This window comes from Fibrobacter sp. UWR2 (assembly GCF_002210285.1).
GTDB lineage: Bacteria > Fibrobacterota > Fibrobacteria > Fibrobacterales > Fibrobacteraceae > Fibrobacter.
Genome location: NZ_MWQE01000007.1, coordinates 57,672 through 115,342, shown reverse-complemented (window position 1 = coordinate 115,342; position 57,671 = coordinate 57,672). Strand labels below are relative to the sequence as shown.

General features: G+C 54.4%; 52 protein-coding genes and 1 tRNA gene (2 of these 53 cut by a window edge). 41 read left to right on the top strand and 12 right to left on the bottom strand.

Going from position 1 to position 57,671, the window contains the following annotated elements; genetic code table 11:
* Positions 1-589, bottom strand: partial view of a T9SS type A sorting domain-containing protein gene (locus B7994_RS10340; RefSeq protein ID WP_088638389.1) — the 5' portion only. It extends 380 nt beyond the left edge of the window; the window shows 589 of its 969 coding nt (coding positions 1-589); its start codon is at positions 587-589; its stop codon lies off the left edge, out of view.
* Positions 590-845: 256 nt separating this feature from the next.
* On the opposite strand from B7994_RS10340, the gene B7994_RS10335 reads away from it, so the two are divergent.
* From B7994_RS10335 to B7994_RS10255, 17 genes are all read left to right on the top strand, one after another.
* Positions 846-1,322 carry a division/cell wall cluster transcriptional repressor MraZ gene (locus tag B7994_RS10335; RefSeq protein ID WP_088638388.1) on the top strand — a complete coding sequence of 159 codons (477 nt, stop codon included), beginning with the start codon at positions 846-848 and terminating at the stop codon, positions 1,320-1,322.
* Positions 1,309-2,265 carry a 16S rRNA (cytosine(1402)-N(4))-methyltransferase RsmH gene (gene rsmH, locus B7994_RS10330; RefSeq protein ID WP_088638387.1) on the top strand — a complete coding sequence of 319 codons (957 nt, stop codon included), beginning with the start codon at positions 1,309-1,311 and terminating at the stop codon, positions 2,263-2,265. Before B7994_RS10335 ends, rsmH begins: the two co-directional genes overlap by 14 nt.
* The gene (locus B7994_RS10325) at positions 2,262-2,579 is read left to right on the top strand and encodes a hypothetical protein (protein WP_088638386.1); all 318 of its coding nucleotides are present in this window, start codon (positions 2,262-2,264) and stop codon (positions 2,577-2,579) included. Before rsmH ends, B7994_RS10325 begins: the two co-directional genes overlap by 4 nt.
* On the top strand, positions 2,569-4,518 hold the full coding sequence (locus B7994_RS10320; RefSeq protein WP_088638385.1) for a penicillin-binding protein: 1,950 nt from the start codon (positions 2,569-2,571) through the stop codon (positions 4,516-4,518). The genes B7994_RS10325 and B7994_RS10320 overlap by 11 nt, the downstream gene beginning before the upstream one ends.
* Positions 4,518-5,942, top strand: a complete 1,425-nt coding sequence (locus B7994_RS10315) for a UDP-N-acetylmuramoyl-L-alanyl-D-glutamate--2,6-diaminopimelate ligase (RefSeq protein WP_088638384.1) — start codon at positions 4,518-4,520, stop codon at positions 5,940-5,942. Before B7994_RS10320 ends, B7994_RS10315 begins: the two co-directional genes overlap by 1 nt.
* Entirely contained in the window at positions 5,936-7,327 is a 1,392-nt protein-coding gene (gene murF, locus B7994_RS10310) for a UDP-N-acetylmuramoyl-tripeptide--D-alanyl-D-alanine ligase (RefSeq protein WP_088638383.1), read from the top strand. The genes B7994_RS10315 and murF overlap by 7 nt, the downstream gene beginning before the upstream one ends.
* 16 nt (positions 7,328-7,343) lie before the next feature.
* On the top strand, positions 7,344-8,567 hold the full coding sequence (locus B7994_RS10305; protein WP_088638382.1) for a putative peptidoglycan glycosyltransferase FtsW: 1,224 nt from the start codon (positions 7,344-7,346) through the stop codon (positions 8,565-8,567).
* Entirely contained in the window at positions 8,564-9,643 is a 1,080-nt protein-coding gene (gene murG, locus B7994_RS10300) for an undecaprenyldiphospho-muramoylpentapeptide beta-N-acetylglucosaminyltransferase (RefSeq protein ID WP_088638381.1), read from the top strand. Before B7994_RS10305 ends, murG begins: the two co-directional genes overlap by 4 nt.
* Complete coding sequence (gene murC / locus B7994_RS10295; RefSeq protein WP_088638380.1) at positions 9,633-11,015, top strand: UDP-N-acetylmuramate--L-alanine ligase; 1,383 nt, start codon at positions 9,633-9,635, stop codon at positions 11,013-11,015. The genes murG and murC overlap by 11 nt, the downstream gene beginning before the upstream one ends.
* A complete protein-coding gene (locus B7994_RS10290) occupies positions 11,012-11,854 on the top strand; it encodes a cell division protein FtsQ/DivIB (RefSeq protein WP_233143167.1) in 843 nt (280 codons plus the stop codon). The genes murC and B7994_RS10290 overlap by 4 nt, the downstream gene beginning before the upstream one ends.
* The gene (ftsA, locus tag B7994_RS10285; RefSeq protein WP_088638378.1) at positions 11,847-13,088 is read left to right on the top strand and encodes a cell division protein FtsA; all 1,242 of its coding nucleotides are present in this window, start codon (positions 11,847-11,849) and stop codon (positions 13,086-13,088) included. Before B7994_RS10290 ends, ftsA begins: the two co-directional genes overlap by 8 nt.
* 39 nt (positions 13,089-13,127) lie before the next feature.
* Positions 13,128-14,732 carry a cell division protein FtsZ gene (ftsZ, locus tag B7994_RS10280; RefSeq protein WP_088638377.1) on the top strand — a complete coding sequence of 535 codons (1,605 nt, stop codon included), beginning with the start codon at positions 13,128-13,130 and terminating at the stop codon, positions 14,730-14,732.
* Positions 14,733-14,914: 182 nt separating this feature from the next.
* Entirely contained in the window at positions 14,915-16,471 is a 1,557-nt protein-coding gene (locus tag B7994_RS10275; RefSeq protein ID WP_233143166.1) for a hypothetical protein, read from the top strand.
* A gap of 36 nt (positions 16,472-16,507) precedes the next feature.
* The gene (gene purT / locus B7994_RS10270) at positions 16,508-17,692 is read left to right on the top strand and encodes a formate-dependent phosphoribosylglycinamide formyltransferase (RefSeq protein WP_088638376.1); all 1,185 of its coding nucleotides are present in this window, start codon (positions 16,508-16,510) and stop codon (positions 17,690-17,692) included.
* A gap of 57 nt (positions 17,693-17,749) precedes the next feature.
* Positions 17,750-18,925: a hypothetical protein gene (locus B7994_RS10265; RefSeq protein ID WP_088638375.1), complete on the top strand. Its 1,176-nt coding sequence runs from the start codon at positions 17,750-17,752 to the stop codon at positions 18,923-18,925.
* Positions 18,926-18,933: 8 nt separating this feature from the next.
* Entirely contained in the window at positions 18,934-20,073 is a 1,140-nt protein-coding gene (locus B7994_RS10260; RefSeq protein ID WP_144063850.1) for a hypothetical protein, read from the top strand.
* A gap of 51 nt (positions 20,074-20,124) precedes the next feature.
* Positions 20,125-21,753, top strand: coding sequence for an FISUMP domain-containing protein (locus B7994_RS10255; protein ID WP_088638373.1), 1,629 nt, complete (start codon positions 20,125-20,127; stop codon positions 21,751-21,753).
* Here the strand turns inward: B7994_RS10255 and B7994_RS10250 are convergent.
* Positions 21,750-22,646, bottom strand: coding sequence for a tyrosine-type recombinase/integrase (locus B7994_RS10250; RefSeq protein WP_088638372.1), 897 nt, complete (start codon positions 22,644-22,646; stop codon positions 21,750-21,752). The two genes, B7994_RS10255 and B7994_RS10250, sit on opposite strands and share 4 nt — an antisense overlap.
* Positions 22,647-22,683: 37 nt before the next feature.
* Here B7994_RS10250 and B7994_RS10245 point away from each other — a divergent pair, with 37 nt between their 5' ends.
* The 5 genes from B7994_RS10245 to B7994_RS10225 all read left to right on the top strand — a co-directional run bounded on the left by B7994_RS10245 (position 22,684) and on the right by B7994_RS10225 (position 27,405).
* The gene (locus B7994_RS10245; protein ID WP_144063849.1) at positions 22,684-23,898 is read left to right on the top strand and encodes a hypothetical protein; all 1,215 of its coding nucleotides are present in this window, start codon (positions 22,684-22,686) and stop codon (positions 23,896-23,898) included.
* Between the two features lie 75 nt (positions 23,899-23,973).
* Complete coding sequence (locus tag B7994_RS10240) at positions 23,974-24,636, top strand: STAS domain-containing protein (RefSeq protein ID WP_144063848.1); 663 nt, start codon at positions 23,974-23,976, stop codon at positions 24,634-24,636.
* Positions 24,637-24,721: 85 nt separating this feature from the next.
* On the top strand, positions 24,722-25,567 hold the full coding sequence (locus B7994_RS10235) for a peptidase M23 (RefSeq protein WP_088638369.1): 846 nt from the start codon (positions 24,722-24,724) through the stop codon (positions 25,565-25,567).
* Positions 25,568-25,588: 21 nt separating this feature from the next.
* Positions 25,589-26,659 carry a hypothetical protein gene (locus B7994_RS10230; RefSeq protein ID WP_088638368.1) on the top strand — a complete coding sequence of 357 codons (1,071 nt, stop codon included), beginning with the start codon at positions 25,589-25,591 and terminating at the stop codon, positions 26,657-26,659.
* Between the two features lie 17 nt (positions 26,660-26,676).
* The gene (locus B7994_RS10225) at positions 26,677-27,405 is read left to right on the top strand and encodes an NUDIX domain-containing protein (protein ID WP_088638367.1); all 729 of its coding nucleotides are present in this window, start codon (positions 26,677-26,679) and stop codon (positions 27,403-27,405) included.
* A 2-nt stretch (positions 27,406-27,407) separates the two neighbouring features.
* On the opposite strand, the gene B7994_RS10220 is transcribed toward B7994_RS10225, so the two are convergent.
* Positions 27,408-27,620 carry a hypothetical protein gene (locus B7994_RS10220; protein ID WP_088638366.1) on the bottom strand — a complete coding sequence of 71 codons (213 nt, stop codon included), beginning with the start codon at positions 27,618-27,620 and terminating at the stop codon, positions 27,408-27,410.
* A gap of 192 nt (positions 27,621-27,812) precedes the next feature.
* Between B7994_RS10220 and rimP the strand changes: the two genes are divergently transcribed.
* The 8 genes from rimP to B7994_RS10185 all read left to right on the top strand — a co-directional run bounded on the left by rimP (position 27,813) and on the right by B7994_RS10185 (position 35,734).
* The gene (gene rimP, locus B7994_RS10215) at positions 27,813-28,259 is read left to right on the top strand and encodes a ribosome maturation factor RimP (RefSeq protein ID WP_088638365.1); all 447 of its coding nucleotides are present in this window, start codon (positions 27,813-27,815) and stop codon (positions 28,257-28,259) included.
* Between the two features lie 14 nt (positions 28,260-28,273).
* Entirely contained in the window at positions 28,274-29,491 is a 1,218-nt protein-coding gene (gene nusA / locus B7994_RS10210) for a transcription termination factor NusA (protein WP_088638364.1), read from the top strand.
* 109 nt (positions 29,492-29,600) lie between these two features.
* On the top strand, positions 29,601-32,561 hold the full coding sequence (gene infB / locus B7994_RS10205; protein ID WP_233143165.1) for a translation initiation factor IF-2: 2,961 nt from the start codon (positions 29,601-29,603) through the stop codon (positions 32,559-32,561).
* Positions 32,551-32,904 carry a 30S ribosome-binding factor RbfA gene (gene rbfA, locus B7994_RS10200; protein WP_088638362.1) on the top strand — a complete coding sequence of 118 codons (354 nt, stop codon included), beginning with the start codon at positions 32,551-32,553 and terminating at the stop codon, positions 32,902-32,904. Before infB ends, rbfA begins: the two co-directional genes overlap by 11 nt.
* Complete coding sequence (gene truB, locus B7994_RS10195; protein ID WP_088638361.1) at positions 32,905-33,831, top strand: tRNA pseudouridine(55) synthase TruB; 927 nt, start codon at positions 32,905-32,907, stop codon at positions 33,829-33,831.
* A 42-nt stretch (positions 33,832-33,873) separates the two neighbouring features.
* Complete coding sequence (ribF, locus tag B7994_RS10190; protein ID WP_088638360.1) at positions 33,874-34,785, top strand: riboflavin biosynthesis protein RibF; 912 nt, start codon at positions 33,874-33,876, stop codon at positions 34,783-34,785.
* Between the two features lie 17 nt (positions 34,786-34,802).
* Positions 34,803-35,267 carry a hypothetical protein gene (locus B7994_RS13950; protein WP_158213135.1) on the top strand — a complete coding sequence of 155 codons (465 nt, stop codon included), beginning with the start codon at positions 34,803-34,805 and terminating at the stop codon, positions 35,265-35,267.
* Entirely contained in the window at positions 35,267-35,734 is a 468-nt protein-coding gene (locus tag B7994_RS10185) for a hypothetical protein (RefSeq protein WP_088638359.1), read from the top strand. Before B7994_RS13950 ends, B7994_RS10185 begins: the two co-directional genes overlap by 1 nt.
* 66 nt (positions 35,735-35,800) lie before the next feature.
* On the opposite strand, the gene B7994_RS10180 is transcribed toward B7994_RS10185, so the two are convergent.
* Genes B7994_RS10180 through B7994_RS10165 form a run of 4 tightly spaced genes read right to left on the bottom strand, consistent with a single transcriptional unit; the run spans position 35,801 to position 42,786 of the window.
* Positions 35,801-39,592, bottom strand: coding sequence for an SNF2-related protein (locus B7994_RS10180; RefSeq protein ID WP_088638358.1), 3,792 nt, complete (start codon positions 39,590-39,592; stop codon positions 35,801-35,803).
* A gap of 25 nt (positions 39,593-39,617) precedes the next feature.
* A complete protein-coding gene (gene lnt, locus B7994_RS10175; RefSeq protein WP_233143163.1) occupies positions 39,618-41,600 on the bottom strand; it encodes an apolipoprotein N-acyltransferase in 1,983 nt (660 codons plus the stop codon).
* Between the two features lie 6 nt (positions 41,601-41,606).
* On the bottom strand, positions 41,607-42,290 hold the full coding sequence (gene rsmI, locus B7994_RS10170; RefSeq protein ID WP_088638357.1) for a 16S rRNA (cytidine(1402)-2'-O)-methyltransferase: 684 nt from the start codon (positions 42,288-42,290) through the stop codon (positions 41,607-41,609).
* 1 nt (position 42,291) lies between these two features.
* A complete protein-coding gene (locus B7994_RS10165) occupies positions 42,292-42,786 on the bottom strand; it encodes a hypothetical protein (RefSeq protein WP_233143162.1) in 495 nt (164 codons plus the stop codon).
* A gap of 105 nt (positions 42,787-42,891) precedes the next feature.
* Between B7994_RS10165 and B7994_RS10160 the strand changes: the two genes are divergently transcribed.
* Positions 42,892-43,611, top strand: coding sequence for a UDP-2,3-diacylglucosamine diphosphatase (locus B7994_RS10160; RefSeq protein WP_088638434.1), 720 nt, complete (start codon positions 42,892-42,894; stop codon positions 43,609-43,611).
* A gap of 7 nt (positions 43,612-43,618) precedes the next feature.
* Here the strand turns inward: B7994_RS10160 and B7994_RS10155 are convergent, their stop codons facing one another.
* The 3 genes from B7994_RS10155 to B7994_RS10145 all read right to left on the bottom strand — a co-directional run bounded on the left by B7994_RS10155 (position 43,619) and on the right by B7994_RS10145 (position 45,763).
* Positions 43,619-44,062 carry a hypothetical protein gene (locus B7994_RS10155; protein WP_088638355.1) on the bottom strand — a complete coding sequence of 148 codons (444 nt, stop codon included), beginning with the start codon at positions 44,060-44,062 and terminating at the stop codon, positions 43,619-43,621.
* 15 nt (positions 44,063-44,077) lie between these two features.
* Complete coding sequence (locus tag B7994_RS10150; RefSeq protein ID WP_088638354.1) at positions 44,078-44,773, bottom strand: hypothetical protein; 696 nt, start codon at positions 44,771-44,773, stop codon at positions 44,078-44,080.
* A 210-nt stretch (positions 44,774-44,983) separates the two neighbouring features.
* A complete protein-coding gene (locus B7994_RS10145) occupies positions 44,984-45,763 on the bottom strand; it encodes an alpha/beta hydrolase (protein ID WP_088638353.1) in 780 nt (259 codons plus the stop codon).
* A gap of 311 nt (positions 45,764-46,074) precedes the next feature.
* On the opposite strand from B7994_RS10145, the gene B7994_RS10140 reads away from it, so the two are divergent.
* The 6 genes from B7994_RS10140 to B7994_RS10115 all read left to right on the top strand — a co-directional run bounded on the left by B7994_RS10140 (position 46,075) and on the right by B7994_RS10115 (position 51,372).
* Entirely contained in the window at positions 46,075-46,929 is an 855-nt protein-coding gene (locus tag B7994_RS10140; RefSeq protein ID WP_088638352.1) for a TIGR02147 family protein, read from the top strand.
* Positions 46,926-48,311, top strand: a complete 1,386-nt coding sequence (locus B7994_RS10135; RefSeq protein WP_088638351.1) for a hypothetical protein — start codon at positions 46,926-46,928, stop codon at positions 48,309-48,311. Before B7994_RS10140 ends, B7994_RS10135 begins: the two co-directional genes overlap by 4 nt.
* A 53-nt stretch (positions 48,312-48,364) precedes the next feature.
* Positions 48,365-48,435 (top strand) — tRNA-Gln (locus B7994_RS10130).
* Positions 48,436-48,478: 43 nt separating this feature from the next.
* Positions 48,479-49,237, top strand: a complete 759-nt coding sequence (locus tag B7994_RS10125; RefSeq protein ID WP_088638350.1) for an RNA methyltransferase — start codon at positions 48,479-48,481, stop codon at positions 49,235-49,237.
* Positions 49,238-49,271: 34 nt separating this feature from the next.
* A complete protein-coding gene (locus B7994_RS10120) occupies positions 49,272-50,771 on the top strand; it encodes a hypothetical protein (RefSeq protein WP_144063846.1) in 1,500 nt (499 codons plus the stop codon).
* Complete coding sequence (locus B7994_RS10115) at positions 50,731-51,372, top strand: DUF1007 family protein (RefSeq protein ID WP_088638348.1); 642 nt, start codon at positions 50,731-50,733, stop codon at positions 51,370-51,372. Before B7994_RS10120 ends, B7994_RS10115 begins: the two co-directional genes overlap by 41 nt.
* Positions 51,373-51,374: 2 nt before the next feature.
* On the opposite strand, the gene B7994_RS10110 is transcribed toward B7994_RS10115, so the two are convergent.
* Positions 51,375-52,076 (bottom strand): hypothetical protein, encoded by a 702-nt coding sequence (locus tag B7994_RS10110; RefSeq protein ID WP_088638347.1) that lies wholly within the window; start codon positions 52,074-52,076, stop codon positions 51,375-51,377.
* Positions 52,069-52,899 (bottom strand): TIGR02147 family protein, encoded by an 831-nt coding sequence (locus B7994_RS10105; RefSeq protein ID WP_088638346.1) that lies wholly within the window; start codon positions 52,897-52,899, stop codon positions 52,069-52,071. Before B7994_RS10105 ends, B7994_RS10110 begins: the two co-directional genes overlap by 8 nt.
* Positions 52,900-53,207: 308 nt before the next feature.
* On the opposite strand from B7994_RS10105, the gene B7994_RS10095 reads away from it, so the two are divergent.
* The 4 genes in view from B7994_RS10095 to trxA are tightly spaced (at most 44 nt apart) and all read left to right on the top strand, a layout consistent with a single transcriptional unit that may run on beyond the window.
* Positions 53,208-54,113, top strand: a complete 906-nt coding sequence (locus B7994_RS10095; RefSeq protein WP_088638344.1) for a hypothetical protein — start codon at positions 53,208-53,210, stop codon at positions 54,111-54,113.
* A gap of 10 nt (positions 54,114-54,123) precedes the next feature.
* Positions 54,124-55,794, top strand: coding sequence for a PCMD domain-containing protein (locus B7994_RS10090; protein ID WP_144063845.1), 1,671 nt, complete (start codon positions 54,124-54,126; stop codon positions 55,792-55,794).
* Positions 55,795-57,618 carry a PCMD domain-containing protein gene (locus B7994_RS10085; protein WP_088638342.1) on the top strand — a complete coding sequence of 608 codons (1,824 nt, stop codon included), beginning with the start codon at positions 55,795-55,797 and terminating at the stop codon, positions 57,616-57,618.
* A 44-nt stretch (positions 57,619-57,662) separates the two neighbouring features.
* Positions 57,663-57,671 carry the beginning of a thioredoxin gene (gene trxA, locus B7994_RS10080; RefSeq protein WP_088638341.1) on the top strand. 315 nt of this gene lie beyond the right edge of the window, so 9 of the gene's 324 nt are visible here — the first part of the coding sequence; the start codon lies at positions 57,663-57,665; the stop codon falls past the right edge of the window.

The window sequence follows — 57,671 nt, the reverse complement described above, 5'->3', positions numbered from 1 at the left end:
CGAAATCGCATTCCTTGCAGATGCCCATGGTTATCGGGCTAATCGCGATAAGGGTTAATGCAACTTCGGTGTTTGTCTGCTGAAAGTAGGGTGATCCATCTTCGTGGGTGTCGGGATCATGGTTGACGGGCTCCCAGGTGAGCGGGATTCCGTCTTTGTCTGTAGTTGTTGCTTTGGCGAATGTGATTAGGGGCTGGAATACTGTAAGAAAGTGATTTGTTAAGCCGACGCCGATTTGGAAGTGGTCCGTAAGCGTTTGTATATATTCTAGCGGGTATTCGAGCCATAGCGTATCTACACCGGAAGGGCCGATTTTCCCAAGATAGTTCTTCAGGGTCGGCTGGTTCGAATCCTTCGACTGGTATATGGCAACATTATTGGTGGCAAAGAGGTTGTACGATTGGCCGGCGGCTCCTTCTAGGTCAAACGAATCTCCTTCGCCTCTGGCAGAAACGTAAACAGGGAAACGGGTTCCGGCGACGATTGAGTCTGCATCAGTGAACGCTTCGAGGACGTTGGCCATGGCGCTTTGGGCCGATAAGAGGACTGCCGCGAGGGCGAACGTTGTTTTTCTGAAAAGGGTTCCCATTTTACACTCCTTCATAATTTGTTTGCAAATATAAAAATGCGGTTTGGGCAGTGGGCCTGAGTTGGCGGCTGTAATCTGGGTTGCGTCATTTTTTTTTGTTGTTGCTGCACTAATGTGTAGTAATGTGAAGCCGGACCTCGTCCCGAAGTATGCTTTTTGTATGCTTTGGGTGTCAAAAAACGTAACATGTCTTGCCAAAGTGGTTGAAAGTGGGTAGATTTTACACTGTTGTGGTAAAATGTGTCAAAAAACTAGTATGAACTTTACGTCTTTCATAGGTCAGGCCCAAACGGCTATCGATGGAAAGGGAAGGACTTCCTTCCCTAGGGAATTCCGTCGTCAGCTCGTTGGAGCCGATGGGAATGAGTTCGTGGTCACGCGTGGCCCGAATCAGACCCTGAGGTTCTTTACTGTACCTGAATACGAAAAGTTCATGGCGGACCTGGACTGCCGGTCCGACCGCCGTCAAGCTGACCTAGTTCGGAGAAACCTCTGGCCCACCGTGGTGGAGCTCGATGGTCAAAACCGCATTTTACTTCCTAAGATCTTGTTGGAGTATGCTGGTCTAAAGGGCGAAGTCCTTTACGTGCCGGCACGCGGTAAAACTCTCGAACTGTGGAATCCTGAACGCTTCAATGCCAAGTATGGTTTGCAGACAAGTGAAGATATTGCTGCATTCGATGCCGCGTTCTATGGAGAGAGCTTGACGGAGGGTGGCGATGTCAATCGTTGATGAACGTGCCTTCTACCATGCTCCCGTAATGCTCCAGGAATGCCTGGATGCTTTGAACATCAAGGCTGACGGCACCTATTCGGATTGCACTCTCGGTGGTGGCGGACATTCCTACGCAATTGCAAACAAACTAAATTCCTCGGGGACGCTCCATGCCTTCGACCGTGACGAAGAGGCCGTGGCTTATGCGACAAAGCGCCTTGCAGGAGTAGCCCCGAAGTTCATTGTGCATCCGGTGCGCTTTGGCGAACTGAAAAACGAAATCCCCGCTAATACGCTGGATGGTATTCTGTATGATCTTGGAATCAGCAGCCACCAGGTTGATGATTCTGAACGCGGGTTTACCTTCGTTGGCAATAACCCGCTCGACCTGCGCATGGATCGCCGGGAAGGGGTCTCTGCGCAGGATTGGCTTTGCAATGTCGATGCGGATACGCTTGCTGCGGCTCTCCGCAAGAATGCCGATATGGATAGGGCATTCAAACTGGCAACTCGTCTAGTCGAGATGGCTTCGGAAATCAAGAGGGAAAATCGCGAAATCCTCCCGTCGGACATGAAGTCTGCCGTGGAATCCGTGTTCCCGGACAAGCGTCGTGAAGTGAATGGCCTGCTGGCTCGCGTGTTCCAGGCGATTCGCATGGAAGTGAACGGCGAACTCAAGGAAATCGAAGATAGTCTCCGTGCGGCTGTGGACTGCCTCAAGGTGGGCGGCCGCCTGGTGGTGATGAGCTACCATTCCGTGGAAGACCGTTGCGTCAAGGAGACTGCGGCTGAATTCGAACGCGCTTGCATCTGTCCGGAAAATTTGCCGGTATGCATGTGCGGTGGGAATCATCAGCGCCTAAGGAAGGTGAATCGCAAGCCGATTCTACCGACAAACGAAGAAATTGCGAACAACAGCAGGGCTCGCTCTGCAAAGTTAAGGGTTTACGAACGGGTATGAGCGCAACCGAGAAAATACCTCTGCCGAAGACAAACAAGTCAATCGTCGTGATTGTCTCGCTTGCCGTTGTCGCGGTTGTTTCCGGGCTCATGACGCCGCTGTACCTGCAGAACCGCATCAACACTCTTTACGACAAGTATCACAAGCTAACAGAAGAAGTGGTGTTCCTGGAAGGAGATGTGCTCCGCATGGAACTGAAGATAAACCAGCTCTCGACTCTGGAAAGTTTGCGTGGCTATGCCGAACAGACGGGCCTTGGCTTGAATGCTGTTCCTGTAAAGATTATGGGCGAGGGAGGGACCTATGAACGGTAAGATCCGTCTTGAACCACTCGCCTTCCTCAAGTGGCTCGTAATGAGCCTTGTTGGCGTGCTCTTGTGGCAGACCTTTAGCATTCAGGTGGTGAACCGCAAGGTGTACCAGACCAAGGCGAAGAACATGGTGACGAGCACGAGAAACGTCTATGCCGACCGTGGTCGCATTCTGGATAGGAATGGCGTGGTCCTTGCGGATAACTGCCGCGATACGACCAACAAGATGCTCGACTACACCCGCATATTCCTTCATGGGCAGTTGGCGAGCCAGGTGGTGGGCAAGCTCGACTTTAACGGACACGGAAACATGGGCCTCGAGAGGACTTTCGATACGAAGTTGAGCGGAGTCAGTGGCATTCGTGTGGGCGTTGACGGCCAGACTGTCGAGAAGTTCAGCGAAATGGATGGTGATTCCGTAAAGACGGTCAAGAAGGTCGTGAAGCGTGAAATCTATTCGCGTTCTCGCGAAGTGGCCAAGGCGGAACCGGGCTTGAACATGGTCTTGACGATTGACGGAAATATGCAGGAAATCGTCGAGAAGGCCTTGAAGGATGGCGTGAACGAGTTCGAGGCGAAGAGTGCGAGTGCTGTGATTGTGGAACCCTACACGGGCGAAATCCTTGCCATGGCGAGCTACCCGACTTTTGACCCGAACTCCAAGACCCAGGGTGTGGGCCGCATGGCGAATAACGAGATTGTTACACTTTCCTATGAACCGGGTTCTACCTTCAAGGTGATTACCGCGGCGGCTGCTCTCGAGAACAAGATTGTGCCGCCTACGCGCGTTTTCGAGAACGAAGGCCGCTGCTGGAGCTGGAACCCGAAATCCGAGAAGATATGCGATACGCACGTCTATGGTGACATGGATATGTCCGAGGCGATGGTGCAGTCCTCGAATATAGTGTTTGCAAAGATTGCGGCAGAAGTCGGTGCCGAAAAACTCTACAACATGGCGCGCGGCTTTGGATTCGGCATGCCTACGTCGGACTACTTCCCCGGCGAGGAGAGAGGCCGCCTGCTTATGCCTTACGAGCTTACGCGCGATGACCGTACGCTCAAGACGATGGGCTTTGGCCATGCTATTTCTGTGACGCCTATCCAGATGGCAATGGCGTATGCTGCAGTCGCGAACGGTGGCGTGCTGATGGAACCGATGCTTGTGCGTGAATGGCGCGATTCAAGGGACAGCGTCGTCGAGAAGATTGAACCCAAGGAAGTGCGCCGCGTAATTTCGGCAAGCACGGCTGCGACAATCCGTTCGATGCTCTACCGTGTGGTGAATAGCGGTACGGCAAAGAAGGTTGTCTCGAAGAAGATTCCCGATGTGTATTTTGGTGGCAAGACCGGTACCGCAGAAAAGTTCAACCAGGAAACGCAGAAGTACGATCGCGACCATCAGGTGGCTTCGTTTATCGGGCTTGCGCCTGTCGAGGATACGCGCTATGTGTGCCTCGTGTTGGTGGATGACCCGCAGGGCAAGCATGTGGGCGGTCTTACCGCGGGTCCGATTTTCCGCCGCATAATGGAAGGTATTTACTACCATCCGGAAGCGTCTCCGGTTTCATACAACCTGGCGCAGGTAAAGAAGAACAATCCCTGCGATATGGACTTTATGGGCATGACCGCCGATGCAGCAAAGAAACTTGCCTCGGATAAGGGGTGCAAGGTTGCGTTTGCTGGCGAGGGCGTCCGCGTGATTTCGCAGAATATAGACTATACGGGCGATGCGGGTGTCGTACTTTCGCTGGGCGAGATGCTTGCATCCAAGATGCCCGACTTGAAAGGACTTTCCTTGCGCGATGCGATGGAAATTATGGGCAATATCCGCGTGAATGTGGAATATGAGGGTAAGGGACGCGTTGTGGCGCAGTCGCCCAAGCCCGAAGAATTGCTCCAGAAGGGAACGACGTGCAAGCTTACGCTTAAGGAGAGAGGCTAATGATATCCGAAGGTTTGATGCGTAACTTGGATGTGAAGGGTCTTTGCGATGACTCCCGCCGAGTGAAGGCGCAGGATCTGTTCTTCTCGATGCCCGCGGAAGGCTACGAGGAGTTTGCCCGCAATGCGGTTGCCTCGGGCGCCGTTGCGGTCGTGAGCGAGCAGGTTGCTCCCGAAGGGCTCGCCTCCAAGTGGATTCAGGTGGCCGATGTGAAGGCGGCCCGCCTTGAAGCGGCAAGGATTTTCTACAAGGATCCGTTCGCGAAACTCAAGTGCCATGCGGTTACCGGGACCAACGGGAAGACGACTAGCGCCTTCCTCATGAATGCGATGCTTGAATCCGCCGGCAGAAAGACGGCCCTCCTCGGGACCATCAAGAACAAGATTGGTGATACGTCGGTTCCGGCGACGCTCACGACTCCCGGCCTTCTGGACCTGTTCGCCTTTGCCGCAAAGGCCGTCGCGGCAGGATGCACTGACCTCGTGATGGAAGCATCGAGCCATTCCCTGCATCAGGGCCGTGTTGCCGGAATCCGCTTCAAGAGCGGCCTCTTCAGCAACCTCACGCAGGACCATCTCGATTATCACAAGACGATGGAAGCCTATTTCGAAGCGAAGAAGCTCCTGTTCACGAAGTACCTCGCCGATGACGGTGTGGCAGTGGTGAACATCGACGATGCGCATGGTGAAAAGATTTTTGACGAACTGAAGGCTGCTGGCCGCAATGTGGTTTCCGTGTCGAGACTCGGTAAGGAAAAGGCCGGTGTGAAGCCCGCGGGCGAGGTGTCCAACACTGAAAATGGCCTCGTGTTTACGCTCCCGATGGTGGCGGCTGAACCGTTCGAGACGCCCATGTGCGGCGATTTCAATGTGGATAACGTGCTGCTCGTGCTCGCTTGGGCGAACGCCCTCCAGATTCCGGAACTTTCGATGCGTGCTGCCCTCGCTAGCGTGCGCGTGCCTGGCCGTTTCGAGAAGGTCTGGAACAAGGGCGGCAAACACGTGATTGTCGATTACGCACATACGCCCGATGCGCTGGAACGCGTGCTTGCGACTGCCCGCAAGCTCTGCCGCGGCAAGCTTTCTACGGTGTTCGGCTGCGGTGGCGACCGCGACCGTACCAAGCGCCCGATTATGGGGCATATCGCCGAGACGATTGCCGATACGGCATGGCTCACCTCCGATAACCCGCGCACGGAAGACCCGATTGCCATTATCGAAGACGTGCGTGCGGGCATGAGTACGGACAAGTTTATTGTGGTCGCTGACCGTGCAGAGGCTATCAAGCGCGCCTGTACCGCCCTGAATGACGGCGACTGGCTCGTGATTGCGGGCAAGGGTCACGAAGACTACCAGATAGTCGGAAAGACCAAGCATCATTTTGACGACCGCGAAGAGGCGGTGAAGGCAATGGAAGAATGCTAAAACTTGATTTGACAGTTAAGGAAATGCTGGATATCCTGGAGACGGCCCCGGTGGGCGTCCCGGCCCGCATTCTCAAACGCAAGGTGAATCTGTGCTTGGATTCACGTGAAAAGGCCAAGGGCGTGGTGTTCTGGCCTATAAAGGGCGCACGTTTTGATGCCCACAAGTTTGTTCCCCAAATGGAAAAGGAAGGTGCACTGATGAGCGTAGTGAACCAGGAATCTGTTGACCAGAATACCTTCAAGATGTATGCCCCGGTGGACGATACCACCAAGGCACTCCTGAAGCTTGCCAAGGGCTACCAGCGCCTCTTTAAGGTGAAGAAAGTCGCTATCACCGGCAGTAACGGCAAGACGACCACGAAGGAGATGACGAAGGCTATCCTTTCGATGAAGTTCAATACGCACGCTACGCAGGGAAATTTCAACAACCACATCGGTGTCCCGATGACGCTTTTCCAGCTGAAGCACAGTCACGAAGCCGCCGTCGTGGAGATGGGTACGAGTGGACCGGACGAAATCCGCCCGCTGTCGCTTGCAACTGAACCCGATGTTGCCGTGATTACCAACATTGGCGCAAGCCACCTGGAACGCCTCAAGGATCTGGACGGCGTGTTTAACGAGAAAATTACCATTAAGGACGGTCTCAAGGCCGGCGGAACGCTTATCGTGAATGCAGATGATGCTCACCTCTGCAAGGTCCGTTCGACAAAGAACATGAAGGTGGTGACTTTCGGTGTGCGTCGCGGAATCGTGAAGCCCGAAAAACTTTCCTGGAATGCGAATGCCTGCGCCGACTTCTACATTGGCCGTACGCATTTTGAACTGGGTGTTCCTGGAATCCACAACCTGTACAATGCGCTTGCGGCAATTGCCGTGGGTACGGCGTTCCGTGTCCCGAAGGCCGATATCGCGAAGGCCCTCAAGAACTTCCGTGCAACCAACATGCGCATGGAAATTCGCAAGGGTAACGGCTTCAAGATTGTTTCGGACTGCTACAATGCGAACCCGTCTTCTACCCGCATGGCTCTCCAGACCATCGGGAACATGAACGTGCAGGGCTGCCGCATCGCCGTCTTGGGCGATATGCTCGAACTGGGCAAGGCAAGCAAGGACTTGCACAGGGAAATAGGTAGGCTCGTTCCGGAAATGAATTTTGACCTCTTGCTCGCTGTTGGCGAAGAGGCTAAGGAATTTATCAAGGGTGCGAAGGAACGCGGCATGGCGCATGCCTTCCATTTCGATACCGTTCAGGATGCAATCGAGTTCCTGGGCGATGTCGTTTCTGAAGGCGACGTGCTCCTGGTGAAGGGCAGCCGCGGAATGCACATGGAGCAGGTGGTGGACGCCCTCGCGAACCTCACTCCCGCATCGAAGGTGAGATAGTACTGGTAAGGAACTTATGAGCAATACACAGACGACAGGCGTGAACAAGTTGCTGTTGCTATCAACAATGCTGTTGATAGTGTTCGGCATTGTCGTCGTGTACACCGCGACGACCCCGCAGGCCTTCAAGATGGGGCTTCCTTCGGAATATTACCTGAAGAAGCACTGCCTGAAGGTTGTCGCTTGCCTTGCCGCCATGTTCTTTGGTGCCCGTGTGGATTATTCCATCTGGAAAAAAGCCTCTCGTTTGATCTTTATTGTGGGTTGTGCCCTTACGTTCGCCGCCATTGTCAAGGGCTGGGTGACAGCAGGTACGGCGGCGCAAGCGGCAGTAAAGGGGGCTAACCGCTGGATATTCGGCATTCAGCCTTCTGAAATCATGAAGCTCGGCTTTATCCTGATGATTGCGACAAAGCTTTCCGATGCGGGTGCGGAAATCAAGTCCATTACCTGCAGCTTGAAACAGCCCGCTGTGCCTCTGCTTATTGTGACCGTTTTGCTGGTGCTTCAGCCGAACTATTCCATGCTGGTGATGTTCTGCGGGATTATGCTTGCGATGCTTTTTGTTGCCGGCGCCAGGCTGAAGTATGTGGCGGAAGGTTTTGGCGTGTATGGTGGTATTGGTGCCATAGGCGTTCTTATAAAGTCCTTGAAGGCGATGTTTAGCGAAAGCCATTTCCATGTGGCCGATCGTATCGGTGCGTTCTTTAACCCGGCGGAACACCAGAACGGCGTCGAGCAGGGAGAACGTTCCCTCGAGGCTCTTGGAAACGGCGGTATTTTCGGTGCCGGTATTGGTAATGGCTCGGTGAAGTTCGGTTACTTGCCCGAGGCGCACAAGGATGTGGTCTACAGTGTTATTGGCGAAGAATTTGGCTTTGTCGGGACGGCTGCGGTATTGGGCGTGTTTGCGATTATTTTCTATCAGGGTTTCGAGATTGCGAAGAATAGCCAGACGCGTTTTGGCAAGTGCCTGGCTGTCGCCCTGACCATTTCGCTGTTCTTGAACTTTATTGTTCACGTCTGCGTGAGTACGGGCCTTATCCCGACTACGGGGCAACCGCTTCCGTTCTTGAGCTTCGGCGGTACGAACTTGATTATTTCTGGGCTGTTTATCGGCATATTGCTGAACATCTCGAAGACCGGTACCGGCAAGAAGATTGACGAGGCTTATGCGGGTGACGAGCGCATGAACGTCTATACATTCGGTGGTTTTGACATAGCGAGGACTGAAACATGAAAAAGTTCCTGTTTGTATGCGGTGGCACTGGCGGCCACATCTTCCCGGCAGTGGCGATTGCCGAGAGCCTAAAGAAGAAGGGCTATACCGAAATTACTTTCGTGGGTCGCAAGAACTCCATGGAAGAACGCCTTGTGGCGGCCAACTGGCCCTACGAATACATTACGGCGGAGCCGCTGCATCGCGGACCGTTCCTCAAGAATCTTGCCCTGCCGTTTAAACTCTCGAAGTCGCTGGTACGAGCAAAGAGTGTTGTGAAACAGGTAAACCCCGATGTGGTTGTCGCTACCGGCGGCTATGTGTCGCTGCCTATCGTAATTGCGGCAGGTCGCCTTGGAATCCCTGTTTACTTGCAAGAACAGAACGCCGTTGCCGGTGTCGCAAACAAGGTGGGTTCCCGCTATGCAAAGACCATCTTTGTAACTTCCGAGGCTGCGGCAAAATTCTTCCCTGCCGGGAAGTGCATGGTGTTTGGCAACCCGGTGCGCAAGTTGCCCGATGGCAATTCGCTTGCCCGTCCGTCCGAATTTCCAGAGGGCAAGAAGGCCGTGTTTATTGTGGGTGGCTCGCAGGGTGCCGTGGGTATCAACAATAAGATTGAAGAGAGCATCAAGCAGATTGCCGCTCGCACCGATGTGAATGTCGTGTGGCAGGTGGGTGTGAAGAATGTCGATGCAATCCGTGAACGTGTGGGGAATATTCCGAATGTCACCATCTGCGGGTTCCTTGACGGTATTTACGCCTATATGAATTATGCTGACCTGATTATCAGCCGCGCAGGTGCATCGGCTCTTGCCGAAATTCTCGCTTTCGGGAAACCGTCCATCTTGCTCCCGTTCCCGCATGCTACCGCGAACCACCAGGAACACAATGCCCGTGTGGTCGAGAAGGCTGGTGCGGCCCTGGTTGAACTGGATAGCGATCCGAACGATTTGTGGAACAAGGTGGAACAGCTTTTGGCTGATGAATCCCGCCTGAGTGCGATGGCTTCTGCCGCGAAGGGGCTTGGTATGCCCGATGCCGCAGACCAGATTGCGCAGGCTATTTTGGAAAAGGAAATGCCTAATGCAGATTAATGATTGTAAACGCGTACGTCGCTTGCACTTTGTCGGAATCGGTGGTGCCGGAATGTCGGGCATCGCAGAGGTCCTGCATGCAAATGGATTCGTGGTGAGCGGTTCCGATACGGGAGAGAGCCCAGTTATCGAGTACCTTAAGGGCCTTGGCATAAAGGTGGCTCCGAAGCACGAGGCGAAGAATGTGGAAGACGCCGATCTGGTTGTCTATTCTTCCGCAGTGCCGCACGATAACCCTGAACTGGTCGAAGCGCGCAACCGCCGCATTCCGGTAATCCGCCGCGCCGAGATGCTCGGTGAACTTATGCGCATGAAGTACACGCTTTCGATTTGCGGTACGCATGGTAAGACTACGACAACCTCCATCGTTGGCGAAATCTGGGAAGAGGCTGGCCTTGACCCGACTATTATCGTGGGCGGTGTGGTGAAGGGCAAGGGCTCTGGCGCCAAGGTGGGTAAGGGTGATTACCTGATTGCCGAAAGCGATGAGTTTGACCGCAGTTTCCTTTCGATGATGCCGTCTTCTGCTATCGTCACCAACATCGATGCGGACCATCTGGATACCTATGAAAACATCGAGGATATCAAGGATGCCTTCGTTCAGTTCGTGAATAAGATTCCGTTCTATGGACAGGTAATCCTCTGCCTGGATGACCCGAATGTGCAGGCAATCCTTTCGCGTGTGCGCAAGCCCGTGATTACCTATGGTTTCAGCCGTCAGGCCAAATACCGCGTAGACAACCTGCGCTTTGAAAAGGGTTACCCTGTATTTGAAATTTTGAACGATGGCGAAAGCCTTGGGGAATTCCGCCTCCAGATTCCGGGCCGCCATAATGTCCTGAACGCGACTGCCGCTGTGGCGCTTGCCGTCGAAGAAGGCATTTCGGCCGATATCGCCCGCAAGGCCTGCGCAGCCTTCCAGGGTGTTACCCGCCGTTTCGAATTTATGGGCGAGAAGAACGGTGTGATGGTATTCAACGACTATGCACATCACCCGACGGAATCGACCGCAACCCTTCTTGGGTTCCGCGAAGCCTTCCCGGACAAGCGTATCATTGTCGCCTTCCAGCCGCACCTTTATTCCCGCACGCGAGACCAGCACGAAGCCTTCGGTATGGCTTTTGCGAACTGCGACGTGCTTTTGGTAACGGATATCTATGCGGCGCGCGAACGCCCGATTGAAGGCGTGACTGGTGCTCTTGTGGCGAACAGTGCTACCGACCGCGGTCACAGAAACGCGCGTTTTGTGGGCGACCAGATGAACCTGCTCCCGATTTTCAAGGAAGAACTCCGCGAAAACGACGTGGTGGTCCTGATGGGCGCCGGAAACATCTACAAGCTTGGAACCAAGATTCTGGAGGAATGCATTTGACCGAATCCAGGACGACATTCTGGGGTCGCCGTATCGGCTACAACGAAGGCAAGCGGAAGCAGGCCCGTGCGCAGAAGATGAAGCGCGGTGTCAAGAGCGTTCTCCGCTGGTTTAAGCGTCGTGGCTGGATCCTGAGCGTCCTTCTGATTGCCGCCGGGGTCGCCCTCTGGACGAACCGTTTCTACGTGCAGCGTTTCAACCCGATGGACCTGCGTCACCTCCGCTACATTGATATCGAAGGGAACCGCATGCTTTCTTGGGAAGATATCATCCAGAACGCGCAGGTGGAACCGGGCATGCTTATGTCCGAGGTCTATCCGGATTCTATCGAGAAAATGCTGATACAGGTTCCTCTGATCCGTTCGGTTCATGTCAAAAAGCATTTCCCGTCTTCTATGTCGATTACTCTCGAGGAATCGAAGGCCATTGCATCGTTCTTCGATGGCGGCAAGGCGACCGTGTATTCCGAAAGGGGAATCCCGCTCCCGCTTTCCAAGTCGACGGCGCTTCGCCTGCCTATTGTGGAAGCGGAATCGGTGAACGAAATCAAGCCCATTTGCAAGTTCCTTGCCGAGATGCAGAAGGTGGACCCGAGTCAGTATGCGCTTGTTTCCCAGGTGGGTTGGTCCGAAAAAGACAGGGCTTTCGAAGTGTTTTTCAGGGACGTGGAATTCCATGTGCTCTACCCGTCGGCGGGGTGGGACGCCGAATTGTTCTCCATGTACGATATGGTTAAGGCGGGTTTCCCGCAGGATTTGCGTTGTGCCGGTGAAGTTGACCTACGTTACGCCGGTTTTGCCTATGTAAGGAATTTCGATAAGAGGTGCGCCAATGGATGAATCGAAAAATGAGATAAGGAAAGAAGACCTGATATTCGGTCTGGATATCGGTGCCTCGAAAATAAACCTGTTCGTCGGCGTTGCGAACGAAGCTAACGTGCGCGTGCTGGAGTGCGGGGATTTTGCGCTGACCAATGCAGATGAGTTCGACCATGTGGTCGAAACGCTCAAGCGTGCAGCGCAGAGCCTTGAAACGACGACAGGTGTCGATGTTCACGATGTGTATGTGGGCATTGCGGGCATGCATGTTTCATCGGTCAATTACAAGGGCCTGATTACGCTCCCGACGGGTGAAGTTCGCAGCCAGGATATCGAGACTGTCAAGGATCAGGCAAGCACCATTCCGGAATCCGCTGGGCAGATTATTCACGTGTTCCCGGGCGAATACACGCTTGACGACCAGGCGGGTATTAGGAACCCGAAGGGCCTCAATGGTCGCCGCCTTGGCGTTGAAGTCCAGGTAGTCACCTCGCGCCCGAGCGCTATACAGAACTTGGACAAGTGCGTTCGTAGCGCCGGCCTCCATACCGTAGAATTTGTCTGGGAACCGTTTGCTGCAGCACATGCCGTGCTCACTCCGGACGAGAAGGAACTGGGCGTGGCTCTGGTTGATATTGGCGCGGGTACTGCCGATGTGGCTGTTTTCGTGGGCGAATCGCTTCGCTACACCGCTTCGCTCGATATCGCGGGCAATAGCATCACTAGCGATATCAGCAAGTGCCTCAAGGTTCCTATCTCGCTCTCGAAGGCAGAAGAGATCAAGAAGAAGTATGGCACCTGCAAGATTAGCAACCTTATCGAAGACGAAACCTTCCCGGTGCCCGGTGTCGGTGACCGCGGCGATGTGCTCTGCTCGCGTAAACTGCTGGCTCGCGTGATTACGGCCCGCGTCGAAGAAATATTCAAACTTTTGAAAAAAGACATGGACAAGCACGGTATTACGAACGTCATCAATGGCGGTATCGTCATTACCGGCGGCTGCTGCGCTCTTGACGGTATCGACGAAATCGCCGAGAATGTGTTCGAGAAGCCGGTGCGCATTGGTTACCCGAAGGGAACGACCGGTATCCAGGAGGCCTTCCGCAAGCCGTCGTATGCAACAGGTATCGGCCTTCTGCACTATGCCGCTCGCCAGCGCATGGAAAACAGGAAGCATGAGACAGGAGCTCAGATTACGGTTTCTGTCAAGAAGGGCATCCAATGGTTCAAGGACCTTGTCCGCACGTATTTTTAACTAAAAAACAAACACTCAAATCACAGGGAGATACAAACCATGAGTGAATTCATAAACGGGGCGACCCATATCGAAATGGACGAATCCACCCTCAACAACGCCAAGGTGAAGGTGTTCGGCGTCGGCGGTGCCGGCGGCAACACTGTGAACCGTATGGTCGGTATGAACATCGAAGGTGTAGAATACTACGCCGTGAATACCGATGCGAAGGCGCTTGAGCTGAGCCTTGCCGATCACAAGATCGCCATTGGCATGAAGACGACCAAGACGCTCGGTGCGGGTGCAAAACCCGACGTGGGCAAGAAGGCCGCCGAAGAAAACATCGAAGAGCTTAAGGAATCCATGAAGGGTGCCGATATGATCTTCATTACTGCCGGCATGGGTGGCGGAACCGGTACTGGTGCCGCTCCGGTTGTTGGTGCGATTGCCCGCGAAATGGGAATCCTCACCGTGGCCGTGGTGACCAAGCCGTTCAAGTACGAAGGTCCTGTGCGTTCCAGGAATGCCGGAAAGGGCATCAAGGAACTGCGCGATAACGTTGACACCATGATTGTGGTGGATAACGAAAAGCTCCTGAACGTGGTTCAGTCTACCGACAAGACCCTTACCCTTGACGGTGCTTTCAGACTGACTGACGAAATCCTCGGCAATGCCGTGCGCAGCATCTGCGACATCATGTTCCGTCATGGTCTCATCCACGTTGACTTCGCCGATATCCGTACGGTCATGTCGAATGGCGGCTCCGCTCTCATGGGTACGGGCATTGCGGAAGGTGACAACCGCGGCATCAGGGCCGTTGACCTGGCTCTTTCTTCGCCGCTCCTGGAAGACGTGAACGTGGAAGGCGCTACCGGCGTGCTAGTGAACGTTTCTCATGGTGAAAACTTCTCCATGATTGAATACAGCGAAGCCATGGACCACATCTACGAAGCCGTGGGTGACATGGGTGACCCGAACATCATCATCGGTGACATCCTCCTTCCGGAACTTGGTGACAAGGTCTGCATCACCGTCATTGCGACGGGTTGCGGCAATACTGGTGCCCAGCAGGCTGCTTCTGTTCAGGTTGCTCCGGCACAGCCCTATGTCGCTCCGACATCCACTCCGCGTGCAAGTGACCTGGTGAACACCATCGGTGGCCCCACTGCTGGTTACCAGCAGCCGGCTCCGCAGGCCGCTCCGGCAGCCCCGCAGCCTGTTGCAGCGACTCCGCGCCCGACCGCGCTCAACTTTGTCGCTCTCGCACAGACTGTTCCCATGCCGACCGTGAGCGCCGAAGCTCCTGCCGCACAGCAGTCCGTGTTCACGCAGCATGGCGCAGCTCCTGCTAGCTTTGCAGCACCCAGTTTCTCTGCGACCGCTCCGGCCGAAGAGACCATCCTCGGAACTCCCAACGCCTCGCTCCCCGAGACGCAGGAATTCTCCGCTGCAGCTGATGTGGATATCATGAACACTGTTTCTGAAAAGAATGGTCTTGGAATGCGTGAGGAACCGTCGCTTGAAACTCCGACGTTCATTCGTAACACCATGGCCGAAAAGAGCGTCCCTGCCTCGGTTGGTGTCACCAGGGAAGCTTGCGCTCTCAGGAGCAGCGGCGTTGACTACGACGTGCCGGCTTTCCTTCGTGGAAGCGACGTCTTTTAGTAGACATCGCATTGCAGTGAAAAAATAAACACACACACAGGGTGCGCCTCTCTAGCGCACTCACCACAACACAAGGGAGTCGCCCGGGTCTCCCTGCTCGGGCGACTCTTCTTTGATTTTTGGCGCGCCTGGCTTAATGCCAGGCGTTCGCTTTTTGTGGGATTTTATTAAATTACTTGGAGATGAAGTTGTTTCGCTGTGTAATACCGGTTTTCTGCCTTGCCTGCGCCTTTGAGGCCCTGGCTGCTCCGTCGCACCCGGAGTCGGGAGAGCATGGGTATTTCCAGATGGGTACTGATTTCGATTTCGGGTTGAATGGTGGCCCGACGGAATCCTATTTCGCTGTGGATACTGCGGACTGGTTTGGGCCGAACTGGCGTGGCCTGCAAATTCCGCTCGAGAATGCCCGCAGTTACGAAGAGCATGTGAACCCGTTCTTTACCCTCAGTTTCCGAGCGGGCTACAGGAATTTCCACGTCTTGCTGGACCTGCCTCTTCGTCGCGATCTCGAGGCCTGGTACCAGGACGACCTCCATAAGAACTTCACCTACGACCCGAGCGAACTGGATATAAACGTCCCGAACAACGCCTATGCCGTATGGGAGAATCCTGTGGGCTACGTGCAGTTCGGGCGCTTTGCGCTCGATGACCTGAAAGTTTCGAAGAACGATATCCTTGTGGGTGGAGCGCCTTATCACGATGGCCTGCGCTGGAAATTTGCTCCGAGCATTTTCCGCTACGACTTCTTGTTTAGTTCGCTCAACGCATGGCTTTATGGCGATGTGCGCGGCGAAAACGGTTGCCCGCCCGTAGGTACTGAGGCCTATGCGCAGAAATGTACCGACCCCAGCAATCAGGTGTCGAATCAGCGCAATCGCGTGTATGCCGATAACATCAAGACCTTCATGTTCCACCGTTTCGGCATAGAGACGTCTAAGCTTTGGGTTTACGTGGCCGAGCAAAGCATGATTGGCGGCAAGGCTCCCGAGTTCCGCTCGATGAGCCCGTTCATCTACTGGCACGACAACTACGCGACCGGATATACCTCGGCTGCAACTTCAGTGGAACTGGGGTACAAGACGAGCAACGGGGCAAAGTTCTATGGCCAGGTGAACATGGAAGATATCAATAGCCCGGTGGGCGAGGACGATGACAAGGGCACGAGCCGTTCCGTCATCAACTACCTCGTGGGCTACTATCACGAACTTTCGACCGCGCTCTACGGCAAGTTCAGCTGGCGCCTCGACGTGGTGCGCACCGACCCGGTGGCTGGCAATAGCAGGCTCCCGCTCCTCAAGTACACGAGCCGCCGCAATTACCGCAGCAACTACCGCGAACAGGACGACATCGATTACGCCGATGCCTACTTTGTGGATTACCCGATAGGCTACCGCCGCGGCGCCGACGCTCTTGATGTCTGGTTCGATTTCGGCTGGACTTACGGAGTCCATTCGCTTTCGCTGACGCTTGCATGGCTCCGCCAGGGCGACAAGGAAATGTACACCGATTATAACTTGGCGCTTGCCGGTGGCGAAAACTCGCCGTCGGGAATCGAAGAGGCCCAGTACTTGATTGACGGGCTTTACCGCATGAAGGTGAACAACTGGTTCAGTTTTTATCTGGGTGGTGGGCTTCGCAAGTACGAAAACCTTGCACACGAAAACGGTAATGACGGTGTAGATGGATGGCTTCGTTCTGGCGTAAAGTTCTCCTTCAACCCGGTCGACCTGAAGTTCTAGTTTCCTATATTATCCTAGTAAACCAAGGAGTTTAATATGGCAGAAATCGGTACCCCTCTAAGTTCTAGCGCCACGAAGGTGCTGTTTTGTGGAGCCGGCGAACTCGGCAAGGAAGTCATCATCGAGATGATGCGTCTCGGCGTCGAGGTTATCGCCGTGGACCGTTATGCCAACGCCCCGGGCATGCAGGTGGCTCACCGTAGCCACGTCATCAACATGCTCGATGGAGCCGAACTCCGCCGCGTAATCGAACTGGAGAAGCCCGACTACATCGTTCCCGAGGTCGAGGCGATTGCGACCGACACGCTCGTAGAACTCGAGAAGGAAGGTTTCAACGTCATCCCGACCGCGAAGGCCACCAAACTCACGATGAACCGCGAAGGCATCCGCCGCCTTGCCGCCGAGGAACTCGGCATCAAGACGAGTCCGTACCGCTTTGCCGATAATTTTGAAGATTTCAAAAAGGCCGTCGCCGAAATCGGCATCCCGTGCGTGGTCAAGCCGGTGATGAGCTCCTCGGGCCATGGCCAGAGTGTCATCAAGACCGAGGCCGACGTGCAGAAGTCCTGGGACATTTCCCAGCACGAGGGCCGTACGGGCCATGCAAGCCGCGTGATCGTGGAAGGTTTTGTGCCGTTCGATTACGAGATTACGCTCTTGACGGTGCGCCATGTGGGCGGCACCAGTTTCCTTGAACCGGTGGGCCACCACCAGGTGGGCGGTGACTACCAGGAATCCTGGCAGCCGCAGCCGATGAAGCCGGAACTCCTGGAACAGGCGAAGGTGATTGCGAAGAAGGTTACCGACGCTTTGGGCGGTCGCGGCATCTTCGGCGTGGAACTCTTTGTGTGCAAGGACGAGGTGCTGTTCAGCGAAGTTTCCCCGCGCCCGCACGATACCGGCATGGTGACGCTCATCAGTCAGGACCTTTCTGAATTTGCGCTTCATGCCCGCGCTATTCTTGGACTGCCCATCCCGAACATCGCATTCCACGGCCCGAGCGCCTCGAAGGCCATCGTCGTGGACGGCAACTCCGACCACATGAAGTTCGGCGGCCTCGAAGAGGTGCTCGCCGAACCGGACACGGCGCTCCGCCTGTTCGGCAAGCCCGAACTCAAGGGCCACCGCCGCCTGGGTGTGCTCCTTGCCCGTCGCAATACTGTGGAAGAAGCCAAGGCGCAGGTCATGGCCATGCGCGAGAAGGTGAAGGTGGAACTATAGTCACCCTGGAGGGAATCCGTAGGATAACCGATAGGGTCCATTTGGAAACGAGTATTGATGAAAAGAATATTTGAAATACTACTGCCCGCGCTGTTGCTTGCCGCGTGCTATTCGCCGGAGCCTTTCGAGGCTGAAACGGTGGAGTCCGCGTCGAGTTCCAAGTCTGAAATCGGGACTCTGTTCGCTGTCAACAACGAGATGCAGATTTGTAATCCGTCTGTTACGCAGGATACGGTAAACTACCCGGCGTCGATGCTTTGGCTTAATTTCGGTGGCACACTTTATGTGACTCCTTCTGATTCGGGGTTCCCGACTGATGCCGAGGAACATGACCGCCTGACTATCTCCGATACGGCGGGCAAGGTGCTCTGGTACGTAATGCGCGATACGTCGGAAGGCGAATGCCAGTTCCAGGATCCGGAGTGGAGTACGCATCCGAATTTTGCCGTGGCGCTCCGAGCCTACGACAAGAAAAAGAAGAACCTGTGCCTGCCCGATAATCTTGACTACGGGATGTTCGCAGTGCGCATCTCGGACAAGAAGAAGTTCTGGTTCTACGACAAGGACATCCGTGAAGACGCCTCTCCGCACTTGTGGGTTGCACCGGAAACTTCTGTTGATGAGGATGCTGCAGATTCCACCGTGGAAGGCTTCTTCGGGACAAAGGACGTGCGTCTTGTGTACGTGAATGGCGATGACAAGATTGTGTTTGCCGATTTCGCGAACGGTGGGCTCAAGAAGGCCGTGAAACTCCAGAGACCCGCAGGCAAGAAGGGCTGGGGAATCGATGCGCCCATGATTTCGCCCGATGGCAAGTATGTCGTCTATAATCTGACCGAAAACTCGAATTCATGGGAAGCCTATATCCAGGAACTTTCCGCGAACTCTACGCCGGTGAAAATCGAACGCGGGGACAAGTCGCTTTCTGAGCCCGGTCAGCCCCACTGGTTTGCATTTAATGGGCGGCTTTACGTCGTGTGGATTGAAGTCCCGTCGGGCAAGCAGATGTTCAATAAGGTCATCCTCTCCGACAAGTCCGCTCAGGATGGCTCTGCGGGCCGTACGGTGATGCGCGAAATCCGCCTGATGGCGGGTGCCCCGAGCGATCTTGCAATAGAGTGGGTCGGCGATGTTCGTGAAATTGCTCCCATTCCCATGACGGGCGGGCGCTCTCCCGATGCTAAGTTCCTTTCCACTGGTTATAAGTACGGCTACTTGCTGGAACTTCCGTGAGGTGCGCAATGAAGAATTCCTTATTGAAGTCTAGCAAGAAGTTCGGCGCGGTCGCATCTCTCGCGGCTGTCGCTACCTGCGCGTTCCTCGCCGCATTCAACGCTCCGGTTGAACCCGCTACCCCCTGGGAATCCATCGGTGGGTGCGGTGCTGGCGGCTCCGGTGGTGGTGCGGGCGATGGTATCAAGTGGATTGGCCAGGGCGTTTCGGGTGGCTACCTGGAAACGGAAGTATTTACCAAGTACAGTGTCGGCCAGAATTTCTCGGGCCTTACGCTTACCCCGCATTTTTCTATCAAGCCTACGTGGTCTACGAAACTCGGAGTCTCCATCCCGTTCATGTCACACCAGGGTGAAGTCCAGTACCGCAGCAACCAGGCACCGACTGACCGCAGTACGGGCGGCCTCGGTGACATCTCTTTTGATTTCAGCAAGACAATCGGTAGCGGGGGTGCGGCGTCACTTTCTGCATCGCTCTCGATTCCTACTGGCCAGTACGATATCAAGCGCGGTACGGATGCTTCCGAAGAAATCCTGCCTGCAAGCTTCCAGAAGGGGTCGGGGCTCTACTCGCTCACTCTCGGCTGGGACTACAGCCGCGATACCGACAAGGGAATCTGGCTCTACGGGCTCACGTTCACGTACCCGTTTGCGATGCACCTGATTTCGGGCGAGAACGAGTTCAACGATACCTACTGGAAGAAAATCAAGCACGAAGGCGACCGTTTCGAGTACCGCTTCAAGCCATATGGCGAAAACGACCTCGGCGCCTACACTCCGCCTTCTGTGGGTGCATCGGTTGCCTACGGTTACCGCGGTCGTGCTGGGATTGTGCAGAGCCTGGGGGTCAACTTCTCTGTGCCGCTGGGTGTTGCCTGGATCAGTTCCGAGAAGGCGGGTACGTATGACCCGCGTCCGGATCCCGATCATCAGGCGTGGTCCGTAGCGCTTGCCTACGGTATCGAGTTCTCGAATGCCGATTTCCCCGTGTTCCTCGCGCTCTCCGTGCCCATACATGACAAGGCGAATGCGGCTAACCCGAGTGATGAATATGACGAGAGCCCGATGCAGGAATGGAATGCTCCCGACTGGGGCGACATTTTGCAGCAGTGGACCATCGCCGTTGGCATCAAGGGAAGTTTCTTCTAGTTTGTATATAATAGCGGCAAGGCCGCAACCGAGATTTGAAAAGGAGGAAAGATGAATAAATTTTCAGATAAGAGCGTTTTGTCCTTTTGGAAACATTTTGCCCTGATGGGTGCGGTCGCGCTTCTTGCGGCCTGTGGGGACGACGCCTCTTCCGTAAAACCGGATGACGACGATCCCGGTTTGGAGTCGTCTTCTTCCAGCGACACGCCGCAGTCGAGTAGTAGTAGGGGAGATGGCGGCTCCGAGGCCGCCGTGACGAGCAGTAGTTCTGCCGAGTCGTCCTCTTCGGGGCAGTCGAGCTCCAGCGTCACACCGCAGTCGAGTAGCAGTAAGGGAGATGGCGGCTCCGAGGCCGCCATGACGAGCAGTTCTTCTGTGGATGAAGCCTTGAGCAGCAGCTCTGCGCCGGTGAAGGAATTCCCCCTGGATTCGTTTACGAAGGACAGCTTCAAGAACCCGGACATCGATTACCAGACGATGACGGACGAGCGCGACGGTCACGTCTACAGGATTGTGACGGTCGGTACGGGCGACAGTGCGATGACCTGGATGGCAGAGAACCTGAACTTCTCGGAAAACACTACAGACAGTGCGCTGGCTATAAATTTGAAATCCCAAACGTCGTGTCCATTCGAGAAGGCTGAAAGCTGCGATGTTTTAGGCCGACTCTATACCTGGACGGCTGCGATGAACATCAGCGAAGGGTACAAGGATTCTATTCCGAGTGCCCACAAGGTGGTTCCAATCAGGAATCATCGGGGAGTCTGCCCCGCTGGCTGGCACGTGCCGGCGATGAGCGAGTACCTGTCGCTGTATAACAGGATTGAAGAAAAACTTGGCTTAAGCAAGCAAGGAATTGCGTTGAAGTCGAAGGCTGGCTGGGATGATTCCTTGAGTGCGGGGAACGATATATTCGGTCTTTCGTTTGTTCCTGGAGAGGCTGTACAGAATGGATTCTTGGGCTATGTCTGGCTTGCCGATGTGGATTATGCTAGGACAAATTCGACGACGAGGATTGTTTTGGAAACGAATGCGAATCACACCTTCTTTAACGGAGGACTTGCCGATTGGAATGCCTATGTCCGCTGCGTGAAAGATAAGGACGTGGTTACCGGAAAGTTCAAGGATTCGCGTGACGGAAAATATTACAAGTACGCCTATATCGGAAATACAAGGTGGATGGCGGAGAACCTGAATTACGGAAACGACAGCCTGGGTAAGTGCTCCTGGGATGACGATGAAAACTGCTCGGAGAATGGCCGGTACTATACTTATGAAGAATCCCGGACTGTTTGCCCCGACGGCTGGAGATTGCCTACCGAGAACGATTTTTCTGAACTTATAGAGAACGTTGGGGGGTCGGCAAATGCCGCCGTTTACCTGCGCTCGACGGAATGGAAGGGAGACTTGCCGGGCATAAATGCTTACGGCTTTTCAGCAAAACCGACAGGCTCTTTCCATTGGGGAAAAACTACAGATAATTTCGGTCGTGTAGAACCGCAGTTGGGCTTCAGTTCTGAGTCGTTCGATATGTGGTTGGGCTCCATGAACGGCATGTATATGGTAACGATATTGGATTGGTCGAATTCTTCTTACAACGTAATGGGAGCATTGACCTTCAACATAGATGGCGTGAATGAATCGCCCCTTATCCCGGTCCGCTGCATTATGAAACTTTAAGCCCGCGGGTGGGTCTTCTTGAACGCCGCCTTCAGGCGTTCCGCATTTACATGTGTGTAGACTTGGGTGGTGGAGATGTTCGAGTGTCCGAGCATCTCCTTTACGCTCATGATTTCGGCGCCGTTTTCGAGCAGGTGCGTGGCGAAGCTGTGGCGCAGCACGTGCGGACTCGCCTTGCCCTCCCAGCCGATTTCCCGCAACAGGTCGTGGATGTCGTTCCTGAGTGTGCGTAGCCCGAACGGCTTGCCGTCTTCGCTTAGGAACACGTAGCCTCTCGCGGTAGGCAAGTGCCCTGCCTGGACCTGAATTTGCTTATAGTTCTCGATGCGGTCGATGAAGCTTTCGGTGAGCGGCACGATGCGCTCCTTGTTGCCCTTGCCGAGTACGCGCACGAGCTTTGCGCTTGTGTCGATGCGGTCCCACGTGAGGCTCTGGCATTCCGAGATACGCAGCCCCGACCCGTAGATGAGTTCGAGCAGTAGGCGAGCCCGTACTTGCGGGAGTGTCGGGTTCGGTGGCAGTTCCGGGAATTTTTCTTCAGCCAGGTCCTTTTGCGAAAGTACGTTTACCAGGCGCTTGGGGCGCTTGGGCATCGGTATGTTTCCTGCGGGGTTCTTTTCGAGAATCTTGCTCTTGACTAGATACTTGCCGAAGCTTTTCATTGCCGCGAGGTGTTCGCAGATGCTTGTCGGTGCTAGTTTCTGCTTCATCTTCAGGTCCCACACGAACGTCTTGAGCAGCATCTCCGAGAAGCTGCCCAGGGGGGCGTCTTCGCCCGCGATGGCGGTAAACTTCTCGAAAGACTTGCGGTAAGTGTCGACCGTGCGCTCGGAATAGCGCCGTTGGCCCGAAAGGTAGGTCAAGAAATTTTGTATATAGTCTTTAAGGAGCATTTCTCCAGTAAAAAATAATCTATCTTGGTCGTGTAAAATGAATGTCCTGAAAAAAATAGTTCTGTTGCTTCCATGTTGCTCTTTCGCCGCGACCTTTGTCTCGGGAGTGAACGAGACAATGAACATGGAACCCGGAGCGCGTTCTGCTGCCCTCGGTTCTGCGACGATGGCCGTGGATGGCGATTATCTAGGACTTGTATCTAACCCGTACCAGTTGGCCAACGTGCGTTACCTGTGGGCGAACTTCTCGCACACCGCATATTTTGAGGACACGCAGTACGACTATGCATCTGTTGCCATCCCGCTAGGCTTGGACCAGGGACTTGGAATTTCTTTTGCTCGTTTCGGAGCCGATGACATTCCCTATATCCGCGAGGGAGATCCGCTGCCTGAAGGCAGCGACTACGAGACACTTTCGATTGCAGACTGGATGCTCTCGGCGACTTGGGGCAAAAGGCTTTTCGGCCGTTTCGAACTAGGCGTCGGATTCCATTTGCTCTATCGTGATATGGACCAGTCCGGTTTCGGTTTCCGCGGCGATGCAGGTTTGCGGTATCGCATCCTGGATGACCTCTATGTCGCAGGCCTGTTGAAGGGTTGGACCTCCTCTGCTTCGGTGTGGGGTTCGGGCGAATTCGAGTACTCGGCCCCAGACTTGTACCTTGCGGCCAGTTACGGCCTGGATGTGCGCTACCTGTACGGAAAGTTCGGGTTCTACTGGCAGAGTGCCGGTGTATTCAGGCATGAACCGCGCGACCTGGGGTTCGAGACGGACGAGTCTCGCGGAAAGCCCCTCTGGAAAGACCCTCTTGATTGGCTTTCGGGTGGGCATGCCGGTATCGAGTTCAATTTCGATTTCGGGCTTAGCCTGCGCGCGGGCCTTTCGAGCTTTACCACCTTCGAGAGCTTTACCGCGGGTGCGGGTCTTGTCATCGCGAAGTTCCTGCGGGTCGACTATGCGTTTGAATCGCACCCGGTACTTTCTCCTGTTCACCGCGTGAGCGTGAGTATCAGTCCGTACCTGTTCTCGCATGCGCCCAAGCCAGAGCCTGAACGGCCTGCGGCTGCTGCCCCGACCTCGCTTCTTGGTGCGGAGCCCGAGGAACCCGAGGTGCAGGCCGTGGATGGACCGGCCCCGCAGGAGAACGCTCCGGCAGTACCGGTTGTGGAGGAAAATGCTTCGGGAGCCCAGGAATCTTCCGATGAGGTTCTGGAAACTCGCCCCTCCGGCGGTATACAGTGGGAAGAGTAGCTTATGTTGCCGGATTTTTACGATTTTCGCCCGTTTTTTTTCTCTTTCCCCATTTTTTAGTTTATATTTCTGCATATGACGCAATTGAAGAACTATCGCGAAGTTGGCATTTTTGACTTGTTGTCCGCCCCTCTCAATCCTATCGGGGCGTTTGACGCCGAGCAGTTCAAGAAGGACGTTCGCAAGTTGATAGATGACAATCCCGACGATAAGTTCGTCGCGGTCGACCTGATGGGACTGGATTTCGTCTATAGCGATGCCTACAATGCGTTCGTCCAGTTCCAGAGTGAACTTTCTAGCAAGGGTGGCATGCTTGCCCTTCTCAGCAACAGCCCGACTATCGCCGACGGTCTAAGGAAGGCCGGTCTCGATCGCTCCCTCAAGGTGTTCTCGTTCGAGGCGGAGATGATGTCGTTCTCCTTGCATTCCCACGGCCCGGCCGACAGCGCCCCTGTACAGGAGGCGGCACCGGCAGCACCGGTGGAACCGGAACCGACGCCGGTCGCATCGCAGAACGGGTATTCCATGGCGGAAGGCGAAGTGAGGGCCGAACGCCGCACCGGACACAACCGCCGCTTCACCAAGAGTTTCAATGCCGTGGTGAAGGACGAAAAGAAACTTGCCGCTAAGGGCATGAATATGCCTTTTGAAGAGGAATCCTCCTCGGGCAAGACGGTGTTCTTCATTATTCTCATCCTTCTGGTGCTTGGTGGCGTTGTCGCCTATTTCCTGATGTGATGGACGGATGTCTGAAGGCTTTTCGGAACATCGCTGCAAAAAGAAATACAAGTCTAAACGGCAAAACTATCCAGTTGTCCGGGTTTTGCTCGTCTGTGTCGTGTTCTTCCTGTTTATAAAGTTCGGGTTCGCCGAAAAGCTGGTGAACCTGCTGCCTCTGCCGGGCAACGAGGTCGTAGTAGTAGACGATTGGAAGTCGAAGTGTGCATCGATGCGCGGAACGGCCTTTGAACTGAATGGTGGGCTTGGCCAATGTTCCTGGGTGGTCTCGGATTCGGTATTCTTCCTCCCGAATGATTTCTTGCGGTATGTCGCCTCGACTGCGAAAACCTCGCGCCCCAAGTTGCACTGGATTGCTCCGCAGGATGATTTTTCGAGCCCGATCCTTGTCCAGTGTGAAGATTCGTTAGTTTATACGTACCTACACCTGATGGACCAGGATTCGCTCTACTACTGGGTAAGCCTTGATAACGGCTGCCGCTTTCCCGGGATTTGCCCGAGGCAGCCTCTTGACTGGTCTGCCGTTGCCATAACGGGGGATTTTGATTTTGAGGGCAAGGAGTCGATGCTTACGATGGATGCGATGCTGGGGATTGGCGAGGCTCCCATCCATCCGATTCTCCCTGGTTATGTACTCGCGTCGGGCAAGGATTCCCTTGGCCATTTTGTAGAACTCGATCATGGAAACAACATTACGTCACGCATGTCGGGAATGTATCCGGTAAACCGCGCTGACACGGCATCGTTTATCGAAGGGGAATACCTCGACATGAATTCCATTGTCGGTCGCCTTGCTCCGCGGGATAGTGCGAAGTTCTTCCTTACGGTGCGCCAGAATGGATTCTTTGTACGCTGGGCAGATCTATACGCGCAGACGCATCCGCTTGACAGTGCCGAAATTGCTAAATTCGTTAAGCAGATAAAACTATAGTGCTTCGGGGCTCTCTTGCGAATGACTTCTAGAAAATCCATTGCCGTTCTTTTTGCAGCATTTTTTGCAGCGTGCTTCTGCATTCAGGCCTGCACGCAAGATGACGATGGCGCCATTTCGCTTTCTTCTGGAGACGACTCCTATTTTGGCGAGGGCTTTTTCCGCAAGGCCGTTCTCGATTCCGGAGCGCGAATCCATCTTGCGTCCGATACGCTCTTTTTGCAGATGGGCAACCTCTGGACGTTCTCCAATTGTGCCCTCAAGAGGATTGAAATCGATAAGGAAAAAGACGGCGAGTCGCTAGTCCTTCTGCCTAAAATAATTATTGAAACCAGTGGCGAGGATTGCCCTGCGCCATACTACCATCCAGATACGGTTCTTGCACTCACGTTCAGTGAGGATGAATTGAAGGGAATTTCGCAAATCCGCGTGATGAACGACGAGGATTCCCTGCTCGATACAATCCTGTTGCGCCGCGGGCATTTTGAACTTGATACGTTCGAGATTTTTGTGGACTCCCTGTTCGATAGTGTGTCTGCGTTGCCGCTCAGGACAAAGAAATCGCCGTCGATATTGAAGGTCCTCGATAGCCTTACGCCCCGCGTGTTCCACTGGCGTGCCATGAAGTCGAATTGCGAACTGCAGGTCGATATATGCGATTCCGTGGTGAACGATACGATTTATCCTACTTCCTGGAGTACTACGGATACGATGCTTGTCCCCATACGCAAGGCCTGCGCCCTAGGGGATTCCGTTTATTGCGTGAGCACGCGCTGGGTAAACGATTCGAATTCCTTGGGTAGCGTTCAGAAGCGGGCAGATACCTTGTGGCATACAAGTACTTACTACGTCGAGGAGATTCCCGAATGCGCCTCGATGAAGTCGTTTGATATGGGTGCTTTCACATTCGGCAAGAAGTTTACCGTGGTGCGCGAACTTATGATACCCGACGAGACGGAGACGTTCTGCGGGCCATCGGCGACGAAGGACCTGTTTATCTTCGATATCACGCGCAACCGGCTTTTCCCCGATTCGCTCGATGCGGAGTCGCTTTCCGAAATCTGGAAATCCAAGGCCCGTGCCATAAAATAATTCCGGCAGGTTGAATCATGATTGTTGACGGTGTTGAATTTACGTTTGCATCTGAAATCGCTGCAGACGACTACCAGTGCATTCTCGATTGCAAGTTTTTCAAGGACTGGCTTACTGCTGCAAAGTCCAAGTTTGTTGTGCAGAAAATCCATTTTTCATCGGTGGATTTCTTGAGCAAGGTCCATAGCCCGCTGTTTATCAAGTTGACAGCTACGGCGACGTTGCCCGATGGCCGCCCGGTTCACGGGATTGTCGTGGTACGCGGGAATGCGGTGGGCGTGCTCGTGGTGTTGCGTTGCGAAGGCGAAAAGTACCTGCTGCTCGTACGCCAGCCCCGTTTTGCCCTTACCGAGACGGCTTCGCTCGAAATGCCTGCGGGTATACTCGATTGGAGCGGGGATTACCGCAAGGTGGCCTTGTCGGAACTCGAAGAAGAAGCACAGATTGTTGCCGACGATTCGGAACTGATCGACCTTACGGATTTCTGGTGGAAAGGTTCTACGCCCGGATTTGCCGCCAGTTGCGGACTCATTGACGAACGAATTCGTTTGTACGCAATTGAACGGGACGTGACCCGCGAACAGCTCGAGGCGATGGACGGAAAGAACCAGACCTACGTCGAGGAGAACGAGTGGATCCGTACGGAAGTGCTCCCGTACGAAGAAGCCGCCCACAAGTTTGTGGACGGCAAGAACCTGATTGCTCTGTTCCTTTATGAACGTTGGCTAAAGACCCAGGGTAGGTAGGGTTACCAGTTTCCTAGATTGTTTATGGTCAGCCCTGCGAAAAATACGAGCAGGTAGCCGTACCAGAGTCCGGTGAGTATGTAGTTTGACGCACGCTTGTAGGCCTTTGGTTCTGCCTTGTTCTTTTCGCGTATGTTGATGATGCTCTTGCGCAGGTAAAATACGGAAACGGCGATGCCGATAAGGGATGCGAGAATCAAAAGTACGTAAGCCATGCGGTAAATATAGTAAAAACCTTCTTATTGGCTGCATTCGTTCATTTTGCCCTTATTTTCCGCTTATCGCGGTTGCCTAGACCCCGAAAATTTTCTCTATTTGGTCTGTCTTGACGTTCGTGGACCCGAATTCGGCTTAAATGAGCAGATTTCGGGGCCGTATACGAACGCCGTTTATTATACGAGGTTTATTTGGTTAACCAGAAGTTGGATTCGCTTATCGCCGAGGCTTGTGAGGCTGCAGGCGTGACTTTGGTGGAACAGGACATGTTCCGTGCCGGCAAGCGCAAGACGCTCCGCCTATACATCGACAAGCCCGAAGGGGTTTCGATTGACGACTGCTCCAAAGTGAGCCGCCACCTTTCCGACGCTCTGGATCTCGATCCCGACATTATCGAGGGCGCTTACACGCTGGAGGTCTCTTCTCCCGGACTTGACCGCCCCCTCAAGTCGGATGCCGATTTTAAACGCAACATCGGGCGCTTTGTACGCGTAACGCGCAGTACTGGAAAGCCCGTCACCGGGAAACTCCTGGAAGTTGATGAAACGAATATTACGCTTGCCCTCAAGGGCAATGCCGGTAACGTGTCCGTACCGAGGTCCGAGGTGCTGGTCGCGAAAGTGGATGTACAAATATAATAGGAAGGTCTAAAATGGCTAAAAAGAACGAACCCAAGGTTAATTTGGTTGAAGTGCTCAAGGAAGTGATGGAAGCCAAGAACATGGACGACGAAATCATCGAGGGTGCTCTCAAGCAGGCCCTGATTTCTGCAGCCCGCAAGTATTTGCACATCGACAAGAAGATCGAAGTGGACATCGACAAGGAAACGAACGATATCCATGTGTTCTTGCGTGTTGAGGTCGTGGACGACTATCCGGACTACGACCCGAACATGACCGCCGAAGAGGTTGAAGAAATGGACGAGGGCTACATGCTCGTGCCCGAAGCCCAGGAATACAACGAAGACGCTCAGCCGGGTGACTTCCTCGAAATGGAAGTGCCGACGACTTCCTTCGGACGCCAGGCCATCCAGACCGCCAAGCAGCTTTTGACGCAGCAGATCCGCGATGCGGAACGCCTCAAGATCATGAACACCTACCGTGGCCGTGTCGGCACGATGATCAGTGGTGAAGTGCTCCGCCTTGAAGGCCGCAACGTGATTGTTTCCTTGGGCAAGCAGACCGAAGCCATGATTCCGCCGCGCGAACAGATTGGTCACGAACGCCTCGTGCAGGGCCAGTCCGTGAAGGCCGTTATCGCCCGCGTCGAAGAATCCGCCAAGAATGGTGCCCAGGTTATCCTGTCCCGTGCCAGCGGCGAATTCCTCAAGGAACTCTTCCGTCAGGAAGTTCCGGAAATTTACGAAGGTTCCGTCGAAATCAAGGGTGTCGCCCGTGAACCGGGTTACCGCGCCAAGATTGCCGTTTACTCCCGCGACGAGAAGATCGACCCGGTCGGCGCATGCGTGGGCATGAAGGGCGCCCGTGTGCAGACGATTGTCCGCGAACTCGGCAACGAACGCATCGATATCGTGCACTGGAACGAAAACCTCGACGTGTTTATCACTCGTGCACTTTCTCCGGCTAACGTCGTGAAACTCACCGAAGTTCCGGGTACGCGCCGCGTGGTGGTCGTTATCAACGACGACAATCTTGCCCAGGCAATCGGCAAGAACGGCCAGAACGTGAAGCTCGCTTCCCAGTTGGTGGAACGCGATCTCGACGTGTTCGGCGAGAAGGAATGGTCCGAGAAGGATGACGAGGCCAAGGCACAGGTCCTGGCTCCGCGCCCGCAGGAACTCCGCCGCAATGCTGCGCAGAAGGCCGAAGCGCTTTTTGCCGAAGCCGAAAAACAGGAAGAGAGCAACTAAGGATTCTTTCTTCACCAAAAGGGTTTTTTAAACAGGCTATTGAATGAGTATAGAACAGTATAAACCAAAAGAATGGGCCGAGGAACACGGCGTCAAGAGCGAATTTGTTATGAAGCTTTTGCGTGAGAACGGCGTCAAGGTCTTGACGCAGGTCTCTAAGGTGAATGCTTCTGAATTCGAGAAGATTGAAGCTGCCGTGGCCGAAGAGAAGAAAAAGCAGGACGCACGAGCCAAGAACCTGAAGAAGTCTGCTTCTTCGGATGCTACTGCCGAAAAGCCTGCCGAAAAGTCGAAGTCTACGACATCGACCATGACGAAGAACGGCGTGAAGGTGAGCCTCAAGCGTACTACGAAGAAGGACTCCGCCGCGAAGCCCGCTGCAAAGCCGGCTACGGTCAAGCCCGCCGCTGAAGCAACTGCCGCACCGGCCGCGAAGGTCGAAACACCGGTTGCTCCTGCCGCACCGGCTGCCCCCGCGGTTCCCGCCGAGGCCCCGAAGGTTGAAAAGCCCGCTCCGGCTCCTGCCGAACCCAAGACTGTCGAGAAGCCAGCCGCTGCCCCCGAGCCTGTTGCAGCGCCGGCCGCTCCCGAAGTCAAGGCTCCGGCCCCGAAGGTTGAAGAAGCTCCGGCTCCGAAGCCCGCAGCTCCCGCCCCGTCGCCTGCTCCGCAGCCGACGATGATGACGGCGAATACAGAACTTAAGCAGCCGCCGATGAAGGCACAGGTGTTCAAGCCCGATGCCGCAATCCTGGCTCGTATCGCGAAGTCCCAGCAGCAGGCTGGCAACGCCCGCGGTAACAACCGCCGCCCCGGTGGACCGGGCGCCCGCGGCCAGGGCAATGCCCAGGGTTACACGGGTTCGTTTGGCCCGCGTACCGGTGGCCCCGGCGACAACCGCGGTAATGGTCAGCGTAGGCCTGGCCAGGGCGGGGGAGCGAGCAGCTCCCGCGGCGGCTACACTGGTCGCAGCGGCGGGTTCTCCAGCGGCTCCATGCAGGAAGCCTTCAATGCCAGCGCCGGAATGGCTGCCGGTAATAACGGTGGCAAGGGTGGCAACGCAGCGAAGGGCCAGAACGGCCGTCACGGCAATGACAAGAACCGCCGTGGCAATAGCCGCGACCGCCAGGAACAGCAGAAGGAACAGCAGCAGGAAATGGTTCGCCAGAACGTTTCCCGCGTGATGGCTGACCTTTCGAAGAAGCCTGTCAAGAAGGTTTACCGCAAGGAACACAACGACAATTCTACGGGCGAAGAGAAGAAGATTCTCAAGACGTCCGACTTCATCACTGTGGGCGAACTCGCTGGCCTTATGGACCAGATGCCGGCCCGCGTGATTGCAAAGTGTATGGAAATGGGCATGATGGTGACCATCAACGCCCGTCTCGATTTCGAGACCATCCAGATTCTCGCCGATGAATTCGGTTACGAAGCGCAGTTGATGGAAGAATACGAAGAAGAGGCTCTCGGCGTCGAAGAAGAAAGCGCCGAAAACCTCCAGTCTCGCCATCCGGTCGTTACCGTCATGGGTCACGTTGACCATGGTAAGACCTCGCTCCTTGACTGGATCCGCAAGACCCATGTGGTCTCCGGCGAATCGGGCGGCATTACCCAGCACATCGGTGCATACGAAGTAACGACGGCACAGGGCAAGGTGACCTTCCTCGATACTCCGGGTCACGAGGCGTTCAGCGCCATGCGTGCCCGCGGTTCTCAGGTGACCGACGTTATCGTGCTCGTTGTGGCTGCCGACTCCATGGTGATGCCCCAGACGGTTGAATGTATTGAACTGGCCAAGCGCGAGAAGGTCCCGATGGTTGTCGCCATCACGAAGGTCGACCTTCCGACGGCGAACCCCGACAAGATCCGTGCCCAGCTCGCCGAACGCGGCGTGGAAGTGGAACAGTGGGGTGGTACCACGAGCTGTGTGGAAGTCTCTGCCCGTACGGGTCAGGGTATGGACCAGCTCCTAGAAACGCTCGCCCTCGAAGCCGAAGTTCAGGAACTCAAGGCGAACCCGAACGCTCACGCCCGCGGTGCCGTGGTGGAATCCAAGCTCGACGTGGGCAAGGGCTCCATGGCTACGATCTTGGTGCAGAACGGTACGCTCCATGTGGGTGACCCGTTTGTCTGTGGTATCTATGCCGGTAAGGTGCGCGCCATGTTCAACGAACGCGGCGTGCAGATGAAGGCCGCTCCTCCGTCTACTCCCTGCCAGGTGCTCGGTTTCGACGGTACTCCGCAGGCTGGTGACGACCTCATCGTGGTCGACGACGAAAAGACCGCACGCGAAATCGCGAGCAAGCGCCGTATGGCGGCCCGCGAACGCGACCTGCGCTCCCGTAACGTCAAGACCTTGGAAGATACCTTCAACGATAGGAAGGAAGGCAAACTCTCCGAACTCAACCTCATCGTCAAGGCCGACGTGGGTGGTTCTGCCGAAGCTCTTGCCGCCTCTCTCGAAAAGCTTACCAACAGGGAAGTGCGCGTCAATATCATCCGCAAGGGCGTGGGTACCATTACGGAATCCGATATCCTCCTTGCTACGACCGCACAGGCGATTATCATTTCGTTCCACCTTATGCCTTCTCTTTCCATCCGCGAGATGGCACAGAAGGAAGGTATCGAAATCCGCAACTACCGCGTGATTTACGACTGCATCGAAGACATCACGAACGCTGTGGAAGGCCTCTTGAAGCCGATCATGCGCGAGGAACTCTCCGGCGAAGCCGAAATCCGCCAGGTGTTCAAGATTCCGAAGATCGGCCTCATCGCCGGCTGTATGGTTACCGACGGCGAAGTCGACCGCACCTCTCACGTTCGCGTGTACCGCAACGGCGTGGAACTCGGTACTACCGTGGTCCAGTCCTTGAAGCGCATGAAGGACGACGTGAAGTCCGTTGTACGCGGCTTCGAATGTGGTATCGGTCTCAAGGGCTACGACGATATCAAGGAAGGCGACAGCCTTATCTTCTTCAAGGAAGTCAAGGTTGCCCGTACCCTGAAGGATGTGGCTCGCGAAGAAGCTGAGGAAAAGGCGAAGAAGTCTGCCGAGGAGTCGAATGAGTCGTAGGACAGACAGACTGGGCGAACAGTTCCGCGAAGAGATCGGCAAGCTCCTGCAGAAGGGGCTTAAGGATCCTCGCGTGAGCAGCCTTTCGAGCATTACGCGCGTGACGATTACTGAAGACCTGAGCTATGCGAAGGTGCTCGTGTCCGTGATGGGTTCGGACAAGGAAAAGCGCGATTCCCTGATTGGCCTCAACAATTCCGCAGGCTATATCCGTGGGGTTCTTGGCAAGGCGCTCAAGATTCGCAAGATTCCCGAACTGAACTTCGTGCTGGATGAAAATCTGGAACACGCTATGCACATCGAGGAAATCCTCGCCGAACTGAAGCAGAAAGGGGAACTCTAGTTGGCTCCCTCGGGATTCATCCTGCTGGACAAAGTTGCTGGCGAAACATCGTTCAAGGCCCTTTTCCCGTTGAAAAGGGTCTTTTCTACTAAGCGTGTGGGGCATGCCGGGACGCTCGACCTGCGTGCGTCGGGCCTGATTATCGCTGCCACCGGGCGTGCGACACGCCTGTTGCCTTACGTGGAGGCGAAGGACAAGTGCTACACGTTCCGCCTGCATCTAGGTTACGAGACCGACACGCTCGAATGGGATGGGGATGTCGTGGAGCAGGGGAACGCGCTCGTAATAAATCGCGCCGCCCTTGAGGCAATTCTCCCGCAGTTTACGGGTGACATCGACCAGGTTCCGCCACGCTATTGCGCGGTGAAGATTGACGGCCGTCGCGCGAGCGACTGGGCCGAGCGCGGGAAGGATTTCGAGATGAAGCCGCGCCGCATCCACATTGAATCGCTCAAGGTCGTGGGCGAGGGCGATAAGACTGAAGGCTGCTCTGGCAAGGAATTCGCGACATTCGATATCGAGTGCGTGTGCAGCAAGGGAACCTACGTGCGTGCGCTCGGGCGCGACATTGCGCATGCGCTCGGGACCTGCGGGTGCGTCTCGCAGATTCGCCGCCACCGCATCGGGAAGGTCTCCGTGGAATCCGCTGTGCGCGGGGAAGACTTGACCCGCGAACACTTGAAATCTGTGGAGCAGGTGCTTGATTTTCCGGTCGTGAAACTCGATGAGGACCAGATGGCAGTTATCCGCAAGGGCAATTGGGTCCTGTGGCGCGAGCCCGTGGAAGGTGCCGAAAAACAGCAGGGCCGTGGCGACGACTGCGAAAGGCTCGTGTTCGCCGCCGATGCAAATGGCAACGTGCTGAGCGTGTGCCGCTACGAACCGGGCCGCATCTGCCCGAAGATATATCTAGGGGAAGATGAGTAAGGAAGATCCCCGCCTTCGCGGGGATGACAAGGTAGGGAACGAATGTCGGTGAACGAGAAACAGAAAAGAGCCGTGACGATGGGCAATTTTGACGGGTGCCACCTGGGACACCAGGCACTTTTCCGTACCCTGAAGGCCGTCGCCGAGGTGAACGGCTGGACCCCGACCGTCATCAGTTTCGAACCCCATTCCAACTACGTGCTGCGTGGCCCCGGTGACCCGCTGCTCCTTACCACCACCGAAGAAAAGCGCGAGTTCATCGAAAGTCTCGGGCTCGAATTCCTGGTGCTGCCGTTTACGCCCGAAGTCGCAAAACTCCCGTTTGATGAATTTGTCCGTAGGGAACTCATCGAGAAGCGCGGCGTGTGCTCCATGTTCTTCGGACACGACCACTGCTTTGGCGCGGGCGGCAAGGGCAACTACGAGACGATTACCGCCGCGTTCCCGGAACTCAGCACGCAGATGCTTTCCATCGTGCTGCACAAGGGCGAACGCGTGAGTTCTTCTGCCGTGCGTAACGCGCTATTGAACGGCGACGTTTCCCGCGCGCAGACATACCTTGGGCGCCCCTACCGCCTCTCCGGCACCGTAGTCGTTGGCAAGCGCCTCGGGCATACCATCGGGTTCCCGACCGCGAATTTGCAGGTGGAACAGTACAAGTTCCTGCCGAAATCCGGCGTGTACGTGGCATCCGCGAGGCTTGCGGATGGCCGCATCTGCCGTGCCGTGGTGAATATCGGCGTGCAGCCCTCTGCGCCCGGGCCCCACCAGATGGCCATCGAGGCCTTCCTTCTCGATTTTAGCGAGGATATCTACGGGCAGCACCTGGTGCTCGACCTGATGGCCTACCTGCGCCCCGAACAGAAATTTGCCAGCATGGAAGACCTTGTGCGCCAAATCGGCATGGACGCCGACACCGCCAAGAACTACAACGGCAACCACTGGGCCGAATAGAAAGCAAGCCTTTCTTAATGAATGTCGTCAGTTATATGAGGATTTCAAAGCATTTAATTCTTTCACTATGCTTGATTCTCTGTTCTTGTTTTACTCATCCAAAACAGAGTCAAAGCCCTCTTTGTTCGGATAGCGACGTCCCTGTTCCTTATCCTTGCCGGTTAGATAAAGATATTGCGAAAAAGATCTTTAATACATCTGGACGAAAAAATCATTGTGATAATTCAAACTATTGCAGTGTTGAAGAAGATTCCTTTGTTTATGTTGTGCGTAGTATTTCAGAGGATGCCTTTAGTTATTGTATAGAAAAATGGAATTCAAAGGCTGAAGTTGCAGAAATAGATTCTTTAAATTTTGTTCTTGTTGATTATGACTATTATTACAATGCAGAAATAGATGGCTTTCCTATATGGAAAAATGCGTGGATTGATGTGAATAATTCAGGTGCTTGCTACAATATAAAAGAAGGAATTCTATTCTAATGAATAAAAAGTTGCTTTTTTTATTGTTGCTTTCTTCTTTTTGTCTTGTTTTTGGACAAGGTGAAAAGAATAACAAAGAACTTGAATATAAAGTTGTAAATGGCGTGTATTGCCCTGACTATGTAGATGCCGATTCTGTTTTAAAGTATATCGAAAAATTTAAACGAAATGAGGGTGATTCGATCCATTATCGATTAGGTCTCGTTGACCGATATTACTGTTCTATAACAGACGGGAATCTCCAAGAAAATCCTAAAATTTGTGATTCTCTGTGTTATTTTGTGTACAAGTTGGTTCCGTTTCGCGAGAAATATAAGGAATGGCTTACGAAAAAATTCCCTGGAAATTGGATGATTGAAGAAACGCAGGTTTTTTGTGTGAATGGGGCCAATATAGAACAAAGAGAAAATGAACCTAGCGGAGATTTACACTTTTTCTTCATCAAAGAAAAAGTGAAATCAAAATAGATTAAGTTTTAATAAGCGTGTCGCTTCGACGGCCTTTTTCTGTGATTAGTTTGTGCTGAAATCTTGCTAGACGAGGGTGTTGTCGAGTCCGAAGACTTCGCCGAGTTGCTTGTCGTCCATGTCGGCGAGCCAGGTTTCGCCCGCGCTCACGGTCATGTTCGCGATGGATTTCTTTGTCTCGAGAAGCGCGTTGATTTTTTCTTCGAACGTTCCCTTGGTGATAAACCTGTGGACCTGCACGTTGCGTGTCTGCCCGATACGGAAGGCGCGGTCGGTGGCCTGCGCTTCGATGGCGGGGTTCCACCACAAATCGTAATGGATGACCTGCGATGCGGCGGTGAGGTTGAGGCCCGTTCCGCCCGCCTTGAGCGAGAGGATGAGCACCTTGCATTCGGGGTTCTTCTGGAAGTCCTCGATCATGGAGGTGCGCTGCGTCTGCGTGCATCCACCGTGGTAGAAGTGCGTGCGGAGCCCGAGTTCTTCCGTGATGGTCTTTTCGAGCAGGAATCCCATTTCGGCGAACTGCGTGAAGATGAGCGTCTTTTCGCCCTGTTCCTGGATGGAGGTGAGCAGGTCGAGGAGCATCTGCATCTTGCCGGAGGAAAGGACCGGCGCGCTTGTGGTCGGCGCATTTTCTGCTGGTGTCGCTTCGGCGGGCTCAGCGACCTTCTCCTGCGATGCGGCGGCCGCACCTTTCAGGAATGTCGCGGGGTGGTTGCAAATCTGCTTGAGGGCGAGAATCATCTGCAATATGATTCCCTTGCGCTTGAATAGCGCGTGCGCGTCGTTCGCCTTCTCGCTCAGCGCCTGTTCCATCTCGAGTTCCTGCATGAAGTGCTCGAGCGTCTTCTGGTACAGTGCTGCCTGCGGCTTGGTGAGTTCGGCGTATTCGTCCTGGATAATCTTGTCGGGCAAGTCGCTGATGATGCTCTTGTCGGTCTTGAGGCGGCGCAGCATGAAGGGTGCCGTAATCTTGCGGAACGTTTCCGCCACCTTCTCGTTGCCCATTTTCTGGATGGGCGTCTCGAACTTTTCGCGGAACTCGGCCGCGCTCGGGAAGAACCCGCGGTTCGCGAAGTCCATGATGGTCCAGAATTCCATGAGTCGGTTCTCGACGGGGGTGCCGCTCATCGCGATTTTCATGGGGGCGCGCATGCGGCGCAATAGCCTGCTCTGCTCGCTGTCCGCGTTCTTGATGTTCTGCGCTTCGTCGATGACGATTACCTGCCATTCACGCTCGTTCAGTTCGTCAAAGTCCTTGCGGAACGTGGCGTAGGTGGTGAGCAGCACGTCGGCGTGGAATTTCTCGAGGTCTCGGCTCCCGCCGTGGTAGGCGAAGAACGTGAGGTCTGGCGCGAACTTCTTGATTTCGACCTGCCAGTTGCACAGTAGGCCCGCGGGCATCACCACGAGCGCCTTCCTTTCGGCGAACTTGCCTTCTTCGTGCATCTTGAGGAGGAATGCGATGACCTGGAGGGTCTTTCCGAGGCCCATGTCGTCGGCGAGGATGCAGCCGAAACCGATTTCGAGGTTCTTGTACATCCACGAGTAGCCGCGCACCTGGTAGGGGCGCATGGTTGCGTTCAGGTGTTCGGGGAGGGCGACTTCGGTTTCGCTGCGCCAGGAATCGAACTGCTGCTTGAATTCGCCCGCCATGTCGACCGGGATGCCGTCGCATTCCCCGGTGAAGCAAGCCTGCACGAGTTTCGCCTGCGTGATGACCGGGGCGTCGTCTGCATTTTCGCTGTCCGCGCTTTCATTGCCTGCGGCGGAACCTGCGCCGTCTTTACCCGCAGAGCCTTCCACACCCGCATCGGGGCCTTTCGCGCCCTTGTCGCCTTTCGCGCGGCCTTCAATCTGTTCGCGGATGCGTTGCAGGTCCTCGGCGCTCACCTCGACGTACTGTGACTTGTATTTCAGCAGTCCGTCTGCATTCTCGGCAAGTTCCAGGAATTCTTCCGCCGACACGTTCTCGTCGCCAATCGCCACTTCCCAGTCAAAATCGAGCAGGTCGTTCGCGGTAAACGCGCCAAAGCTCATGCTCCCCTGCAGGCGAATCTTGGGTTTGGGCTTGCCCACGTTCATCAGGTTCTTCGGGATTTCGGTCTTGATGCCGAAAATCTCGAGCTTCTTGAGGCAATCCTGCAAGAACTGGAGCAGTACGGCTCCCTGCATCATGATGGGGGAGGCCGCGCGGTTCTCGATGTATGCTCCCATCGGCTTGAAGGAATCGGCGATGCCGTTCAGGATGTTCAGAATCGAGAGGAGCCGCGCATCGTTTTCTTCGAATAAGGCAGAAAGCGGTGTAAACTTGTCTGTATCGATAATGAAAACTTCGAGTGCGACCTGCTCGCCGCTTTCGTAGCACTTGAATAGCAGTTGCGTGCGGAAATCGAGGCTCGAATAGACGGAAAACCACTTCTGGATTTTGCCGGGGATGGCGTGCGCGCTGTTGGCGAGCTTTCCCGAGACGCAGTTGAAGAAGAAGGCTAGCAAGTTTCCGTGGTTTGTCTTGAGGGGCGCCTTGTAGGTATGCGCGAACCGCAGCAGCTGCGAGATGAACAGCGAAAGCACATGTTCCGCGGGTTCTGCAATCTCGACAAACTCGTCTTCTTTTGCGGTGAAGGCGAAATGCGGCGGGACGGCGGCTTCGAGGTCTGCGACAATCCCCAAAATATCGGGCAGCATTTCGGCGGGCATCCAGCGCATCTGCGCGACGTCCTTGCCTATCCATAATACCTGCGGGTAGATGGCACCTGTTCGTACAAGGTTATATGCAACGTTCAGGAGCTGCAGCAGGTACCGTACGGTATAGCTGTGCCAGGAGAGGTTCCCTTTGTCGAGGCAGCACAGCGCGCCCATCACGCTCGAAACGCTGAGCCCGCTCTTAATGACGTTCCCGCTTTCTCCCGACTGTTCGAAATACCAGCGCCAGCCGTCCTTGTGGAACAGGCGCAAGTTCTCCTTTTCCATCAGGAATGTCTTCGCGTTGTTCGCACGGAAGTGTTCGGCAAAAATATCGAAACTTTCGTAATTCAAAAAGAACTTGCGGCAGCCTTCCAGTTCGTCGGTATAGCTCTTGCGGAAGTTGCCCGCGGTGCAGAACGACGGGAAGTTCTGCAACATGGCGGGCAGTATGCGCGAGTAGTCCTTCCACTCGTTATAGTTGAATACCGGCAGGTGCTGCGGCGGCGTGCGCGAAACGTTCTGTGGGGAATTTGCGAACAAGCTCGTGCTCGCGTCTTCGGCAAAGTCGAGACTGTTGTCGACCTTCTCCTCGAAAATCTTGTTCTTGCCTCCCGATGTGCGCACGATGTTCTTCTCGTAGGGCGCGTCGAGGTCGGACTGGATGGCAGGCGAGTTCTTGTAGTGGGCGAGGTCGAGCCCGTGCAGCTTGAACAGAAGCGACGGATCGGAACATGCCATCTCGGCAATCTTGAGGAAGGTCGCGGCGATGTACTTGCACGGGACAGGGTCGCGGCAGTCGCAGCCCATCTTCACCTCTTCGCCGTTGTCGAAAAGGCTGATTCCGCTCTTTGCGAGCAGGAGTTCTATGGGCGGGTTCATCGCGCCGTTTTCGAGCGCGAGCATTTCGGAAGGCTGCTGCTTTAGCAGGTTGATGAATATGCCAATCTTTTCGTCGTGGAATTTCGGGAATACGATGTAGTTGTTGTGGAGCCCGCCGTTCGGGCCCTTCACTACGGAAATCACGCGGTTATCGATGATGTCGATGCTCGTGACCTGGCCGCGCTCCACGAAGCGCATGCCCTGCAGTACAGTCTGCTCGTCGCATGAGCGGAAAAGGCCTTCCAGCCATTTTTCGCACCACCAGGTGTTGCCGTACTTTCCGAAATTCATCGCGCCAAATATAGCAAAAGTTTGCTCATTTGTGCATGGTTTTTCTGCATTTATTGATGTATGCCAGAACAGCGCATGCCAGCACGTAGATGGCGAAGAACCACAGGAGGGCGGTCTCTACGCTGTCGCCGTAGTGCTGGTAGGGCGTATCGCGGGTCTTGAGCTGCATCTTGCGCTGGATGACGGCGTCTACGAAGATGTCCGTGTTCAGGTCGTAGTGGCCGTACTGGTCGATGAATGCTGAGATACCGCTGTTCGCAAGCCTTGCGGTTGGTATGCCGTTCTCGATGGCGCGGTAGCGTACCAGGTTCAGGTGCTGGTAGGGAGCGGTGCTGCGGCCGAACCAGCCGTCATTCGTGATGTTCACCATCAGGCGCGAGCCCGCATTGATGGCTTCTCGCACAAGGTCGCCGAATATCGCGTCGTAGCAGATGAAGGGCGTCCACTTGAACGGCTCGTACACAGGTGTTTCTTTGCCGGGAACGAAGTCGCCTTCGCCCAGGTCCACGTAGTTGAGGATGGGGAAGATGTCGTCGAAGGGAATGCGCTCGCTGAAGGGTACCAGGTGCTTCTTGATGTAGCGCTGGTAAGAATGGAAATTGTCGGGCGTGAACAGGAACGACGCGTTGTAGATGTCGTACTTGCGCGGGCTTCCCGGTTCGTTGCGGTGGAAGTCAAGTGCGCCTGTGAGGATGCCTGCGTTGTGCCGTACGGCCAGGTGATGCAGTTCCCGGATTGTCGCGGGTTGCCTGCGGATGTGGTCGGGAACGGCAGTTTCAGCGAGGATGATGAGGTCGGTGCCCTTCTGCACGCTGTCGTTCACCATGCCGAATGTCTTTGCTGTGATGGAGTCAAAGCGTGCCTTGCTCCACTTTTCTCCCTGCTCGATGCTCGGCTGTATCAGCGCCATCTGGGGAGTGTCCTGCGCGTCGGCGCCATAGAAGGGCTGTGCCTCGGGTTTGCCGAGTACGATGCTCCCGTGGATCAGGAGCACGGCGTACACCAGCGCGGGCACGGCCAGCGGGAGTTTCGCGAGAATGAACTTCGTGCGGTTTTCGCCAGCGGACAATTTCCACGGGCCTTCGATGGCCTTCGCTACCGCCATATTGGAAGCGATGATGAGTGCGGTATACCCGAAGATGCCGATGACGGAGAGTGCCTGCAGTGATTCAAGCGTGTTTCCGAAGACGTAACCCAAGTGGCTCCACGGGAAGGCGAAGTCTCCGCGGGTGCGCGTCATCTCGAGGCCTGCATAGAATATGGGGTAGAGTGCGAGCAGCCAGGCGCGGCCGCCGAACTTGATGTTCTTGGCGAGCGTGTAGATGAATGCAGCGAAAACACTGTAGGCGCTGAAGAACGCGATGAGGAGCATGACGCCCAGGCAGATAAGCCCGGAGGGAGCCGTCTCCACGTTCATTACGTTGTAGATCCAGTAGTAGTTGATGGTGTTGTACACCATGCCCGACCAGAAAGTTGCGAATATCGCGGTGTTTCTGTTGTAGCGATTGAGCACCAAAAACCACGGTACGAGAAGCACGAGTGCTGCGGGCCCGAGCGGGAGCGGCGGGAAGGCGAATCCGAAAAGCCCCCACGCGATTATGCTGAGCAAAAGCGCCCTGCGGGAGTCGAACTCACGGAATCGTGCCACGTTCCAGCGGGCGAACAGTACGAGCCAGAAGATGAACAGCGGAACAAATGTGGTGGCAATTTGGTAAAGCCCCGCATGTCCAGCCCCGTTCGCATCGCCGAGGGTATAGTCAAGAGCAAGGAACAGAAACTGCGATATGCCGTAGGTGTAGATGTGCCTGCGGAAATGCTTGCGGGCTTCGCGCGTGAACAGGAACCCGAGCGCAATGGCGAGCGGAGCGAATTGTGCGGGTTCCGTGTAGAGCCCCGGTTCGTTGGGCCGGAGCGCAAAGCCGATTGCTTCTGCAACAAAAAGGACCGCAAAATAAATCCAGTAAATTTTCGGGAGCGAGTAAAACAAATTCTTAATCTTGTCCATCATACGTTTTTACAGTCCGCTTTTATCTTTCGGGTTGAAAATCAGCACGAACTCGCCCTTGGGTGGGTGCGCCTTGAAGTGCGCGGTAATTTCTGCCGGCGTGCCGATGAGGTGTTCCTCGAACTTCTTGGTGAGTTCGCGCATCAGGGCAATCTTGATTTCACCGAAAACCTGGCCGATTTCCTCGACGAACTTGTCGATGTTGTGCGGGCTTGCGTAAAAGATCTGGGTCGCTTCCTCGTCCTTCAGTTTTTCGAGCAGGTGGATGCGCTGGGCGCTCTTCTTGGGCGAGAAGTACTGGAAGGTAAAGTGGTCGGTAGGCATGCCGCTAGAAACCAGTGCGGTAATCATCGCGCAGGGGCCGGGGATAGCCCGCACGTCTATGCCTTCGCGTACGCATTCACGGACCAAGTTGAATGCCGGATCGGCAACGCCCGGGGTACCGGCGTCGCTCACGAGCGCGATATCGCCCTCGTTCTTCAGGTATTCCACGTACTTCGGAGTCACCTTCTCCTTGTTGAAGTCATGGTAGGCTTCCATCGGCGTGTTGATGCTGTAGTTGTCAAACAGCACGCGGGTGTGTCGCGTATCTTCGGCGAGCACGAGCGGGACTTCCTTCAAGATCCGTACGGCGCGATAGGTGATGTCTTCCATGTTCCCGATGGGGGTCGCGACAATATATAGAGTGTGCATGCTAAAAATCCTGCGCAGAATTGAGGTCCGTGCGCCTTCCGAGTTGAGTCTCGTACCGGATGCGTTCCATGAGCTTGCGGTGCATTTCCTGCGAGGCGTCGTTCACGAGGTCGGCACGCATCTTGCCGTACCAGAAGGCTTCGACATGTTCGCTTTCTTCGAATGTAGCCTTGAAGGTTAGGGTGCCGTTGCAGAATATGCGCATGTCCATGTTGTAGTGCCATGTTTCTTTCACGGGCATCGCGGGCCAGAATGGGACTATGGTCGCCCCGATGTTCCAGGCGCTCGGGCTTTCGTCCTGCTCGACGGTGGCCTGGATGCTTGCGACTCCGCGGCAGTTTTCCATCGGATAGCTTGTGGTATCTACTGCCCGCGTGTAGGCTCTTTGCAGGTTCGCCTCCAACTGGATGGTGTCCCCGCCATAGATAATCGATATGGGCTCGAAGAACGGGACCGTCTTCGGGAATTCCTGCAGGTCGTATTTCGCAAGGTTCATAGAGCAGCCCGCAATGAGCAACCCTGCTCCTAACAGCCCTGGCAAAGCAATGTACGCATGATGTCTCATTATTTTAAAGATAGTTATTTTACTATTTTCTTCGAGATGAGTTTGCCGGCCTACTTTATTTCCGATGCCCATCTGGGCGTAAATCCTCCCGGAGCCCGGGCTGACCGCGAGAAACTTCTCGTGGAGTTCTTGGAATCTATCTGTGGGAAGGCGTCGCATCTGGTAATCGTGGGCGACCTGTTTGAATTCTGGTACGAATACAACGATTACGTGAACCGCAACCATTTTGAACTGTTTTTCGCATTGCGAGAACTGGTCCGCTTGGGTTGCGAGGTCCACTTGCTTTGCGGAAACCATGACTTTGCCTATGGGGATTTCTTCCCGAAGTCACTAGGCGTGCAGGTCCACAGGAGCCTTGTCCTTGAAATTCAGGGCAAGAAGGTCTATTTCCACCATGGTGACGGTGTCGCGAAATCGGACTTCGGTTACCGCATTATGCGCCGTGTGCTGGACTTCCCGCCGAACCGGTTCCTTTTCAAACAAATTCACCCCGACTGGGGGATGGCGCTTGCCCGCTTTGTCGGTAGGAACAGCCGCAAGATAGGCGAGTCCCGCGAAATCAACCTTCAGGAATATCTAGGCTGGGGCGCATCGATCCTCAAACGCAAAAAATGCGATGTCTGCATTCATGGCCATCACCATATCTCGGGCATCTGGGATGTGGAAGGCGGCGTTGTCGCATCTCCGGGGGAGTGGATATGGAAACCCGCCATCCTCCGTATGGAAGAAGGCGGGCTTTCCCTGGAAATGTTATAGAGCGAATTTATTCGGAGAGACCACCGGCGTGAGATTCCGACGCCTTGATCATCTTCTTGCTCTTGTTTTCGCCCCATAGGGCACCGATGACATCAGTCTCCGAGAAGTTTTCCCACATTTGGTCAACCCAGCACCAGTGATGAACCGTGTCGCCACGTTCCACGACGATGCCTTCCTCGTTTACCCAGTTCTTGTTCACGGAGAAGGTCATGGGGTCTGCCTTGTACTCCGAGCCGTACTGGTTTTTCACGACAGCACCCTCGATGGTCCAGGACTTGCCGTCCGTCATCTTGTAGAGTGCGATATTGAGGACCAGGACAACGAGCACCGTAATCGCTGTGAAGATCCACATTTTCTTCGTGGCGAAGAAAATGCCGAGCAACAGTATGATTATGGCAAGAATGCCGAAGTTGTAGTGCACGCTGTAGAATGCTTTCAGAACGTCTATCATTTTAGTGCCTGTGGATTACTTCTTTGCCTTTGCTGCCTTGACCTTGGCCTTCTGTTCGGCGACCAGGTTTGCAACACTGAAGGTAATCACCTTACCGTCGATCTTGCAAGACGTACGGAAGCTCTTGGTCGGAAGCGCAATCCCGTGAGAGGAAAGCGTGCCCATGAAAGAAGCGTTGGCGTGGCTTGCGATAGTACGGACGTTGATGAATCCCTTCTTACTGAAGGTAAGGGTGAAGACCTTCTTGTTGGCATCGTATTCGGCGACCATCGTGTCGTTCTTGGCGGTTTCGACGGCAGTGCAGGTGCGCTTGTCGAAAATGATGGTGCCGCGGCTGTCGATGGAGAGCATCGGGATGCCGACAGAGTTACGGCAGGCGAACGGTTGCCAAGCGCCCTTCTTCTTGGCGGGAGCCTTGCCGGTAAACACGAACTTGTTGCCTTCCTTGACCATGGTATAGGGCCCGGGAGCTACCTGGAAACCGGTGGCGTTCATGGCACCCTTGAAATAGAGAAGGTAGCCAGCGCCGTTCGGCATAAAGCGGAAGGAAGAGGTCTTGAGAGTCTTTGTCGGGGTGACAGCGATGCGCTTACCCTCGACGTCGACTTCGATATCCGCGAACGGATTCTTGTCGAGTTTGAGCTCCTTTAAGGCCTCGTTGGAGAAGCGGATGAATCCGCGTATATCCATCTTGATATTGATTTTGTCCATTGTTAATACACCTCGTTTTTTGTTATTAAACGCCCCCTGTTGAATAAATTAACATATTTTTCCGAAAAGTGTCAAGTACCGGTGTGAAAAAAATCAAATCGGAAATAATCGTTTTGATGTAATTTTTTGACAAAATTAGCCTAGACTTTTTAGACTGTTATAAAAAACTTACCGCGCTGTATCCCTTACGCCATAAGGGTTTCATTATGTTTACAAATCTTCGTTTATCAAAATAGACAAAGTTCTACGAAGTGTTTTCTCTCCTCGTTCGGTGGTGCGAATTTGCCCGAAATCCCTGATAAACATGTGATTTCTATCACTGAACATTTTACGGTCTGCAAGCAAATGTATACAGGCCCCTGCGTTTGCCAACTTTTCACGGGGCATTTTTACGTCTGCACGGACCAAAAAACGGGGGTAGAACAGCCTGTACTTGGCGCTTATGGCGTCGGCAATGCTTGCTACCGGGTCGATAAGTACCAGTTTTTTCTCTTTTCCGGACTGCTCGGCGGCAAGGATTGCCCCTGTTCCGCGCCCTGCGAGGTAGGCGGGTGTGCCGTTCAGCTGGCTTGCGCATTCAAAAATGCCGCGGGCGTCGGGCTCGAAGGTGTCTTGCGAGGGGGTGCCCTTGTTGTTGCCGGAACCCCTGTAGTTGAAGGCCACGAGGGCGGTTCCCTCGATCTCCTGGACCTCGGCGATGAACTGGGCGGCGTCTTCGTCGGCATCGGGGTAGTACAGGAGCGTGGCGTCGCCCGGGTTGCCTGTGGACCAGCCTTCGAGAACGGTACCGTCTTCCATGGTACACGAGATCGGCTTCGCCTTGCCGGCGATTGCCTCGCGAGCCTCCTTGTGCGTGATGGCCCTGGGGAACGCGTTCCGGCGCTCGGTCAGCGCCAGGTAGAATACCATGCTTACATAGATGACGGCGATAATCCCTAAAATGCGGAGTATGCGCGCCCCGAACGCAAGAGCCTTTTTCTTCAAATCCATGCGCCAAATATAATAAACAACTAGGAAGCGCGAACGGTATGAAAGTGAGCCGAGAACGGCCGGTATCAAGGTGAGCCCTAAGCGACCGGTATGAAAAAGGACCTTCACTGGGAGTATCAGTGAAGGTCCGAGGGATGGGATTGGGTGTTCCCCAAATATACCCAATTTTTTAGGCGAAAGGTATAGGTGAAAAACAAAAAGTGTTCTCCAAGTGTTCTTTTTTGCCGTTTTCTTGTGAAATTCGTGATTTTGTGCAATTTTTTGAAAACAGGGGGTGTTCCCAGAAAAATAAAAAATTATTTTTATATTCAATGAACGTCTACGCTTACTATAATTACAGGAAATACCTGCAGGACTATTACGAGTACAGAAAGTCCGTGCAGCGTTATTTCTCGTACCGATCCTTCGCGAAGAAGGCGGGGTATTCGTCTTCCGGACTGTACCTCGATCTCATCCGCGGTCGTAAGTCGCTTACGCCGCAGATGCTCCCGAAGTTTATTACCGCACTGGGGCTGAACGAACGCGAAGGCCGTTACTTCTCCCTGATGGTGGATTTTACCCACGCGACTACGCCCGCGTCCAAGCAGCAGATTTTCGACCAGATGTCGGCGCTGCTCCCGCGCACTGTCAAGACGCTCACCCGGAACCAGCAGGAATACTATAGTAAGTGGTATTACGTCGCTGTTCGCGAATCTCTTTCTGTACTCGATATCAACGAAAAGAACATCCAGGAAGTGGCTCTGTTCCTGAACCCCAAGATTACACTCCCGCAGGCGAAGCAGGCTATTCAGCTGCTCCTTGACCTCGGGCTTATCGACCTGGCCGAAGACGGTTTCTACCGTTCCGTGAACAAGACCATATCGAGCGGCCGCGAAATAGCCCCGCTTTTCGGTCACCAGTTCCAAAAACAGATGATTGACCTTGCGAAAGGCGCTCTGGACCACTACAGCACCGAACGCAGAAATGTATCTTGTACTACGATGAGCGTGTCTGCCGAGGGGCTTGAACGCATCATCAATAAGATCGACGTATTCCGCAAGGAAGTGCTGGATATCGTTCGGTCGGATAGCGGTGAAACCATGGTGTGTGAGTTGAACGTTCAATTTTTCCCTCTCAGCAAGGAGAAGGAATCCAAGCCTGTTGAGGGCGGGGAGGACGCGAAATGAAATACTCTTTGACCATGGCTCTTGCTCTTAGCGCCCTTTTCTACGCTGCGTGTTCCGATAGTGAAAAACTTTCGGGAACGGCGACCGATACTGAAAATATGATGACGGCCTCTGTGACGGGTACGGTGAAGCGTTCCGACGGAACGTTCGCTACCGCTGCCGCGGTCCGCATGTCGAAGGTCTATTCCTCGAAGGACATGTCCGTCGTTCCTGAGTTTGTCGAGGTGAAGACGGATACCGCGGGTGTGTTCGCGTTCGATTCCGCGATTGCCGATACGTTCCAGCTTGCGGTTATCGACGAGGATGCCGAGGAAATCTCCTACCTGCCGCGTGTCCAACACGATTCCAAGGACCTGGATACCATCAAGCTCGAGAAGGCGGCTCGTTTCGAGAGCGTGCTCTACTATGACCGTGAGTCCGAGCCTGCGGTCGAGGTCGGCTCTCACTTCCTGGTGTACATGCCGGGTATGCCGTTCGTGCAGAACGTGTTCGCGAAGGATTCCTTCTCCATGCTCATTCCTGCCGGCTCCTGGTGGTTCGGATTCTGCCCGGGTGACCCGCAGATGGTGGCCAAGCTGCAGGATTCCGGCGTCGCCGACAGCCTTATCTACCGCGTATGGAACATGGGTTCTACCGAGGTGGAACCGGGCGATACGCTCGATGTGGGACCGTTCTACTGGAGCACCACGACCGACGTAGATACCCTGATGAAGGATGTCGGAAGTCTTGCCCGGATTTCAGGCCAAGTGGATTGCGATGCGGTCAAGAAATGTGCCGGTGTCGAGGTCATGGCGATTACCGATATCTTCGGGTTTGGCTTCTCCGGGGATTCCTCCGAGTTCGTGGCCCAGACTAAGACCGACAGTAGCGGTCGCTGGTGGCTGCCGGTTCCGGCCGAAGTTCCCTTTGACAGTTTCCGAGTGGAATTCCGTGCCGAAGAAGGCAAGAATATAAAGATGGGACTCAGCCGTTACGTGAAGGTTTCGGAAGTCGAGAACTTGGAGGATACGCTGGACGTTGGCCTGGTGGAACTGGAATCCTCGTCGGGGCTCATCAGCACCATCGCGCTGGTCATCGATCCGCTTGATTCGACGCAGTCGAGCAACTGCATGGTGAACAGCGTTGTAGTTGGAGCGAAGGGTACGGCGCATTTCGTACGGACGGTGACATGCAACTCTTTGAAAATCAATGAGATGCCGTCGGGCGAACAGGAACTCCTGCTCTATTCCGGCGATTCGAAGGTGATTTCGACCCTGCAGGAGGTGGAAACCCCTGTCGAGGAGTACGTGGTGAGTACGTTCGTGAACCTGCCGAAGGGTGACGACCTCGAATGGCAGGGCATGACCTACACCCCGCCTACACTGCCGAAATCTGTAAAATAATTGGAAATACCCCTTGCACAACTGAGGAATATTTTCTAAAGTTGTGCCCACACTGAGCTATGGTGTAACGGTAGCACAACAGATTCTGACTCTGTTTGTCTAGGTTCGAATCCTGGTAGCTCAACGAACCCCTGTCATTCGGCAGGGGATTTTTTTATCTTGTTGCCGTGGAATTTTTTGACTACTTCTCGAACTTGTTTGGCGAACGCTGGCCGGCCCTGCTCGAAGCCCTGAAGGGTGAGGGCTGTGCTACGGAACTGCGGTTTGGCGATGGGCTGGAACCGTATTACCTGGACGAGGCGTCAGTCTTTGCGGCGAAAACGCTCGGGGTTGAACCGGGGGACCGTGTGCTGGACATGTGCGCCGCTCCCGGTGGGAAGTCCCTGGTTCTTGCCTCCGGCCTGAAGGGGGAGGGATCTCTGCAGAGCAATGACCGCTCTCCGGACAGGCGTCTCCGCCTTTCGCATGTGCTCGAGAACTCCCTGCCCGAACAGTGGCGCTCCGTCGTCTCCGTGACCGGCTACGATGGCGTGAAGTTCGGCATGCACAAGAAGGAAAGCTACGACAGGATCCTTCTGGATGCTCCGTGCTCCTCGGACAGGCACGTGCTCAACGCTCCCGAGCATCTCAAGGTGTGGTCGGTGAAGCGCGTCAAGCGCCTTGCGGTGGAGCAGGGCTCGCTCCTTGCTTCGGCAGTGGACGCCCTTGCCCCGGGCGGTACCCTCGTGTACAGCACGTGCGCACTTTCGCCTATGGAAAACGACGACGTGGTGAAGAAAATCCTCAAGAAACGCCCCGCGATGCGCCTCGACGAGATTGCCCAGATCCCTGCGGGGGCTGACCGCACCGAATGCGGTGTGCATATTTTGCCCGACCGCGCCGCTGGCCGTGGCCCGATTTACTGCGCCCGCCTAGTGAAGGGGTAGTCCTTTTTCCTCGATTTTTATATATCTTTATAGCATGTTGAAGCGATTAATTCCTTTCGTGTTTTTTGTTGTGCCTTTTGCGTTTGCGCAGGAGGCCAAGCCTGCGGTTGCTAGTCCGGCCGATACGGCCACGACCCGTGAAGTTCCCGTGCGCTACTGGGTTATCGGGGATTCCGTGGAGCAAGAAGCTATTTTCGTGAAAATCGAGAAAGATACCGTCTACCTGCGCGCTGTGGATGAATCGACACAGAAGCTTTTCGAACGCTTGAACGAGGCGGAGGCTGCCGCCCTGCAAGAAAGTAACGGGCAGAAGGTCGAGGAAGAAGATGAATTTGAAGATGACGACAAGGTGGAAGAAAAGAAGCCTGCCGATGTCATCATGACGGATGCAGTGAAGGATTCCCTTGCCGCAAAGTCTGATTCGGCGAGTGCTGCCGATTCTGCCGCTGCCGCCGAGGCTGCGAAGGCTGCCGAAATTGCCGCCGATGCCGAGGACGACCTCGAGGCCGCTCTGGAAAAAGAAGAAAAGCGCCTGAAGATGGAAGAAATTGCGAAGGTCGAGGCCGAGATCCGCGAACGTGAAATCCAGGACAGCCTTGCTAATGTCGTCGAAAATCCCTACATCAAGATTTTCCGCCTCGATTTGAAACGCCTGTACAACCTCGAGGACAAGGTGATGATTGACCTTTCGCTCTCGAATTACGTGGTGCCGGTTATCAAGGAAGAGGAAGAGCAGATTGAACTCTACCCGCCGGGAAAGGCGAACCTGCTTGTCGTCTCGAATCCGGAAGCGTGCTCGCTGTTCGTGAACGGTATTCCGCTCCACCAGGTGGCGCCCGATACCATCAAGAACATCAAGCCGGGCAAGTACAACATCTCCGTGATGAAGGTCCTGCGCGATGTGGAATGGTGGGGCTCTGCAACGGTCAAGATCAATGCCGACAGTCTGAACAAGGTGGAAATTGCGGTGGAACGCCCCTCGACGAGGCTTACCCTCAATACGAATCCCGAAGCGGTCGAAGTCTATATTGGCCAGGAACCCTCGGTGAACCATATGCCCGACTACGAAACCGACGTCGTGGTGAACGAGGTTAAGCCGCAACCGGAACTGCAGATATTCTTCCGCAAGGTGGGCTATCGCGATACCTCGATTACGACCGAGGTCAAGGCGTTCATGCCGAACTTCATCAATGTCGAACTTCAGTCTGTCGACGATGTCGAGTATATCCAGGGGCAGAGGGAGTTTAACCAGAAACGCCGTGACCGCCGTGTGGGCAAGGTGTTGCTGTTCAGTTCTATCGCTCCGATTTTGGCTGGCGGTGTGTTGTGGTACCTGGCCGAACGCAACTGGAGCGATGCTGCCGATAAGAAGCACGAATACAGCCGTTCCGTGTTCGATAGCGAAAAGGCGCAGCGACTGATCAAGGACAATCACGACCTGAATAACCAGGGCGATACGAAGGCGGCGATAAGCATTGGCCTTGGCGCCATAGGTGCGGGCCTCCTGGTGGCGGGAGTTGTCTTTGCGTTCTAGCGCACTTTGTTTTAGGCGCTGCCTTGCGGCGGCGCTTTTTTGTTTGGGCTTTGCGACTTTTGCGGAGGCACACCCGCATGTCTTTGCCGACGTGTCGATAAAAATCGTTTACGACCAGGCCGGATTCAGCGGAATTCGCAACCACTGGGTGTTCGACGAAATTTATAGCGCCGGAATGGTGGCTTCTGTCGATAAGAATGATGATGGCAAGTTATCGCGAGAAGAGGGCAGGGGGCTTGAATCTGCAATTCTCGGGCCGCTCGAAAAGAATAACTACTACAATTACGTGCAGGCCGGTTCGGCCTTCTTGAAGGTTCGGCGCATCAGTGGATTCGAGGCGTCGCTTGTGAAGGGAAAGCTTGTCCTCGATTTCGTTGCGGAATTCTCGAAGCCGGCGGAATCGGACTGGACCATGCTCGTAGTCGTCGTGGCCGACCCGACGAATTATATACAGATGACTTCGGATATGGAAAATGCGGACGTCGAGTCGCCCGCAAGTATCGAGGTGGAATATTTTGCCGATGCCCTCGAGGGCCTTACGCTATTCAGGGCCTTCCGTTCTGAAATAGAGGGACTGTACCTCAGGTATAAGAAGAAATAGTTTTATTCCGGGCAGGTCGTATCGCAGAGCGATTCCCCGTCAAATTTGCAAATGACCGTGCATTCGGGTTCCTCGGGCTCGAATGTGCTATTGCAATAGAGCTCGTATCTCTTTGCTTCGGTTTCGAGGGTCTGTGACCAGTCGGTCTCGGGCAGCCACGGCAATGCACAGGCGGCATCCTGCTTTCCCCTGATGCAGTTGTCTCCGAAGTCCCGGAATATACCGTCGTTTTGCAGGCATTCTTCCTGGAATAGGGCGAGATCTTCTTGGCATTGGGCCAAGCCTACGAAATAGGCGACGGAAATGAGTTGCAATAGAATACCTTCATCGGGCATGACAAGGCTGGTCAGGAAATAGGAACCCTTCTTGTCGCCGCCGAGCATCTGTACCCCGATTTCCTTTTCGGGATTGCTCTTGTACAGGTTGATATAGCAACGGGTATCTGGGGCTGTGGTGTAGGGAGTCTTCTCTGTCGTGAACATGTAATCAGCCTTTGAAGAAGACGTCGTGGGGACGGTGTCTGCTGTTCCTTGATTGTATCCTGGCTTTCCAGCGAGTGCGTCCAGAACGCTGTCGCGGACATCTCGCCATGCCGAAGAATTCGGCTCGGTCGTCACGCCAGCCGCTTTGCCGGAATCCGTATCGGAGCAAGCCATAAGTAGGGCCAGGAATAATCCCGCGAAAACGAAAAGCGGTTTATTCATAAATTTCCTCCTTTGATTTTGTCAACGGGAAAAACTGCAAGTTGAGACGGTAGACCTTTTTGCCGTTCTTAGTTCCACTTGCGATTCGGACGATTCTTTGCCTGAAATTTTCCAGTTCCTCTACAATCTGGTCGTATTCCGCTTGGGAGAGTGTTGCCGTTAGGCCAGAAAAATAGCGCTTGGAGACTGGGACGGTATCGATGGATTTGCATGCCAGGTCGGCCATTTGCCGGTGCATGGAACGAAGTGCGAGTGGCATGATTTCGGATGAGCCGGAAACAACCTTTTCCGTTTGCCTGTAATGGTTTTTGCTTGTCTTTTTCAGGAGACCTGCGGAAAGCAGGAAATCTATGGAACGCCTGATTTCGGTTGCGTTCGTTTCAGGAATGCAGAGCTTGGATAGGGCGAGTGGTTTAGCGCCTGGGTTCAGCGCGGCTATTTCGCGAACAACTGGATTTAGCCACGATTCGAAATACATGAATGCGTCGCCGTCGAGCATTTTGATTTTGTATTCTTTCGCCATTTCACGAATCTCTTGTAGAACTTGTTTTTTTCTTGATTCGTTCTTGGCTTCGTCCAACTCGACGAGTTTCTGAAAATAGATTTTTTCGTGTTCTATAAGGCCCATCGCGTTTGCGACTGCCTCGGTTCCCGCCTTGCTTAGGCGGCTTTTGCCGTCGCACACGACCTTCATGTAGTTTGGCGAAGAGAAACCGGCGAGTTTCGAGAATTGCCTCCACGAGAAGGCTGAAGTACGCTTGCGTTCTTCGTAGAATGCTCGCATGTAGAGCCTGTAGTCGTAGAATTCGAATATGGATTTCATATTCGTAAATATAAACCGTGTGTGCTACAAAATCAATGAATTTTCGCTAAAAACGAAATTTTTTTACGATTTTTTAAATTTTGTCCAATTTTATACTACACTTCGTAGCATATGGAATCGGTTTGCCGAGAAAGTTGTAAAACTTTGGATTTTGGGGTGCTGGCTTTTGTTTGATGCCGAAAAACAAAATATCTCCGCTGGGGATTAAATTGGATATAGAGAAGAAATAGGGTCAATTTGTTGAAATTCCTCACAGGCTTGTGACGTAGGATTCCGCAGGGGTACGATAAAAATGTAAATTCGTGTATATGCGGAGACTCCTTTTTTCTGTAATCCTTCTTTTTGCCGTTTTGCCTGCGTTTGCGCAAGATGCGGCTCCGGATTCCGTGCCGGTGGCACCTGCCGGGCAGGATTCGCTGGTAGAAGTATCTGCGCTGGACACTGTGGCTGCTGTCCAGCAGGCAGAAACGCCTGCACCTGCAATTGAAACGCCTGCTCCGGTGAGCGATTCCGTTGCTGTCGCGCAGCCTGCAAAAAAATCGGGCCTTCTGGATGCACTTTTCCCAGTCGAGCCGGACGAATCTATTGCGAAGAGGCATTTCTATGCGGGCGCGACGCTTTCCCTTATACAGGCGAATACCGAGGACGATGCGCTGAACATCATGATTGGCGATGTGTACGAGGCGTACGGTTATACATTTACGGTAGAAGCTTTTGGTGGGTACTTTATCCGCGACGCGATGGCGCTCGGTTTGCGTGCCGGGTATTCGCGTACATGGTTCGATATAGATTTCTCGCTCATGGAAGACCTCATGGACTTGAAGGAACGGCGCAAGTACGTGAGCAACGGGTTCTTTGTGCAGCCGCTCTTGAAGAACTACCTGAAGGTGCTGAATTCCCGCGTGTTTTATCTGTTCAACGAGACCTCCGTTTCGGTGGAATATTCGTACGGCATTTCGCAGACGGATGATAGCGAGGATATGAAGAAGACTCGCAACAGGAGCTGGGCCATCAAGGCGGGTATCAACCCGGGCATTTGTGTGATGGTGTTGAACCGCTTTGCTTTCGAAACTTCGGTAGGTTTGCTGGGCCTGAGTTCTAGCATTGTCGATGTGGAAGAGAACGGCGAAACAAGTAGCAGGTTCGTCTTTAATGTCGTGAATTTCACCATAAACCTTCTGGCGCTAGATTTCTCGCTAGTGATGTTCTTCTAGGAGGCGGTAAATGCGTAGTACTTTGCGAGGATTGCTTTGTGCACTGCCGCTATGCCTGGTTGTAGGCGCTTTTGTCGCTTGCGATGGCGGCAATACGGATATTGTCGTTCCCAATACGGATTTGTCTGGCCTTTTCGAGAATGGAAAGGGTGTGGAATCCGATTTTGAGAGTGGGATAATAGAAGTGCCTGCCGGGCTCGATTCCCTTGTTATCGAGGATGTGTCGTCACTGGGCGGTGCGCAGTGCTACCTGGCCCTGGACAACGATCTTGTCGACCCCGAGATTGACTGGGATTCTCCTGTTGAGGATGGTACTGTACTGGACCTGGACGGTAGCGACTTTGTAAACATCGTTGTGCTGGATTCCAATAGCCAGATTGTGAAAGTGTGGCAGATTGTTGCCCGCGAGGAGTCTTCCTCGTCCGTAAAATCGTCTTCGTCGTCGAAGGCTAAGTCGTCTTCATCCGAGAAGTCCTCGTCCTCGAAGAAAGAGGAATCCTCTTCGTCAGCGGAATCGAGTTCATCTGAAGAATCGAGCTCGTCAGAGGAATCAAGTTCGTCGGAAGAGCCTTTGTCTAGCGAGGAGGCGGAATCGTCTTCGAGCGAGATTCCCGAATCCAGTTCTGCCGAAGAATCCTCGAGCAGCGAGGAATCGTCCAGCAGTGCGGAATCGTCTAGCTGCGTGGAAGAATCTTCTAGCAGCGAGACTCCCGCATCTAGCGCGAATGTGGCCGTGAAACTTTCCGAACTTTCTGTCGCGAAGGGGACGGTTACGGTGAAGGATTCGTTTGTTTACGTGGAAGTTCCTTATGGTTCGGACCTCTCGAAGGTGGCTTTGCTGCCCCTCGATACGGTGAACGATTTGCGCCGCCCGGTGGAAATGGAATTTGCGGACGATGAAGGTACCGTTGCCACTTACAGTGTGGTTGCCGGTGTGCAACTGCCAGGCTCGAATTTCAATGCCCGCGACGATTTCTGGGCCACCACGAGCGATGCGATGGCGACAAAGAAGACTGCTGCGGCAATTACGGTCTCGTCGTCAGCGAACCTTGAATTTGACGGCGGTACGGCGACAATAACGACCCGCGAAGTCGAGGGATCGCTTGTGATTATTGACGGCAGCTGGAAGATGGCGGGCGGCTTCTACTTTAGCGGGGAATACGCAGGCGAAACGGCGCTGGATATTTACGAACAGGGCTATACGAGCGGGACTCCTTCGACAGGCGATTCTTACATCGCAAATGATATGACCTTCGGCAAGCCCTTTACGGCGCGCCCGACAGCTTTCACGGTAAAGTATTCCTACATCCATAAAGCCAATACGTCTACGCAATACCCGCAGAAGAGCCTCGTGTATGTGATGCTTGTGGGCAAGAATGGCAAGGTTGTTGCGACAGGCGCCTTCTCGGACAGTGAAAGTGCCGACATGGTGACGCGCCGGGTGAAACTTTCTTACGGCAAGGATCCGTTCGGGCTTTTGGATGGCGGCTATGCGGTGGCAGAAGGCCTTACGCTCGGTAAGGGTGACGAAGATGTAACCGCGATTCATGTGATGTTTGCCTCTTCGGCTTATGCGCACGTGGTGTGTGGCGGGACGGCGGGCAATTCGGGCAAATACCGTGGCGGTGAAAATTCGGCGCTCGTGCTCGATGACTTTAAACTGGAATACTTGGAGGAATAAATGAAGAAGTTTGCCGCTTTGCCTCTTGAATTCCTGTTTGCCATTTGTACGGCCTTGCTTGTGTTGGCGGGCTGTACTGCCGACTACGATACGTTCGGTACGTCGGATTACAGGAAACTGAACGAAATTGCCTTCGAAGAACAGGACGGCAACCCGTCCATGTACGAGTCGGAACACAAGATTATCGTATCTCTTGCAGAAATTCCCGATAGCCTCGACACGTGGGATTCCGTGACCATCGGAAACTTGGACGTAAGTTCCATGGCGACGCTCCACCTGGTGACGAGCAAGTTCAAGGAATTCCCTGAAGATTCCATTGCCCTGGATTCCCTTGCCGAAAAGGTCTCGTATGCGAAGGGTAGCTTGCACGAGGGCGATAAGATTCGAATCCCCTCCAGCGGGGTCGTCTATGTGGTGGTCGTTTCGGAGAGCGGATTGCCTGTTATTTGGCAGATCGCCTTCGAAATCCCTGAAAAACCGGAAGCTTCGAGTAGCAGTGAGGGCGAAGATCCGGAGGATGATCCGGGCGAAGATACCGGCAAGTCCTCTGCAGGCAAGAATTCCGAGTCTAGTTCGTCTTCTGCGAAGGATGCTGGCAAGTCTTCTTCTTCGGGCAAATCGTCATCCTCGGGCAAATCGTCATCTTCGGCCAAGTCGTCTTCGTCGGGCAAGGACGGCGATTCCAGCAGCAGCAAGGGCTCCGATAATAATTCGGCAAGCAGCGAGAGCAGTTCTTCGGCAGGTGGCGAAGAACCGGAATCTTCGTCGTCAGAAATTCCGGCAGATGCACCGAAGCTCCTCAAGATATCGGTGGGTGAAGGCAACGTTGTCGGTAACATAGACCAGGATGCAGGGACGGTCTTCTTGGATATGGACTATGCGACGGATTTGGACCTCCGCGACCTCGAGGTAAAAACCCTTGAAGTTTCTGAAGGCGCCAGCGTGAATATCCAGAAAGGGAAATCTTACGACTTTACACGTGGCTACAAGGTGACGCTTACGAGCGATGGCGGCGAGCGGACCTATACCGTGAAGGCTGGCTACCAGTATCCGGGCAGCGATTTCAACCACTGGGTGAAGGATGCGTTTGGCAACAAGAACGACATCAACGGCTGGGACAATGGCAACAACGATGCCATATCTTCGACCAAGACGCTTACTGTGAACGAGAATGAAGAAGTTATCAAGATGGAGTCGATAAATGCCACTGTTTTAGGCATAGGCCGCTTTGCGAGTGGCAACATGTTTGTCGGCTATTTCAATCCCAAGGGCGTAGGCACGCTCAAGTTGACTGGCTACGATGACGGCAACGAACTCATCGATTTCGGCAGGCCGTTCTATGGCCGCCCGAAGTTTGTGGAGTTCGACGTGAAGTACGATGGCAAGAAGGATTCCTGCGACCTCTATGTGATTCTTGAACACCGTAGCCGCACGAGCAACGAGGGCAAGAACCAGTACAGGGGTTCCAGCGACGTGAATACGATGGTCGCTTCTGCATGGTACCGCGCGACGACCGTCAATAGCGAAGACGACCCGGACGTGGTCTCCATTACCGATGCAAAGCGCTCGGGTTACAAGACCATACGCCTTGCCCTGAAGTACGGGGAACCCCTGGAAGGCTCGCCGATTTTCAATTCCAGCGTCTTTAACAAGACCCTCAAGAATTCCGCCGGTATCAACAATTACATGGTCCGGACCGATTCCCCGGACGATTTCGACGTGACGCATATCCGCGTCGTTGTGGCCTCCAGTGCGCTCGGGAACCTCTATAAGGGGACGGTTGGGGCGACTCTTTGGGTTGACGAGATGCGTCTCTTTTACTGATGCCCTGGAATTTGCTATTTTAAGGGAAAAAAACGGAGATTTCTATGTCAGCA

Coding starts and splice junctions, on each gene's coding strand:
- B7994_RS10335 (WP_088638388.1), top strand. CDS start 846: ATGAACTTTACGTCTTTCATAGGTCAGGCCCAAACGGCTATCGATGGA.
- rsmH (WP_088638387.1), top strand. CDS start 1,309: ATGTCAATCGTTGATGAACGTGCCTTCTACCATGCTCCCGTAATGCTC.
- B7994_RS10325 (WP_088638386.1), top strand. CDS start 2,262: ATGAGCGCAACCGAGAAAATACCTCTGCCGAAGACAAACAAGTCAATC.
- B7994_RS10320 (WP_088638385.1), top strand. CDS start 2,569: ATGAACGGTAAGATCCGTCTTGAACCACTCGCCTTCCTCAAGTGGCTC.
- B7994_RS10315 (WP_088638384.1), top strand. CDS start 4,518: ATGATATCCGAAGGTTTGATGCGTAACTTGGATGTGAAGGGTCTTTGC.
- murF (WP_088638383.1), top strand. CDS start 5,936: ATGCTAAAACTTGATTTGACAGTTAAGGAAATGCTGGATATCCTGGAG.
- B7994_RS10305 (WP_088638382.1), top strand. CDS start 7,344: ATGAGCAATACACAGACGACAGGCGTGAACAAGTTGCTGTTGCTATCA.
- murG (WP_088638381.1), top strand. CDS start 8,564: ATGAAAAAGTTCCTGTTTGTATGCGGTGGCACTGGCGGCCACATCTTC.
- murC (WP_088638380.1), top strand. CDS start 9,633: ATGCAGATTAATGATTGTAAACGCGTACGTCGCTTGCACTTTGTCGGA.
- ftsA (WP_088638378.1), top strand. CDS start 11,847: ATGGATGAATCGAAAAATGAGATAAGGAAAGAAGACCTGATATTCGGT.
- ftsZ (WP_088638377.1), top strand. CDS start 13,128: ATGAGTGAATTCATAAACGGGGCGACCCATATCGAAATGGACGAATCC.
- B7994_RS10275 (WP_233143166.1), top strand. CDS start 14,915: ATGAAGTTGTTTCGCTGTGTAATACCGGTTTTCTGCCTTGCCTGCGCC.
- purT (WP_088638376.1), top strand. CDS start 16,508: ATGGCAGAAATCGGTACCCCTCTAAGTTCTAGCGCCACGAAGGTGCTG.
- B7994_RS10265 (WP_088638375.1), top strand. CDS start 17,750: ATGAAAAGAATATTTGAAATACTACTGCCCGCGCTGTTGCTTGCCGCG.
- B7994_RS10260 (WP_144063850.1), top strand. CDS start 18,934: ATGAAGAATTCCTTATTGAAGTCTAGCAAGAAGTTCGGCGCGGTCGCA.
- B7994_RS10255 (WP_088638373.1), top strand. CDS start 20,125: ATGAATAAATTTTCAGATAAGAGCGTTTTGTCCTTTTGGAAACATTTT.
- B7994_RS10250 (WP_088638372.1), bottom strand. CDS start 22,646: ATGCTCCTTAAAGACTATATACAAAATTTCTTGACCTACCTTTCGGGC.
- B7994_RS10245 (WP_144063849.1), top strand. CDS start 22,684: ATGAATGTCCTGAAAAAAATAGTTCTGTTGCTTCCATGTTGCTCTTTC.
- B7994_RS10240 (WP_144063848.1), top strand. CDS start 23,974: ATGACGCAATTGAAGAACTATCGCGAAGTTGGCATTTTTGACTTGTTG.
- B7994_RS10230 (WP_088638368.1), top strand. CDS start 25,589: ATGACTTCTAGAAAATCCATTGCCGTTCTTTTTGCAGCATTTTTTGCA.
- B7994_RS10225 (WP_088638367.1), top strand. CDS start 26,677: ATGATTGTTGACGGTGTTGAATTTACGTTTGCATCTGAAATCGCTGCA.
- B7994_RS10220 (WP_088638366.1), bottom strand. CDS start 27,620: ATGGCTTACGTACTTTTGATTCTCGCATCCCTTATCGGCATCGCCGTT.
- nusA (WP_088638364.1), top strand. CDS start 28,274: ATGGCTAAAAAGAACGAACCCAAGGTTAATTTGGTTGAAGTGCTCAAG.
- infB (WP_233143165.1), top strand. CDS start 29,601: ATGAAGCTTTTGCGTGAGAACGGCGTCAAGGTCTTGACGCAGGTCTCT.
- rbfA (WP_088638362.1), top strand. CDS start 32,551: ATGAGTCGTAGGACAGACAGACTGGGCGAACAGTTCCGCGAAGAGATC.
- ribF (WP_088638360.1), top strand. CDS start 33,874: ATGTCGGTGAACGAGAAACAGAAAAGAGCCGTGACGATGGGCAATTTT.
- B7994_RS13950 (WP_158213135.1), top strand. CDS start 34,803: ATGAATGTCGTCAGTTATATGAGGATTTCAAAGCATTTAATTCTTTCA.
- B7994_RS10185 (WP_088638359.1), top strand. CDS start 35,267: ATGAATAAAAAGTTGCTTTTTTTATTGTTGCTTTCTTCTTTTTGTCTT.
- B7994_RS10180 (WP_088638358.1), bottom strand. CDS start 39,592: ATGAATTTCGGAAAGTACGGCAACACCTGGTGGTGCGAAAAATGGCTG.
- lnt (WP_233143163.1), bottom strand. CDS start 41,600: ATGATGGACAAGATTAAGAATTTGTTTTACTCGCTCCCGAAAATTTAC.
- rsmI (WP_088638357.1), bottom strand. CDS start 42,290: ATGCACACTCTATATATTGTCGCGACCCCCATCGGGAACATGGAAGAC.
- B7994_RS10165 (WP_233143162.1), bottom strand. CDS start 42,786: ATGAACCTTGCGAAATACGACCTGCAGGAATTCCCGAAGACGGTCCCG.
- B7994_RS10160 (WP_088638434.1), top strand. CDS start 42,892: ATGAGTTTGCCGGCCTACTTTATTTCCGATGCCCATCTGGGCGTAAAT.
- B7994_RS10155 (WP_088638355.1), bottom strand. CDS start 44,062: ATGATAGACGTTCTGAAAGCATTCTACAGCGTGCACTACAACTTCGGC.
- B7994_RS10150 (WP_088638354.1), bottom strand. CDS start 44,773: ATGGACAAAATCAATATCAAGATGGATATACGCGGATTCATCCGCTTC.
- B7994_RS10145 (WP_088638353.1), bottom strand. CDS start 45,763: ATGGATTTGAAGAAAAAGGCTCTTGCGTTCGGGGCGCGCATACTCCGC.
- B7994_RS10140 (WP_088638352.1), top strand. CDS start 46,075: ATGAACGTCTACGCTTACTATAATTACAGGAAATACCTGCAGGACTAT.
- B7994_RS10135 (WP_088638351.1), top strand. CDS start 46,926: ATGAAATACTCTTTGACCATGGCTCTTGCTCTTAGCGCCCTTTTCTAC.
- B7994_RS10120 (WP_144063846.1), top strand. CDS start 49,272: ATGTTGAAGCGATTAATTCCTTTCGTGTTTTTTGTTGTGCCTTTTGCG.
- B7994_RS10110 (WP_088638347.1), bottom strand. CDS start 52,076: ATGAATAAACCGCTTTTCGTTTTCGCGGGATTATTCCTGGCCCTACTT.
- B7994_RS10105 (WP_088638346.1), bottom strand. CDS start 52,899: ATGAAATCCATATTCGAATTCTACGACTACAGGCTCTACATGCGAGCA.
- B7994_RS10095 (WP_088638344.1), top strand. CDS start 53,208: ATGCGGAGACTCCTTTTTTCTGTAATCCTTCTTTTTGCCGTTTTGCCT.
- B7994_RS10090 (WP_144063845.1), top strand. CDS start 54,124: ATGCGTAGTACTTTGCGAGGATTGCTTTGTGCACTGCCGCTATGCCTG.
- B7994_RS10085 (WP_088638342.1), top strand. CDS start 55,795: ATGAAGAAGTTTGCCGCTTTGCCTCTTGAATTCCTGTTTGCCATTTGT.